Annotated in this window: 52 protein-coding genes (1 of these 52 running past the window's edge); 27 read left to right on the forward strand and 25 right to left on the reverse strand. The window is 59.9% G+C overall.

All coding sequences use genetic code 11. The features are described from left to right. Positions 1-64: 64 nt before the first annotated feature. Positions 65-1,264 (reverse strand): tyrosine--tRNA ligase, encoded by a 1,200-nt coding sequence (gene tyrS / locus ACLD1X_RS07070; protein WP_057396307.1) that lies wholly within the window; start codon positions 1,262-1,264, stop codon positions 65-67. Between the two features lie 211 nt (positions 1,265-1,475). On the opposite strand from tyrS, the gene ACLD1X_RS07075 reads away from it, so the two are divergent. Beyond that, positions 1,476-2,894 (forward strand): peptidoglycan DD-metalloendopeptidase family protein, encoded by a 1,419-nt coding sequence (locus tag ACLD1X_RS07075; RefSeq protein WP_429366713.1) that lies wholly within the window; start codon positions 1,476-1,478, stop codon positions 2,892-2,894. A 3-nt stretch (positions 2,895-2,897) separates the two neighbouring features. Then, complete coding sequence (locus ACLD1X_RS07080) at positions 2,898-3,989, forward strand: anhydro-N-acetylmuramic acid kinase (RefSeq protein ID WP_429366714.1); 1,092 nt, start codon at positions 2,898-2,900, stop codon at positions 3,987-3,989. Positions 3,990-4,057: 68 nt separating this feature from the next. On the opposite strand, the gene erpA is transcribed toward ACLD1X_RS07080, so the two are convergent. Together erpA and argC are read right to left on the reverse strand one after the other, a co-directional pair. Then, positions 4,058-4,408, reverse strand: coding sequence for an iron-sulfur cluster insertion protein ErpA (erpA, locus tag ACLD1X_RS07085; RefSeq protein WP_007906865.1), 351 nt, complete (start codon positions 4,406-4,408; stop codon positions 4,058-4,060). Positions 4,409-4,574: 166 nt separating this feature from the next. Next, positions 4,575-5,609 (reverse strand): N-acetyl-gamma-glutamyl-phosphate reductase, encoded by a 1,035-nt coding sequence (gene argC, locus ACLD1X_RS07090; RefSeq protein WP_413424213.1) that lies wholly within the window; start codon positions 5,607-5,609, stop codon positions 4,575-4,577. A 135-nt stretch (positions 5,610-5,744) separates the two neighbouring features. Here argC and hemJ point away from each other — a divergent pair, with 135 nt between their 5' ends. The 6 genes from hemJ (at position 5,745) to coq7 (ending at position 10,301) form a co-directional block, all read left to right on the forward strand. Continuing rightward, complete coding sequence (gene hemJ, locus ACLD1X_RS07095; RefSeq protein ID WP_429366715.1) at positions 5,745-6,176, forward strand: protoporphyrinogen oxidase HemJ; 432 nt, start codon at positions 5,745-5,747, stop codon at positions 6,174-6,176. A gap of 33 nt (positions 6,177-6,209) precedes the next feature. Continuing rightward, complete coding sequence (locus tag ACLD1X_RS07100; protein WP_429366716.1) at positions 6,210-7,178, forward strand: NAD(P)H-dependent flavin oxidoreductase; 969 nt, start codon at positions 6,210-6,212, stop codon at positions 7,176-7,178. Between the two features lie 92 nt (positions 7,179-7,270). Continuing rightward, complete coding sequence (locus tag ACLD1X_RS07105; RefSeq protein ID WP_429366717.1) at positions 7,271-8,236, forward strand: DUF805 domain-containing protein; 966 nt, start codon at positions 7,271-7,273, stop codon at positions 8,234-8,236. Positions 8,237-8,297: 61 nt separating this feature from the next. Next, entirely contained in the window at positions 8,298-9,086 is a 789-nt protein-coding gene (locus ACLD1X_RS07110) for an SDR family NAD(P)-dependent oxidoreductase (protein ID WP_429366718.1), read from the forward strand. Between the two features lie 80 nt (positions 9,087-9,166). Further along, a complete protein-coding gene (locus tag ACLD1X_RS07115; protein WP_007906873.1) occupies positions 9,167-9,505 on the forward strand; it encodes a histidine triad nucleotide-binding protein in 339 nt (112 codons plus the stop codon). Between the two features lie 148 nt (positions 9,506-9,653). Then, positions 9,654-10,301: a 2-polyprenyl-3-methyl-6-methoxy-1,4-benzoquinone monooxygenase gene (coq7, locus tag ACLD1X_RS07120; protein ID WP_008017439.1), complete on the forward strand. Its 648-nt coding sequence runs from the start codon at positions 9,654-9,656 to the stop codon at positions 10,299-10,301. Positions 10,302-10,478: 177 nt separating this feature from the next. On the opposite strand, the gene speD is transcribed toward coq7, so the two are convergent. Together speD and ACLD1X_RS07130 are read right to left on the reverse strand one after the other, a co-directional pair. Further along, positions 10,479-11,270: an adenosylmethionine decarboxylase gene (gene speD / locus ACLD1X_RS07125; protein ID WP_007986012.1), complete on the reverse strand. Its 792-nt coding sequence runs from the start codon at positions 11,268-11,270 to the stop codon at positions 10,479-10,481. Positions 11,271-11,509: 239 nt separating this feature from the next. Continuing rightward, complete coding sequence (locus tag ACLD1X_RS07130) at positions 11,510-11,932, reverse strand: OsmC family protein (protein ID WP_007994936.1); 423 nt, start codon at positions 11,930-11,932, stop codon at positions 11,510-11,512. A gap of 229 nt (positions 11,933-12,161) precedes the next feature. Between ACLD1X_RS07130 and crp the strand changes: the two genes are divergently transcribed. Next, on the forward strand, positions 12,162-12,806 hold the full coding sequence (gene crp / locus ACLD1X_RS07135; RefSeq protein ID WP_429366719.1) for a cAMP-activated global transcriptional regulator CRP: 645 nt from the start codon (positions 12,162-12,164) through the stop codon (positions 12,804-12,806). A 10-nt stretch (positions 12,807-12,816) separates the two neighbouring features. On the opposite strand, the gene ACLD1X_RS07140 is transcribed toward crp, so the two are convergent. The 4 genes from ACLD1X_RS07140 to ACLD1X_RS07155 all read right to left on the reverse strand — a co-directional run bounded on the left by ACLD1X_RS07140 (position 12,817) and on the right by ACLD1X_RS07155 (position 16,138). Next, positions 12,817-13,518, reverse strand: a complete 702-nt coding sequence (locus ACLD1X_RS07140; RefSeq protein WP_429366720.1) for a lipoate--protein ligase family protein — start codon at positions 13,516-13,518, stop codon at positions 12,817-12,819. A gap of 134 nt (positions 13,519-13,652) precedes the next feature. Then, a complete protein-coding gene (gene trpC / locus ACLD1X_RS07145; RefSeq protein WP_429366721.1) occupies positions 13,653-14,489 on the reverse strand; it encodes an indole-3-glycerol phosphate synthase TrpC in 837 nt (278 codons plus the stop codon). After that, positions 14,486-15,535, reverse strand: a complete 1,050-nt coding sequence (gene trpD, locus ACLD1X_RS07150) for an anthranilate phosphoribosyltransferase (RefSeq protein ID WP_429366722.1) — start codon at positions 15,533-15,535, stop codon at positions 14,486-14,488. The genes trpC and trpD overlap by 4 nt, the downstream gene beginning before the upstream one ends. A gap of 9 nt (positions 15,536-15,544) precedes the next feature. Further along, positions 15,545-16,138 carry an aminodeoxychorismate/anthranilate synthase component II gene (locus tag ACLD1X_RS07155; protein WP_007980194.1) on the reverse strand — a complete coding sequence of 198 codons (594 nt, stop codon included), beginning with the start codon at positions 16,136-16,138 and terminating at the stop codon, positions 15,545-15,547. 408 nt (positions 16,139-16,546) lie between these two features. On the opposite strand from ACLD1X_RS07155, the gene estP reads away from it, so the two are divergent. After that, positions 16,547-18,457 (forward strand): esterase EstP, encoded by a 1,911-nt coding sequence (gene estP / locus ACLD1X_RS07160; protein WP_429366723.1) that lies wholly within the window; start codon positions 16,547-16,549, stop codon positions 18,455-18,457. A gap of 163 nt (positions 18,458-18,620) precedes the next feature. On the opposite strand, the gene trpE is transcribed toward estP, so the two are convergent. The 10 genes from trpE to ACLD1X_RS07210 form a co-directional block, all read right to left on the reverse strand. Beyond that, a complete protein-coding gene (gene trpE, locus ACLD1X_RS07165) occupies positions 18,621-20,102 on the reverse strand; it encodes an anthranilate synthase component I (RefSeq protein WP_429366724.1) in 1,482 nt (493 codons plus the stop codon). 69 nt (positions 20,103-20,171) lie between these two features. Continuing rightward, on the reverse strand, positions 20,172-20,990 hold the full coding sequence (locus ACLD1X_RS07170) for a phosphoglycolate phosphatase (RefSeq protein WP_429366725.1): 819 nt from the start codon (positions 20,988-20,990) through the stop codon (positions 20,172-20,174). Next, entirely contained in the window at positions 20,987-21,661 is a 675-nt protein-coding gene (gene rpe, locus ACLD1X_RS07175) for a ribulose-phosphate 3-epimerase (protein ID WP_008061583.1), read from the reverse strand. The genes ACLD1X_RS07170 and rpe overlap by 4 nt, the downstream gene beginning before the upstream one ends. A gap of 115 nt (positions 21,662-21,776) precedes the next feature. Next, the gene (locus tag ACLD1X_RS07180) at positions 21,777-22,925 is read right to left on the reverse strand and encodes an iron-containing alcohol dehydrogenase (RefSeq protein WP_429366726.1); all 1,149 of its coding nucleotides are present in this window, start codon (positions 22,923-22,925) and stop codon (positions 21,777-21,779) included. 237 nt (positions 22,926-23,162) lie between these two features. Next, entirely contained in the window at positions 23,163-23,987 is an 825-nt protein-coding gene (locus ACLD1X_RS07185) for an ABC transporter permease (protein ID WP_429366727.1), read from the reverse strand. Positions 23,988-23,999: 12 nt separating this feature from the next. After that, complete coding sequence (locus ACLD1X_RS07190) at positions 24,000-25,247, reverse strand: ABC transporter permease (protein ID WP_429366728.1); 1,248 nt, start codon at positions 25,245-25,247, stop codon at positions 24,000-24,002. Between the two features lie 184 nt (positions 25,248-25,431). Continuing rightward, positions 25,432-26,475: an ABC transporter substrate-binding protein gene (locus ACLD1X_RS07195; RefSeq protein ID WP_429366729.1), complete on the reverse strand. Its 1,044-nt coding sequence runs from the start codon at positions 26,473-26,475 to the stop codon at positions 25,432-25,434. Between the two features lie 47 nt (positions 26,476-26,522). Beyond that, positions 26,523-27,647 carry an ABC transporter ATP-binding protein gene (locus ACLD1X_RS07200; protein ID WP_429366730.1) on the reverse strand — a complete coding sequence of 375 codons (1,125 nt, stop codon included), beginning with the start codon at positions 27,645-27,647 and terminating at the stop codon, positions 26,523-26,525. Positions 27,648-27,990: 343 nt separating this feature from the next. Beyond that, on the reverse strand, positions 27,991-28,620 hold the full coding sequence (locus ACLD1X_RS07205) for a response regulator (protein WP_429366731.1): 630 nt from the start codon (positions 28,618-28,620) through the stop codon (positions 27,991-27,993). Positions 28,621-28,731: 111 nt separating this feature from the next. Then, positions 28,732-31,128: a PAS domain-containing sensor histidine kinase gene (locus tag ACLD1X_RS07210; RefSeq protein WP_429366732.1), complete on the reverse strand. Its 2,397-nt coding sequence runs from the start codon at positions 31,126-31,128 to the stop codon at positions 28,732-28,734. 73 nt (positions 31,129-31,201) lie between these two features. Here ACLD1X_RS07210 and ACLD1X_RS07215 point away from each other — a divergent pair, with 73 nt between their 5' ends. Continuing rightward, positions 31,202-32,191, forward strand: coding sequence for an alpha/beta hydrolase family protein (locus ACLD1X_RS07215; RefSeq protein WP_429366733.1), 990 nt, complete (start codon positions 31,202-31,204; stop codon positions 32,189-32,191). Positions 32,192-32,315: 124 nt separating this feature from the next. On the opposite strand, the gene ACLD1X_RS07220 is transcribed toward ACLD1X_RS07215, so the two are convergent. Genes ACLD1X_RS07220 through ACLD1X_RS07230 form a run of 3 tightly spaced genes read right to left on the reverse strand, consistent with a single transcriptional unit; the run spans position 32,316 to position 34,772 of the window. Next, positions 32,316-33,083 (reverse strand): TerB family tellurite resistance protein, encoded by a 768-nt coding sequence (locus ACLD1X_RS07220; protein WP_429366734.1) that lies wholly within the window; start codon positions 33,081-33,083, stop codon positions 32,316-32,318. A gap of 1 nt (position 33,084) precedes the next feature. Continuing rightward, positions 33,085-33,756, reverse strand: a complete 672-nt coding sequence (gene murU, locus ACLD1X_RS07225; protein ID WP_429366735.1) for an N-acetylmuramate alpha-1-phosphate uridylyltransferase MurU — start codon at positions 33,754-33,756, stop codon at positions 33,085-33,087. Beyond that, positions 33,753-34,772: an aminoglycoside phosphotransferase family protein gene (locus ACLD1X_RS07230; RefSeq protein WP_429366736.1), complete on the reverse strand. Its 1,020-nt coding sequence runs from the start codon at positions 34,770-34,772 to the stop codon at positions 33,753-33,755. The genes murU and ACLD1X_RS07230 overlap by 4 nt, the downstream gene beginning before the upstream one ends. Before the next feature lie 130 nt (positions 34,773-34,902). Here ACLD1X_RS07230 and ACLD1X_RS07235 point away from each other — a divergent pair, with 130 nt between their 5' ends. The 11 genes from ACLD1X_RS07235 (at position 34,903) to ACLD1X_RS07285 (ending at position 49,104) form a co-directional block, all read left to right on the forward strand. Then, positions 34,903-37,716 carry an LPS-assembly protein LptD gene (locus ACLD1X_RS07235; protein WP_429366737.1) on the forward strand — a complete coding sequence of 938 codons (2,814 nt, stop codon included), beginning with the start codon at positions 34,903-34,905 and terminating at the stop codon, positions 37,714-37,716. Then, a complete protein-coding gene (gene surA, locus ACLD1X_RS07240) occupies positions 37,697-39,013 on the forward strand; it encodes a peptidylprolyl isomerase SurA (protein ID WP_429366738.1) in 1,317 nt (438 codons plus the stop codon). Before ACLD1X_RS07235 ends, surA begins: the two co-directional genes overlap by 20 nt. Continuing rightward, the gene (pdxA, locus tag ACLD1X_RS07245; protein WP_429366739.1) at positions 39,010-39,999 is read left to right on the forward strand and encodes a 4-hydroxythreonine-4-phosphate dehydrogenase PdxA; all 990 of its coding nucleotides are present in this window, start codon (positions 39,010-39,012) and stop codon (positions 39,997-39,999) included. Before surA ends, pdxA begins: the two co-directional genes overlap by 4 nt. Further along, a complete protein-coding gene (gene rsmA, locus ACLD1X_RS07250; RefSeq protein WP_429366740.1) occupies positions 39,996-40,814 on the forward strand; it encodes a 16S rRNA (adenine(1518)-N(6)/adenine(1519)-N(6))-dimethyltransferase RsmA in 819 nt (272 codons plus the stop codon). Before pdxA ends, rsmA begins: the two co-directional genes overlap by 4 nt. 115 nt (positions 40,815-40,929) lie before the next feature. Continuing rightward, complete coding sequence (gene apaG, locus ACLD1X_RS07255; RefSeq protein WP_322615073.1) at positions 40,930-41,310, forward strand: Co2+/Mg2+ efflux protein ApaG; 381 nt, start codon at positions 40,930-40,932, stop codon at positions 41,308-41,310. Beyond that, on the forward strand, positions 41,310-42,191 hold the full coding sequence (locus ACLD1X_RS07260) for a symmetrical bis(5'-nucleosyl)-tetraphosphatase (protein WP_429366741.1): 882 nt from the start codon (positions 41,310-41,312) through the stop codon (positions 42,189-42,191). Before apaG ends, ACLD1X_RS07260 begins: the two co-directional genes overlap by 1 nt. A 33-nt stretch (positions 42,192-42,224) precedes the next feature. Then, entirely contained in the window at positions 42,225-42,554 is a 330-nt protein-coding gene (gene glpE, locus ACLD1X_RS07265; RefSeq protein ID WP_104450002.1) for a thiosulfate sulfurtransferase GlpE, read from the forward strand. Positions 42,555-42,851: 297 nt separating this feature from the next. Next, on the forward strand, positions 42,852-44,774 hold the full coding sequence (locus ACLD1X_RS07270) for a PrkA family serine protein kinase (RefSeq protein ID WP_008051612.1): 1,923 nt from the start codon (positions 42,852-42,854) through the stop codon (positions 44,772-44,774). Positions 44,775-44,980: 206 nt separating this feature from the next. After that, positions 44,981-46,252 (forward strand): YeaH/YhbH family protein, encoded by a 1,272-nt coding sequence (locus ACLD1X_RS07275; RefSeq protein ID WP_008051610.1) that lies wholly within the window; start codon positions 44,981-44,983, stop codon positions 46,250-46,252. After that, entirely contained in the window at positions 46,249-47,811 is a 1,563-nt protein-coding gene (locus ACLD1X_RS07280; protein ID WP_429366742.1) for a SpoVR family protein, read from the forward strand. The genes ACLD1X_RS07275 and ACLD1X_RS07280 overlap by 4 nt, the downstream gene beginning before the upstream one ends. Positions 47,812-47,874: 63 nt before the next feature. Continuing rightward, entirely contained in the window at positions 47,875-49,104 is a 1,230-nt protein-coding gene (locus ACLD1X_RS07285) for a multifunctional CCA addition/repair protein (protein WP_429366743.1), read from the forward strand. An 82-nt stretch (positions 49,105-49,186) separates the two neighbouring features. On the opposite strand, the gene folK is transcribed toward ACLD1X_RS07285, so the two are convergent. Together folK and folB are read right to left on the reverse strand one after the other, a co-directional pair. After that, entirely contained in the window at positions 49,187-49,705 is a 519-nt protein-coding gene (gene folK, locus ACLD1X_RS07290; protein ID WP_429366744.1) for a 2-amino-4-hydroxy-6-hydroxymethyldihydropteridine diphosphokinase, read from the reverse strand. Beyond that, positions 49,696-50,052, reverse strand: a complete 357-nt coding sequence (gene folB / locus ACLD1X_RS07295) for a dihydroneopterin aldolase (RefSeq protein ID WP_429366745.1) — start codon at positions 50,050-50,052, stop codon at positions 49,696-49,698. The genes folK and folB overlap by 10 nt, the downstream gene beginning before the upstream one ends. A 74-nt stretch (positions 50,053-50,126) precedes the next feature. Between folB and plsY the strand changes: the two genes are divergently transcribed. Further along, complete coding sequence (gene plsY, locus ACLD1X_RS07300; protein WP_008051600.1) at positions 50,127-50,696, forward strand: glycerol-3-phosphate 1-O-acyltransferase PlsY; 570 nt, start codon at positions 50,127-50,129, stop codon at positions 50,694-50,696. Positions 50,697-50,716: 20 nt separating this feature from the next. On the opposite strand, the gene tsaD is transcribed toward plsY, so the two are convergent. Continuing rightward, the gene (gene tsaD / locus ACLD1X_RS07305) at positions 50,717-51,745 is read right to left on the reverse strand and encodes a tRNA (adenosine(37)-N6)-threonylcarbamoyltransferase complex transferase subunit TsaD (RefSeq protein WP_429366746.1); all 1,029 of its coding nucleotides are present in this window, start codon (positions 51,743-51,745) and stop codon (positions 50,717-50,719) included. Between the two features lie 199 nt (positions 51,746-51,944). On the opposite strand from tsaD, the gene rpsU reads away from it, so the two are divergent. The 4 genes from rpsU to ACLD1X_RS07325 form a co-directional block, all read left to right on the forward strand. Beyond that, positions 51,945-52,160 (forward strand): 30S ribosomal protein S21, encoded by a 216-nt coding sequence (gene rpsU / locus ACLD1X_RS07310; protein ID WP_002551877.1) that lies wholly within the window; start codon positions 51,945-51,947, stop codon positions 52,158-52,160. A 480-nt stretch (positions 52,161-52,640) separates the two neighbouring features. Next, on the forward strand, positions 52,641-54,608 hold the full coding sequence (gene dnaG / locus ACLD1X_RS07315; RefSeq protein ID WP_008017402.1) for a DNA primase: 1,968 nt from the start codon (positions 52,641-52,643) through the stop codon (positions 54,606-54,608). A gap of 67 nt (positions 54,609-54,675) precedes the next feature. Continuing rightward, complete coding sequence (gene rpoD, locus ACLD1X_RS07320) at positions 54,676-56,523, forward strand: RNA polymerase sigma factor RpoD (RefSeq protein ID WP_413424149.1); 1,848 nt, start codon at positions 54,676-54,678, stop codon at positions 56,521-56,523. Between the two features lie 122 nt (positions 56,524-56,645). After that, a protein-coding gene (locus ACLD1X_RS07325; RefSeq protein ID WP_429366747.1) for a bifunctional diguanylate cyclase/phosphodiesterase crosses the window boundary here: on the forward strand, positions 56,646-57,062 show its 5' portion. Its footprint extends 3,330 nt past the window's final position; only the first 417 of its 3,747 coding nucleotides appear in the window; the start codon lies at positions 56,646-56,648; the stop codon falls past the right edge of the window.

Below are 57,062 nucleotides of genomic sequence, written 5' to 3' on the forward strand. Positions count from 1 at the left end.
ACTGCGCCGGAAGTGGGGCGAATTATAGGCTTCTAAAATTCGCCGTCAACACCTTATTTCAACTTTATTCGGCCTTGAGCGTAATACGCGCAAATGCCTTCTTGCCGGCCTGGCAAACGTGCGTTGCACCCAACGCATATATAAAGGTGCGATCAACCACCTCACCATCTATACGCACACCACCCGAACCGAGAAGGTCGCGCGCCATCGCCGAGTTCTTCACCAGGCCAGCCTTGTTAAGGACAGCAGCGATCGGCATGTCTTCGGCAGCCGTCAACTCGATCTCCGGCAGATCATCCGGCAGCTCGCCTTCCTTCATACGGTTACCGGCTGCACGATGAGCATTGGCCGCAGCCTCCTCACCATGGAAGCGCGCAACGATCTCTTCGGCCAGCTTGATCTTGATATCGCGCGGATTGGCACCCGCCTCCACGTCAGCGCGGAACGCATTGATCTCATCCATGGAACGGAAGCTGAGCAATTCGAAGTAGCGCCACATCAGCACATCAGGAATCGAGACCAGCTTGCTGTACATCACGCCCGGCGCTTCCTGGATACCGACGTAGTTGCCCAGGGACTTGGACATCTTCTTCACGCCATCCAGACCCTCAAGCAGCGGCATGGTCAAAATGCACTGGGCCTCCTGACCATAACCACGCTGCAACTCACGCCCCATCAGCAAGTTGAATTTCTGATCGGTGCCGCCAAGCTCGACGTCTGCACGCAGCGCTACCGAGTCGTAACCCTGAACCAGCGGATAGAGGAACTCGTGAATGGCGATTGGCTGATTGGTCGTGTAGCGCTTGTCGAAGTCATCGCGCTCGAGCATGCGAGCCACGGTGTACTGCGAAGTCAGGCGAATGAAGTCGGCCGGCCCCATCTGATCCATCCAGGTGGAGTTGAACGCCACCTCGGTTTTTGCCGGATCCAGAATCTTGAACACCTGAGTCTTGTAGGTCTCGGCGTTCTCGAGAACCTGCTCGCGAGTGAGCGGCGGGCGCGTAGCACTCTTGCCGCTCGGATCACCGATCATCCCGGTGAAGTCACCAATCAGGAAGATCACCTGATGCCCCAGCTCCTGGAACTGGCGCAGCTTATTAATAAGCACGGTGTGACCCAAGTGCAGATCCGGAGCCGTTGGATCGAAGCCCGCCTTAATACGTAGCGGCTGGCCACGCTTGAGCTTTTCAATCAGCTCGGACTCGACCAACAGTTCTTCCGCACCACGTTTGATCAGCGCTAGCTGCTCTTCAACCGACTTCATAACAGACCCGCAAGGCTCAGATTCAAAGGGAACCAACCATACAAGATCGCGCGTCAAATACAAGGTTTGCCCGGCGCACGGACGCCAATCCACAGACAGGGTGCCTGCGGACTTGCTTCAGAGATGATTTGGTTATATTTTATACAGTTATTTCATCTTCATCATGTCATTCATCTTTTCCAATTCATCTTTTTCAAAGTCAAAACCACTTATGACCACCGAATCGTCTAAAGCGCCGCCGCTTTACCCGAAAACCCACTTGCTCGCCGCAAGTGGCATCGCCGCCCTTCTCAGCCTGGCGCTCCTGGTATTCCCTTCCAGCGATGTTGAAGCCAAAAAGACGACTCTGAGTCTTGAACTGGAAAGTCCTGCTGAACAACTGACACAAGATCAAGACGCTGCTGAAGCCGTTCAAGCCACAAATGAACCAGCAACATCTCCCTTCGCGCAGATCGACAACAGCGCCGAGGACACTCAGGAAACAGCTCTGGCCGAGCCGGCGCCGGTCGTCGAACAAAAGAAGCCGGCAAGCCACAGGGAAGTGATCGTGGCCAAGGGCGACACCCTCTCTACGCTGTTCGCGAAAGTCGGCCTTCCCACCACCTCGGTGCATGAAATACTGGCCAGCGACAAGCAGGCCAAGCAATTCAGCCAGCTCAAGCACGGGCAAAAACTCGAATTCGAACTGAGCCCGGACGGTCAGTTGAGCAACCTGCACAGCAAGCTCAACGACCTCGAAAGCATCAGCCTGACCAAGAACGACAAGGGCTACACGTTCAACCGCACTACCGCGAAACCGACCGTGCGCTCCGCTTACGTTCACGGTGTGATCAACAGTTCGCTGTCGCAGTCCGCGGCCCGTGCAGGCCTGTCCCACAGCCTGACCATGGACATGGCCAGCGTGTTTGGCTACGACGTGGACTTCGCCCAGGACATTCGCCAGGGCGACGAATTCGACGTGATCTACGAGCAAAAGGTGGTCAACGGCAAAGCCGTCGGCACCGGCCCGATCCTGTCGGCACGCTTCACCAACCGCGGCAAGACCTACACCGCCGTTCGCTACACCAACAAACAAGGCAACAGCAGCTACTACACCGCTGACGGCAACAGCATGCGCAAGGCGTTCATCCGTACACCGGTGGACTTTGCCCGCATCAGCTCGAAATTTTCCATGGGCCGCAAACACCCGATCCTGAACAAGATCCGCGCCCACAAAGGCGTCGACTACGCTGCGCCACGCGGCACGCCGATCAAGGCTGCCGGTGATGGCAAGGTGTTGCTGGCCGGGCGTCGTGGTGGCTACGGCAATACCGTGATCCTCCAGCACGGCAACACCTACACCACGCTCTACGGTCACATGCAAGGCTTCGCCAAAGGCGTGAAGACTGGCGGCACGGTGAAACAGGGCCAGGTGATCGGCTATATCGGCACTACCGGCCTCTCCACCGGGCCGCACCTGCATTACGAGTTCCAGGTCAATGGCGTGCACGTCGACCCGCTGGGCCAGAAACTGCCGATGGCCGATCCGATTGCCAAGGCCGAACGCGCACGCTTCCTCGCCCAAAGCCAGCCGCTGATGGCGCGCATGGAACAGGAAAAAGCCACTCTGCTGGCTTCGAGCAAGCGTTAAGTCATGGCGCTCTATATAGGTGTGATGTCCGGGACCAGCCTCGATGGCCTGGACATCGCGCTGATCGAGCAAGCCCCGGCGATCAGGCTGATTGCCTCCCACTACATCCCGATGCCCGATTCCCTGCGCGCCGAGCTGCTCGGTTTGTGCGCCAGTGGCCTGGACGAAATTGCCCGCTCCGCCATCGCCCAGCAGAACTGGGTGAAACTGGCAGCCCAAGGGATTCACACCCTTCTCGCTCAGCAGCAACTCAAGCCTGACGACATTCGGGCAATCGGTAGCCATGGCCAGACCATCCGCCATGAACCGGCTCGCGGTTTTACCGTGCAGATCGGCAACCCGGCCCTGCTGACGGAGCTGACCGGCATCACCGTGGTCAGTGACTTCCGCAGCCGCGACGTCGCCGCTGGCGGGCAAGGCGCACCGTTGGTTCCCGCCTTTCATGAAGCCCTGTTTGAAAAGCGGGCCGGCAACCGCGCGGTGCTGAACGTAGGTGGCTTCAGTAACCTCAGCCTGATCGAGCCCGGCAAGCCGGTTGCCGGTTTCGACTGCGGCCCGGGCAATGTGCTGCTGGACGCCTGGATTCATCAGCAACGCGGCGATCACTTTGACCGCGACGGCCAGTGGGCTGCCAGTGGCAACGTCCAGCCGGTGCTGTTGAATGCGCTGCTCAGCGATCCGTTCTTTGTCACCAAAGGCCCGAAGAGTACCGGCCGGGAAGTGTTCAACCTGCCATGGCTGACACGGCATCTGGCACAACTGCCAGCCTTCAGCGCCGAAGATGTTCAGGCGACGCTGCTTGAGCTGACCGCGCTGACCATCATCGAGTCACTGCAAAGCGCCCAGGCCGACACGCAGGAACTGCTGGTCTGCGGCGGCGGCGCCCACAACTCCGCGCTGATGAGCCGCCTGGCCAATTTGTTGCCAAACGCAAGCGTCAGCAGCACCGCCACCTACGGTGTAGACCCCGACTGGGTCGAAGCCATGGCCTTCGCCTGGCTGGCTCATTGCTGTCTCGAAGGCATCGCGGCCAACCGCCCGAGCGTTACCGGTGCCCGTGGCTTGCGCGTACTCGGCGCCATCTACCCCGCCTGAATCCTCCACACAGCAAAACGCCGCAAGACCCTGAGGCCATGCGGCGTTTTGTGAAACAGGTGCGCTGATCAGATCGAGAACGAAGAACCGCAGCCACAGGTGGTGGTCGCATTCGGGTTCTTGATGACGAAGCGCGAACCTTCCAGACCTTCCTGGTAGTCCACTTCGGCACCCGCCAGATACTGGAAGCTCATCGGATCGACCACCAGACTCACACCTTCGCGCTCGACGATGGTGTCGTCATCGGCCACTTCCTCATCGAAAGTGAAGCCGTACTGAAAACCTGAACAACCGCCGCCCGTAACGAATACGCGCAGCTTCAAGCGATCATTCCCCTCTTCATCGACCAGGCTCTTCACCTTGTGCGCGGCACCGTGGGTGAATTGCAAAGCCGTGGGGGTGAAGGATTCGACGCTCATGCTGACTATCTCCCGGCGTTACGCCGTCATATTGCGTGATGACGCGCATTATCCGCTTCTCCTAGAAAAGCGGTCAACTATTGTTATGGTATATCAACCAATCCAGTCGCCGGCCCGAAATGCAAAAAGGCCCGTCAAACGGGCCTTCAGCTTTACTCGATGAACCTTACGGCAGCATGCCGGCGTGAGACAGGCCCAGACGTTCATCAAGCCCGAACAGAATGTTCAGGTTCTGCACGGCCTGACCCGACGCCCCTTTGACCAGATTGTCGATCACCGACAGCACCACCACCAGGTCACCGTCCTGAGGGCGATGCACGGCAATACGGCAGACGTTGGCACCCCGTACGCTACGAGTCTCCGGATGACTGCCGGCAGGCATCACATCGACGAACGGTTCGTTGGCATAACGTTTTTCAAACAGCGCCTGCAGATCCACCGAACGATCGACAACGGTGGCATAGAGCGTCGAGTGGATGCCGCGAATCATCGGCGTCAGGTGCGGAACGAAGGTCAGGCCGACGTCCTTGCCGGCTGCACGACGCAGCCCCTGGCGAATTTCCGGCAGGTGACGGTGACCTTTGACGGCATAGGCTTTCATGCTTTCCGATGTCTCGGAGTACAGCGAGCCTACGGAAGCACCACGACCTGCACCGCTGACGCCGGATTTGCAGTCGGCAATCAGATGCGAAACGTCGGCCAGGCCGGCTTCGAGCAATGGCAGGAAACCCAGTTGCGTTGCAGTCGGGTAGCAGCCAGGCACGGCAATCAGGCGTGCCTTCCTGATTTGCTCGCGATTGACTTCCGGCAAGCCGTAAACCGCCTCGTCCAGCAACTCCGGGGCACCGTGAGGCTGACCGTACCACTTGGCCCATTCATCCGCGTCTTGCAGACGGAAGTCAGCCGACAGGTCGATGACCTTGGTCCCGGCCGCCAGCAGTTCGCCTGCCAATGCGTGGGCAACACCGTGCGGCGTGGCGAAGAACACCACATCGCAGGCACCCAGGGTCTTGATGTCCGGAACGCTGAACGCCAGGCCGTCGTAATGGCCTCGCAGGTTCGGGTACATGTCGGCTACGGCCAGGCCAGCCTCGGATCGGGAAGTGATGACAACCACTTCAGCTTGCGGATGTTGCGCCAACAGACGCAGCAGTTCGACACCGGTGTAACCCGTGCCGCCGACGATACCGACCTTGACCATAAACCTGCCCTCAACGAACCCACTGGAAAGCCGTCGATAATAGGGGCCGCGCGCCCCTGCGACAACCGTCAAGGTGACGTGCGGAGCCTCAAGCCTCTACTATTCCGGCTACCGTGAATCCTGGAATAACCAAAAATGCTCTATCTGTGGCTCAAAGCGCTTCACATCGTCAGCGTCGTTTGCTGGTTTGCCGGCCTGTTCTACCTGCCGCGCCTGTTCGTCTATCACGCGCAGAGCGAGGACGCCGTCAGCAAGGAACGCTTCAGCATCATGGAACGCAAGCTCTACCGGGGCATCATGGGACCGGCGATGATCGCCACGCTGATCTTTGGCGGCTGGCTGATCAGCCTCAACCCGAGTGCGTATTTCACTCAGGGTGGCTGGATGCACGCCAAGCTGACGCTGGTGGTGATCCTGATCGGCTACCACCACATGTGCGGGGCCCAGGTAAAACGTTTTGCCCGTGGCGAAAACACCCGCAGCCATGTCTTTTATCGCTGGTTCAATGAGGTTCCGGTTCTGATATTGCTGGCAATCGTAATTCTGGTCGTCGTTCGGCCGTTCTGAATCCAATAGGCACAACTCACCGGGGTACTTCCAATGTCGCTGCCCGCTCTGCTCGAACAACGTTTGCGTCTGCCCGTGGTGGCGGCGCCAATGTTCCTGATCTCCAATCCGCAATTGGTACTCGCCTGTTGTCGCCAGGGCGTGGTCGGCAGCTTCCCGGCGCTGAATCAGCGCGAGAGCAGCGGTTTCAAGGCCTGGCTGGAAGAAATCGAAGCAGGGCTTGCGACAATGGAAAACGCCGCGCCTTATGCCGTGAACCTGATCGTCCATAACAGCAATCCGCGCTTGCAGGCGGATCTGCAGATCTGCGTCGAACACAAAGTGCCGATCGTGATCACCAGCCTCGGCGCCGTGAAAGAACTGGTCGACACGGTCCATGGCTACGGCGGCCTGGTGTTCCATGATGTGACAACCCGTCGTCATGCCGAGAAAGCGGCCGAAGCAGGCGTGGATGGCTTGATCGCCGTGGCGGCCGGTGCCGGTGGGCACGCCGGGACCTGGAGCCCGTTCTCGCTGATTGCCGAAATCCGCCAGTTTTTCGACAAGACCCTGTTACTGGCCGGCTGCTTGAACCACGGCCACGAAATTCTCGCCGCTCAATTGCTCGGCGCCGATCTGGCCTACTTCGGTACGCGATTTATCGGCACCACCGAAAGTCACGCACCTGAAGCCTACAAAGAAATGCTGCTGACTTCCAAAGCGGCCGACATCATCCATACTCCAGCCGTGTCAGGTGTGCCTGCGAGCTTCATGCGCCAGAGCCTGGAGGCTGCCGGTTTCGACCTGGCCGCCTTGCAGGGCAAGGGCGAGATCAACTTCGGTTCCAAGCTCAAGCCCGTGAGCGATGAGGCCAAAGCCTGGAAAACCGTCTGGTCGGCAGGCCAGGGCGTGGGGGAAATCGAGGACTTGCCGAGCGTCGAGCAACTGATTGCCCGTCTCGACGCGGAGTACCGCCAGGCACTGGAGCATGCGGCCCAGCTGCCCAAACGCTGGCCGCGCTGACCGCAAAACTTGGCCAGCCCCACCCGGCTGGCCTTACACTCGCCCGGACACACCATTCTCTTTCAACCTCTCGCGACAAGGATGCTTCGAACATGGGCGAAAACCGTTTCAAGATCATCTTCGAGGGTGGCTTGCTGCCCGGTGTCGACATCACCACGGCAAAGCTCAACCTCGCCGAATTGTTCAAAAGCGATGTCGCGGCCATCGAGCGCCTGTTCAGCGGGCGCCCGGTAGCGCTCAAGCGCAACCTGTCGCAGGCCGATGCCCAGACCTATCTCAAGGCGCTGAGCAAAACCGGGATCGACGCCCGCATCGAAACCGACACACCGATCGAGCTGAACCTCGCCGACGTGCATGACCATGCTCCAGCCAGCAACCAGGCCGCCTTGGCAGAACCGCTGTCTCCCTACGCGCCGCCTCGCGCACCCGTCGGCGAAGCCGTGGCGGAATTCGCCACACTCAAGCCATTCAGTTTCGATGGCCGTATCGGCCGTTTGCGCTACCTCGCCTGGACGCTGGTGCTGACTCTTGTACTCCTGGCTGTTTGCGGGGTGTTTGCCTTGGTCGCGCTGGCCCTCATCGCCGCGGATTCGACCGCCGGCCTGATATTGGGCGGCTTGCTGGCGTTGATCCTGTTTGTCGGATTTGCCTTCGTCAGCATCCAGATCACCGTTCAGCGTTTACACGATGCCGGTTGGTCCGGCTGGCTGTGGCTGCTGAACCTGGTGCCCTTTGTTGGCAGCATCTTTCCCTTCGTGATCATGGTCGTCCCGGGTAACGAACTGGCCAACCGCTACGGTCCGCCTCCTCCGCCGAACAGCACCGCAGTCAAGGTATTGTCTTCGCTGTGGCTGGTCTTTATCGCGCTGATCCTGGTCGGCACCCTGGCCGGAGGTCTCACGGCGATACAGGATGAATACGAAAGCGCCGCGCAGAGCAGCTACGAAAGCAGCTCGGTCACCACCGACGAAATCGACGTCGAGGCCGAACCGGCGCCAAATTCCACCAACGATGCAGCCGAAGAGGCCCAGCCCCCTGTAGACTCTGCGAAAGAATGAACAGCGCTCCAGGCCCGTGACACCTGCGTCGCGGCGCGGAGCTGTTGCGATGGAGAACTGCATGACCCGTTACGCTCTGATCACTGGCGCCTCCAGCGGCATCGGCCTGGCAATGGCCGAAGCGCTGGCCCGGCGCGGCCGCAGCCTGATTCTGGTGGCCCGACAACGTGATCAGCTGGAAAGCATTGCGATTGAACTGACCCAGAGGTTCGGCGTGGAAGTGTTATTCCGCGCCTGCGACCTGGGCGAACCGTTGCGCCTGTCCGGATTCCTGCTGGAGCTGGAAGAAGGCGACCGGCAGATCGACCTGCTGGTCAACTGCGCCGGTATCGGTACATGCGGCCCGTTTCTGGCCCAGGACTGGATGACCGAGCAAGACCTGATCGAAGTGAACATCCTCGCCCTCACCCGCCTGTGTCATGCCATCGGCAACAGCATGGCCCTGCAAGGCGGCGGGCAGATTCTGAATGTGGCCTCGGTGGCGGCGTTTCAACCGGGACCGTGGATGAGCACCTATTACGCCAGCAAGGCCTATGTGCTGCACTTTTCCGAAGGATTGCGCGTCGAGCTGAAAAAGTGCGCGATCAAGGTTTCCGTGCTCTGCCCCGGACCGACCCGCACGGCGTTTTTCCGCACCGCGCAACTCAACAGCGACAAGCTGACCAACAGCAAGCTGTTGATGAGCCCCGAAGAGGTGGCGCTGTACACCGTGCGCGCGCTGGAAAAGAATCGAGCGATCATTATTCCGGGGCGGCGCAACCGCTGGTTTGCCTTCCTGCCAAGGCTCGGCTCACGCTGGCTGACCCGCACAATCGCCGGCATGATCAACAAGGCTTACTGCCCGCGCTGATCCGGCTCAAGGTAAAAAGCTGGGCGCTGGCATAAGCCGTGAGTACACTCAGCCCAGCCCAAACAACGGAGAAAACAGCTGTGGATACTCTGTTCACCAAGATCATCAACCGGGAAATCCCGGCAAAGATCATTTACGAGGATGACCAGGTACTGGCCTTCCACGACATCGCCCCACAGGCACCGGTGCATTTCCTGGTGGTCCCGAAGAAACCGGTGCGCACCCTTAACGACCTCACCGAGGACGACAAGGCGCTGGCCGGGCATATTCTGTTCACCGCCCAGCGTCTGGCCCTGGAGCTGGGCTGTGAAGAAGGCTTCCGGGTGGTCATGAACTGCAATGAATTGGGCGGGCAAACCGTCTACCACATTCATATGCACGTACTGGGTCAGCGCCAGATGCACTGGCCGCCGGGCTGATTGCGGTAATCCCTGTGGAGGCGGCGCACTGCCGCTTTCACAAAAAGCATCACAGCACTGTCACAGCCCCTGCATCACAATGACCCAGCGCAATCCTTCCCCGGCCGTTTGGGTTAAACTGGCCACCGAAATTCCCCCGGAGGTCAGCATGACTACCCAACGTCACTACTCGCCCATTGACCGCCTTCTGCTGCAAGCCGATGCCGCGATGCGCACCCTGCTGCCCTTCAGCGGCCAGCCGTACCGCCCATCGCCCGCCATCGTGCAGCCGGATGCAAAAATGAGCGACGAAGACACGCGCCACGTTGCCGGCCTGATGCGCATCAACCATACCGGCGAAGTCTGCGCCCAGGCGCTGTACCAAGGGCAGGCGCTGACCGCCAAACTGCCGCAAGTGCGTGCAGCCATGGAGCATGCCGCCGAAGAAGAAATCGATCACCTGGTCTGGTGCGAACAACGCATCCATCAACTGGGTAGCCACACCAGCATCCTCAATCCGCTGTTTTATGGCATGTCTTTCGGGATTGGCGCAGTGGCCGGCCTGATCAGCGACAAAGTCAGCCTGGGGTTCGTTGCGGCAACGGAAGACCAGGTGTGCAAACACCTGAACGAACACCTGGAACAATTGCCGGCCGAGGATGAAAAATCCCGGGCAATTCTTGAACAGATGCGTATCGATGAAGAGCAGCATGCCGAAAGTGCACTGGATGCTGGCGGGTTCCGCTTTCCGGCGCCGATAAAATTCGGGATGAGCCTGATGGCCAAGGTGATGACCAAGAGCACCTATCGAATCTGACTGCGTTTTTCTGTAGGAGCGAGCTTGCTCGCGAAGGACGTCAACGATTACGGGTGTATCTGAATAAACGTGTCGCTCTCAGGTCCATCGCGAGCAAGCTCGCCCCTACAAAGGTTTGTGACAGGCATGAAAAAGGCGACTGCCGTGAGGGAGTCGCCTTTTTTGTGGCCGAAAATCTTACGCCATATTGCGCGCGTAGAAGATTTCGAGCATTTCGTGCTTCACCCGCTCGGTCACCTGGGCGCGCTGCTCAGAGGACAGGTTGCTGGTGGCGTCGCCGAACAGGTAGTTATCCAGTTCGAAGTTCTTGAGCAGCATCTTGGTGTGGAACAGGTTTTCCTGGTACACGTTCACGTCGGTCATCTGGTACGCGTCGTAAGTGTCGTCGGAGAGGTAGTTCTGGATCGAATTGATCTCATGGTCGATGAAGTGCTTTTTGCCTTCAACGTCACGGGTGAAGCCGCGCACACGGTAGTCCACGGTCACGATGTCCGAATCGAACTGGTGAATCAGGAAGTTGAGCGCTTTAAGCGGTGAAATGACCCCGCAAGTCGACACGTCGATGTCCACACGGAAAGTTGCAATACCACTGACCGGATGGATTTCCGGGTAGGTGTGCACCGTGATGTGGCTCTTGTCGAGGTGGGCCAGAATGATTTCGGGCAGCGGGCCCGGGGATTCTTCGATCTGACTGTCGGTCGGGGTTACCGGCTCTTCGGAGATCAGGATCGTGACGCTGGCGCCCTGCGGCTCATAGTCCTGACTGGCAATGTTCAGGATGTTGGCACCAATGATATCGACAACTTCCGTGAGAATCTGCGTCAGGCGCTTCGCGTTGTACTCTTTATTGATGTACTCGACGTAAGCCTGCTGGTCTTGCGGGGTTTCCGCGTAGCAGATGTCATAGATGTTGAAGCTCAAGGTCTTTGTCAGGTTATTGAACCCGTGGAGCTTGAGTTTGCTTTTCACCGTTAAAAACTCTCTATGTGTTTGCGGCCAGGCCGCGTGATCAAGCATGCCCGTCAGATGCGAACAACGCAGCTGCGTAGGACGGTTAACACCTCTTCGCGATGGCGATTTTGGTTGTCTGTTCGGGTACGAGGCCTGTCGGCTGACGGGCCACTACCCTGAAAAAAGTGGCGCATTATGCAGACGTCAGCTTGTGTTCGCCAGAGTCTGCACTGCTTTTATGATAGTTGAATGTCGATTCAACCGAGCTCGATGATCTCGTAGTCGTGGGTGATTGCCACGCCTGCCGCGCCGAGCATGATCGAGGCCGAGCAATACTTCTCGGCAGACAATTCGATGGCGCGCTTGACCTGGGCTTCTTTCAGGCCGCGGCCCTTGACCACGAAGTGCATGTGGATCCTGGTGAACACCTTCGGATCTTCGGTCGCACGCTCGGCTTCAAGGAAGGCTTCACAGCTTTCGACCGCCTGGCGGGACTTCTTGAGGATGCTGACCACATCGAAATTGCTGCAACCGCCGACACCCAGCAGCAGCATCTCCATCGGCCGGACACCCAGATTTCGTCCGCCGGCATCGGGCGGACCGTCCATGACCACGACATGACCGCTACCGGATTCACCGAGGAACATGGCTTCGCCAGCCCATTGGATGCGTGCCTTCATCGCCAAGACTCCACTGTATAAAAAAGGGTCGCCAGCTTAGCACAGGCCCCGTGATTGACAGCGCCCGGCGTCCTGGGACATATCCCACCGGCGTGTAGGTAAATGCTCGAATATTCAATGAAGTGTCTGTTAAGCTGACGCCAATTCAATGGCGCATAGCCAGCTTAACTCCAGCGCTCGCTATTTATAAAAAGCCAAACACACCGTGCAGTTTTTTCGGGATACAACCATGGTTGCTATTGCCCCCACCCCCAAGATCAAGAACCTCGACAAGCTGTTGATGCATTGCCAGCGCCGCCGTTATCAGGCCAAGAGCAATATAATCTGTGCCGGCGACCGCTCGGAAACACTGTTCTTCATCCTCAAAGGCTCAGTCACCATCCTGATCGAGGATGACGACGGCCGGGAAATGATCATTTCCTACTTGAACGCCGGGGACTTTTTCGGCGAGTTGGGCCTGTTTGAACAAGCCGGACTGGAGCAGGAGCGCAGTGCCTGGGTGCGGGCCAAGGTCGAATGCGAAGTTGCGGAAATCAGCTACGCAAAATTCCGCGAGTTATCCCAGCAGGACCCGGACATTCTTTACGTCCTCAGCGGACAAATCGCACAGCGCCTGCGCAACACCACGCGCAAGGTCGGTGACCTGGCATTTTTTGACGTGACCGGCCGCGTTGCCCGCTGCCTGCTGGAACTGTGCAAACAGCCAGACGCCATGACTCACCCCGATGGCATGCAAATCAAGGTGACCCGTCAGGAAATCGGACGGATTGTCGGTTGTTCCCGGGAGATGGTCGGTCGCGTGCTCAAGGATCTGGAAGAACGCAACCTGGTGGACGTCAAAGGCAAGACCATGGTGGTCTTCGGTACGCGATAAGCTCGAAAACCTAGCCGCTGAACATCTGCGCCAGCATCAACCGGTAGAGTTCGTCGAGGCGCGCCAGCGCATGGGGCGCCTTGAACTTCTCATGCAGCGCAATGTGGCTTTCGGCGCGGACTCGTTGCTCCAGACCGCAGGCCTCGTTGAAACGATTGACCGCGGCGACCATCGACTCTCGTTCGTTATCCAGCAGCATCGCCCCATGCACCAGTCCCACCGGACGCTGACCGCCCTGACTCTGACGCCAGCGCTGGGCGGTGCCGACCATCTTGCGTCCATCGAGGTTGACGTTGAAGCGACCGTCACAGAAGGCGCCTTCGATTTCCCCCAGAGATGAAGTGCCACCCAACTCATCGAGCAACTGACAGATCGGATCGCACAAGCGCCGGTAACCGGTCTCGATACGGTTCAAATCCCCTTCGCTGCGCGGCGGCGCGTAAACCAGTGCGATGTTGATCGTTGAGTCCGATTGCGGCACCGGCTCGCCACCGGTTTCACGCAACAGCACCGGCCAACCTGCCGCCGCCGACACTTCGCACGCGGCATCGAAACCGGGCAAGCGATTCAAGCGGCGCGGCATGACCAGCGCCCGATCGCTGGGCTGCCAGAACAGCAGGCCGAACTCAGCGTCGCCAGCGCAGACCGAGGCCAGCAGATCCTGCTCGGCCTGCAGGCCGGCTTCGATGGTCAGGGAGACAGGTGAGGTCATAAGGTTTTCCGTAGGACTTGAAGTCTGTGGCGCATCTTATGCCGTCTTCGCGAGCAGGCTCGCTCCCACATTTGATCGCGACCCAATGTGGGAGCGAGCCTGCTCGCGAAGGGGTCGACTCGTTCTGCGAACAATCAGTCGAGGGTCGAACCGCTGACAGGCACACCGCGCTCAGGGAAGAACAGGCGCTGCAACTCGGTACCCGGGCTTTCGGCGCGCATGAAGGCTTCGCCCACCAGGAACGCATAGACGTCACTGATTTCCATCAGTTCGACATCGGCGCGGTTGAGGATGCCGCTTTCGGTAATGACCAGACGATCACGCGGAATACGCGGCAGCAGGTCGAGGGTGGTTTCCAGGCTGACGTCGAAGGTGTGCAGGTTACGGTTGTTGATCCCGACCAGCGGCGTATCGAGGGTTTTCAAGGCCCGCTCCAGCTCATCGCCATCGTGCACTTCAACCAGCACATCGAGCCCCACGCCTTTGGCCACCGAAGCCAGCTCGGCCATTTTCACGTCGTCCAGTGCGGAGACGATCAACAGCACGCAGTCGGCGCCCAACGCACGGGCTTCGACGATCTGGTACGGATCGATCATGAAGTCCTTGCGGATCACCGGCAGGTTGCACGCGGCACGAGCCTGTTGCAGGTACGCGTCGGCGCCCTGGAAATAATCGATGTCGGTCAGCACGGAAAGACAGGTCGCCCCGCCCTTCTCGTAACTCCTGGCAATGTCAGCAGGAACGAAGTTCTCGCGGATCACACCTTTGCTTGGCGAGGCTTTCTTGATTTCGGCAATGACTGCCGGCTGTTTCAACTTGGCCTGGGCCAGCAAGGCCTTGGCAAAACCACGGGGTGCATCGGCCGCCTTGGCCAGACTTTCCAGCTCGCTCAGGCTCACACGGGCGCTACGCTCGGCAACTTCCTGAACTTTGCGGGCCAGAATGTTTTCCAGAACCGTCGGTACACTCATCCCTCATTCTCCACTTTGAATACCGCGGTAAAGGCACCCAGCTCCTCGAGTTTTTCCCGAGCGAGGCCTGTGTGCAAAGCGTCGTGCGCAAGCTCCACGCCTTCTTTCAAGCTACTGGCCAAATCAGCGGCGTACAGCGCCGCACCGGCATTGAGCACAATCATTTCGGCGGCTTTCTGGCCGTTCTCGGTTTTGCGTTTGCCCAATGCATCGCGGATCAACGCCAGCGAAGCCTCCGGGCCATCGACCGACAGACCGTGCAGGCTCTGGCTCTTCATGCCCAGATCTTCCGGCTCGACCCAGTATTCGGTGATCTCGTTGTTTTTCAGTTCGGCAACAAAAGTCGGTGCGGCGAGACTGAACTCGTCCAGGCCATCTTTGGAATGCACTACCAGCACATGTTTGCTGCCCAGACGTTGCAACACTTCGGCCAATGGCCGGCACAGCGCCGGAGTGAACACGCCCACTACCTGATGTTTCACACCGGCCGGATTCGTAAGCGGGCCGAGCATGTTGAACAGCGTACGCAGGCCAAGATCGCGGCGCGGACCGGCGGCGTACTTCATGGCCTTGTGGTGGGTCTGGGCAAACATGAAACCGATGCCGACGTTGTCGATGCAGCGCGCCACTTGCACCGGGGTCAGGTTCAGATAGATACCGGCGGCTTCCAGCAGATCGGCACTGCCGCTCTTGCCCGATACCGCACGGTTGCCGTGCTTGGCCACGGTGCAACCGGCCGCCGCGACGACAAAGGAAGAAGCCGTGGACACGTTGAAGATGTTCGCACCGTCACCGCCGGTGCCGACCACATCGACCACACCGTCGAGGGTCTTGAGTTCGACCTTGTCCGCCAACTCGCGCATCACCGACACGGCGCCGACGATTTCGTCGATGCTTTCGCTCTTCATGCGCATGGCCATCATGAACGCGCCGATCTGCGCGTCGGAGCATTGCCCGGTCATGATTTCGCGCATGACATCGCGCATTTCATCGGTAGTGAGGTCGAGATGATCGACGATGCGGCTCAGGGCTGTCTTGATGTTCATGAAAAGTCCTTAGCGCGTGCCGCCGGTTTGTTTGAGGAAGTTGGCGAACAGTTCGTGGCCCTGCTCGGTGAGGATCGATTCCGGGTGAAACTGCACGCCCTCGATGTTCAGGGTCTTGTGACGCAGGCCCATGATCTCGTCGACCGAGCCGTCTTCGAGCTGGGTCCAGGCCGTCAGCTCCAGGCAATCGGGCAGGGTTTCGCGCTTGACGATCAATGAATGATAGCGGGTCACCGTCAGCGGACGATTCAGGCCTGCGAATACACCCTTGTCCTCGTGAAATACCGGGCTAGTCTTACCGTGCATCACTTGACGGGCGCGCACCACGTCACCGCCAAAGGCCTGGCCGATGGATTGGTGGCCAAGGCAGACGCCAAGAATCGGCAGTTTGCCGGCAAAGTGCTTGATCGCTTCAATCGAGATGCCGGCTTCGGTCGGGGTGCAAGGACCGGGGGACACAACGATACGCTCAGGATTGAGGGCTTCGATTTCAGCGATGGTCAGTTCATCGTTGCGCACGACTTTGACCTGGGAGCCGAGCTCGCCCAGGTACTGCACAACGTTGTAGGTAAAGGAGTCGTAGTTATCGATCATCAGCAACATGGCGTAAAGAACCTCTTGAATTCACTGACTTTAAAGATGGCCTTCGAATGATTGACCCGCAGAGCGCTGCACTTTGTCAGGTGCCGGAGTAGCGCCAGCAAAGCGGCATTTCAAACAGGTAAAGAAGGCAAAGCGGTACAGGTCCGGCCAGGCCGGCAAAAGAATTCAGGCGCGCCAACGCCAGCGGGCGTGTGCCTTGATGACTTGATCCAGGAGTTTACTGATGATCAACACGGGGAAGGTCTCGTTCGTACGTCCCGGCACAGTAACTTAGCTGGGCAAGGCGTGCAATATCGCCGGGGGTGCTGCCTGCGAAACTATTAAAGGCTTCGCGACAGATGGCAAAAGGCCGAAAGTTTTTGGTACTGTCGTTTCGTTCACTAAAACAATAAATAAACGGACTTGCTCATGATCAAACAGTCGTTGTTTGTACCGCTCGCTGGATGTTTGCTCGCGATGGCATGCGCCCAGGCGAACGCCGCACCCAATCCTTATACAAATTTCATAGTTTTCGGGGACAGCCTCAACGACGCCGGGACCTTTGCCGACACTGGCGGGCCTGCCGGGGCGACACAGCGCTTCACCAACCGCACGGGGCCGGTGTATCTGGATGGCAGCGGTGAAGTCCGCTCGCTCAACTCCACGCAGATACTGGGTGGGAAACTGGGGTTCTCGGCGGACCAGACCGCGTCCTCGTCTTCGGCGGTGCGCGCCAGCAACGGCCAGCCCGACGGTAACAACTGGGCCGTTGGCGGCTACCGTACGGATCAGATCCTGGATTCGATCACCAGCACTTCCGCCACCGGCGATCGCACCCGGGCCGGCTACCTGCCGTCGAACAACTTCCGCGCCGACCCGAATGCACTGTATTACCTGTCGGGTGGCGGCAACGACTTCCTCCAGGGGCGCGTCACCAGCCTGCCCCAGGCCGGCGCCGCAGCTGACAGACTGGCCGACAGCGTACAGGCGCTGCAATCGGCCGGTGCCAAATACGTCATGGTCTGGTTGCTGCCCGATATCGGCTTTACCCCGGCGTTCAACGGCTCGCCGCTGCAAGCGTTCACGTCCCAGCTCAGCACCCAGTTCAACACTGAACTGGTAAGCCGACTGCAAAACATCAATGCCTCAGTCATCCCGCTCAACATTCCGGTATTGCTCAAGGAAACGTTCGCCAACCCGGCACAGTTTGGCCTGGCCACCGACCAGAACCTCGTCGCCACTTGCTTCAGCGGCAGCGGTTGCACCGAGAATGCCCGGTACGGCATCAACAGCGCCACGCCGGACCCGACCAAGCTGATCTTCAACGACTCAGTGCATCCCACCGAAGCCGGGCAACGCCTGATTGCCGATTACGCGTATTCCTTGCTGGCAGCGCCGTGGGAGCTGACCTTGCTGCCGCAAATGGCCCAAGGCACCGTGCGCGCGCATCAGGATGAGTTGCGCAATCAGTGGCTGGCCGATTGGGAAAACTGGCAAGGCGTCGGCCAGTGGCGAGCCATTGTTGCCGGCGGCGGACAGCATCAGGACTTTGACGGCCAAGGCAGCGTGGCAAGCGCCGACGGCAACGGAGCCAACCTGAACATCGGTGGCAGCTACCGTCTCGACGATGCCTGGCGCATCGGTCTGGCGGCCGGTTTCTATAACCAGAAACTCGAAGCCGGCAGTAACGATTCCGATTACAAGCTCAACACTTACCTGGGCACCGTATTCGCCCAATACCAGCAAAACCGTGTGTGGGCCGACGCGGCGTTGACGGCCGGGCATCTGGATTACGACAGCCTCAAGCGTAAATTCCAGCTGGGCGTCAACGAACGCGGCGAAAAAGGCGATACCAGCGGCTACGTCGAAGCCTTCAGCGCTCGCCTGGGTTACGACATTGCGCAACAGGCCAGCAGCCCGTGGCACCTGTCGCCGTTTGTCAGCGCCGATTTCGCCAAGGTGCAAGTCGACGGTTACTCGGAAGACGGCAACGACTCCACGGCGCTGACCTTCGCCGATCAGGACAGTATTTCCCGCCGCCTCGGCGCTGGCCTGCAGGGCAAATACCAGTTCAGCCCGCAAACCCAGGTCTTCGGCGAAGTGGCCGTCGAGCGCGAGTACAACGATGACACCCAGAACGTGGGCATCAACCTCAACAGCCTGCCGAACAATCAGTTCACGCTGCAAGGCTACACCCCGCAAAGCCACCTGAGCCGCCTGAACCTGGGCGTGAGCCACAACCTCACCCGGGACCTGGCACTGCGCGCCAGTTATAACATTCGCAAGGACGACGACTTCACCCAACAAGGCATCAACGTAGGTGTTGCGCTGGACTTCTGATGTACAGGCAATAAAAAACGCGGCGCCCTTATCAGGCGCCGCGTTTTTTGTGTCCGCAAATCCCCTGTAGGAGCTAGCTTGCTAGCGAAGGTGTGTCAGTCGACACTGTGTTGCTGACACTCCCTCGCTAGCAAGCTAGCTCCTACAGCAGGTTTTGCGTGGATCAGGTATTCGGGGTCTGTTCGGCCAGGGCAACGGCACGGAACATCGCGCGGCGCTTGTTCAGGGTTTCTTCCCATTCCAGCGCCGGCACCGAGTCGGCGACGATGCCACCACCGGCCTGCACATGCAGTTCGCCGTTCTTGATCACCGCCGTGCGGATCGCAATGGCGGTGTCCATGTTGCCGTTCCAGGCGAAGTAACCCACCGCACCGCCGTAGACGCCACGCTTGACCGGCTCCAGCTCGTCGATGATTTCCATCGCGCGAATCTTCGGTGCGCCGGACAAGGTGCCCGCCGGCAGAATCGCTCGCAGCGCGTCCATTGCCGTCAGTCCGGCCTTGAGCTGCCCGGTGACGTTCGACACGATGTGCATCACGTTGGAGTAACGCTCGATCACCATTTTTTCGGTGAGCTTCACCGAACCGATTTCCGATACGCGACCGGTATCGTTGCGACCAAGGTCGATCAGCATCAGGTGCTCGGCGATTTCCTTGTCGTCCGACAGCAGGTCCTTTTCCAGCTCCAGGTCAGCTTCTTCGCTGGCCCCGCGCGGACGAGTACCGGCAATCGGGCGCACGGTGATCAGGTTGTCTTCGACCCGCACCAGCACTTCCGGCGAACTGCCGACGACGTGGAAGTCGCCGAAGTTGAAGAAGTACATGTAAGGCGTCGGGTTGAAACAACGCAGCGCGCGGTACAGATCGATGGGTGCAGCCTTGAAGTCGATCGACATGCGCTGGGACGGCACGACCTGCATGCAGTCACCGGCCAGGATGTATTCCTTGATGGTGTCGACGGCTCTTTCGTAATCGTCCTGGGTGAAGCTGGAGCGAAACACCGGGTCAGCCGCTTGCTGCTTGCTGAAGTCCAGGCCACGGCGCGGGGTGATCGGCTGGCGCAGTTTTTCCAGCAGCTCTTCCAGGCGGGCGCGACCTTGCTCGAAAGCATCTTCCTGAGCCGGGTCGGCCAGCACGATGGCGTGCATCTTGCCGGCGAGGTTGTCGAACACCACGACAGCGTCGGAGACCATCAGCAGAATGTCCGGCACGCCCAGCGGATCCGGGTTCGGGCACTTGCCCAGACGCTTTTCCACGTAACGCACGCAGTCATAACCGAAGTAACCCACCAGGCCGCCGTTGAAACGCGGCAGGCCGGCAATGGTCGGCACGTTGTAGCGCGCCTTGAAGGCTTCGACGAAGGCCAGCGGGTCTTCCACGTCATGGCTTTCGGTCTCGACACCATCGACGGTCACGCTGACGTGGTGGTCGTGAACCCGCAGCACGGTGCGGCACGGCAGGCCGATGATCGAGTAACGCCCCCACTTCTCGCCGCCCTGTACAGACTCGAGCAAGTAGGAATTGGGCTCATCGGCCAGTTTCAGGTAGATCGACAGCGGCGTGTCGAAGTCGGCCAGGGTTTCGCAGGCAAGCGGGATGCGGTTGTAGCCGGCAGCGGCCAAACGCAGGAATTCTTCGCGGATCATGAGGTGCCTCGTGGCTTGAGGATCGAACAGTCAGGTATGCAAACGCGCCGGAAACCGGCCAGGATCAAGTCAGGCGCGCCAACGCCAGCGGGCCAGGGCCTTGATGACTTTCATCCAGAGTTTGCGAGTGACCACCACGATGGCGTTTCCAGAAGGGGGTTTGACAGCGTCGGCCAACGTTATCTCAGCGGCCGGATCCAGGCAACCGGGAATTAGCTTGCGCAGATCGTCGATCACCAGCGCCGGCGCCTCTTCGGCAATCGGCCGGCCGTGGTTATAGCCGTAGCTCAGGGCCACACACTTGACCCCCGCCGCTTTCGCCGCCAGCACATCGCTGCGCGAATCGCCAACGAACAACGACTGCGAAGCTGGAATGTTGGCCATTTTCATCACGAAAAACAGCGCGGCCGGGTCGGGTTTCTTCTGTGGCAGGGTATCGCCACCGATGATCCAGCGGAAATAACGGCCGATCTTCATCTGATCCAGCAACGGCGCGACGAAACGCTCCGGCTTGTTGGTGATCAGCGCCATCTCGACACCCTGCTTTTGCAGCCATTTGAGGGTGTCGCGCACGCCGGGGTAAACCACGGTCAGCTCATGGCTCTCGCCATAAGCCTGCATGAAATACTCCAGCGCCCGTTCAGCCTCGGCGTTATCGACCGCAGAATGATCAATACCGCCAGCCAGCGCACGACGCACCAGCACCGGTGCGCCATTGCCGACCCATTCGCGCACCGCATCCAGACCGGCGGGCTGGCGGCCGAGCTTGAGCAGCATCTTGTCCACAGCCACTGCCAGGTCCGGGACCGAGTCGATCAATGTACCGTCCAGATCGAACATCACCAGCCGCGGCAGTTGCCCCGAAAACAGCTGCTCAAAGCCACTCATGGGCGAGCCAGCGCCAGTTCGGAACGCATCTTCTCGATGACTTCCTGATAGTTCGGCGCATTGAAGATGGCCGAGCCGGCGACGAAGGTGTCGGCACCAGCCGCAGCGATTTCGCGAATGTTGTTCACGTTCACGCCACCGTCGATTTCCAGGCGAATGTCACGGCCCGACGCATCGATCAGCGCCCGCGCCTCACGCAGTTTGTCGAGGGTGCCAGGGATGAACTTCTGCCCGCCAAAGCCCGGGTTGACGCTCATCAGCAGGATCATGTCGACCTTGTCCATCACGTACTTGAGCACGTCCAGCGGGGTCGCCGGGTTGAACACCAGGCCCGACTTGCAGCCGCCCTCGCGGATCAGTTGCAGGGAGCGGTCAACGTGCTGGGTGGCTTCCGGGTGGAAGGTAATGTAGGTCGCGCCGGCTTCGATGAAGTCGCCCACGATGCGGTCCACCGGGCTGACCATCAGGTGCGCGTCGATCGGCGCGGTCACGCCGTACTTGCGCAGTGCCGAGCAGACCATCGGGCCGATGGTCAGGTTCGGCACATAGTGGTTGTCCATGACATCGAAGTGCACGAAGTCGGCACCGGCGGCCAGGACATTGTCCACTTCCTCACCCAGGCGGGCGAAGTCGGCGGAGAGAATCGACGGAGCAATTACGAAGGGCTGCATGACGCACCTTTTCTGAGCAGAATCACGATGGCGCGCATTGTATACCTCATGCTTTGACGCGCGCACCGTGAGTGCGATGATTGGAACCTGCCATCATCCTTGAACGACAAAGGCTCTAGTACGCCGCGCGATAGATCTTTTCGATATCGACGGCACTCAACTTGCGCGGATTATTGCGCATCAGGCGCTCGATTCCCGCCGCTTCCACAGCCATGGACGGGATGGCGTCCTCGGGCACACCGAAACTGCGCAGGCCTTGGGGAATTTCCACGGCGGCACACAGTTCGGTCATGGCCTGCACGGCTTTGTCAGCCGCTTCATTGGCACTCAAATGCGCGGTCTTCACGCCCATGGCCTCGGCTATATCCTGCATGCGTTCGACGCACGCCATCTTGTTCCAGGTCATGACATGGGGCAGTAGCAGGGCATTACTGACACCATGGGCAATATTGAAACGACCGCCCAGCGGATACGCCAGCGCATGCACCGCGCCAACCCCGGCATTACCGAACGCCATGCCGGCCATCAGGCTGGCGGTGGCCATGTCCTCACGGGCCTGCAAGTTGGCAGGATTGGCATAGGCCTTGGGCAAAGCCCTGGCGATCAACTTGATCGCGCCAATAGCCAGCGCATCGGTAATAGGCGAGGCATTGACCGACAGATAGGACTCGATGGCATGCACCAGCGCATCGACGCCGCTGGCCGCCGTGACGCTGCGCGGACAGGTCAGGGTCATTTGCGGGCTGACCAGTGCGACGTCCGGCAGCAGGTAGTCACTGACAATGCCCTTCTTCAGTTGTGCCACCTTGTCGGAAAGGATGGCGACATTGGTCACCTCCGAGCCGGTGCCCGCCGTGGTCGGGATGGCGATCAGCGGCGGGCCTTTGCGCGGGACCTGATCGATACCGAACAGATCCTCCAGCGCGCCGTGGTAGCCGGCATAGGCCGCCACGCTCTTGGCGATGTCGATGGCGCTGCCGCCACCCAGGCCGATCAAGCCGTCATGCCCGCCCTCGCGATAAACCTGCATGCAGTCTTCGACGATGGCGATTTCCGGGTCCGGCAGTACCCGGTCGAAAATCTCGTAGCTGCGTTCGCCCAACTGCGCCAGTGCCAGTTCCACCGTGCCGGACTTGACCAGCGCGGCATCGGTGACGATCAGCGGGTTGTCGATGTCCAGGCGCGCCAGCTCGGCGGACAGTTGCTCGATGGCACCTGCACCAGTGATCAATTTGTGAGCGATTTTGAAAGAGGAAAGACTCATGTGCGCAGCCTCTTATAGGTAGGGGAGCTGGGCACAAGAGTAGCTGGGGATTGGGGTTTGTCTGCCATTCAGGTCGTGAATGACCAAGGTTTGCGGGAACACAAAAAAACACTGTAGAAGCGAGCTTGCTTGCGATGGTCGCCAACGATAACGCGGGCCTTCTGAATGCCCGCGTCGCTCTCAGGTTCATCGCGAGCAAGCTCGCTCCTACAGGTTACAGCCGATCGATGTGTGGCTTCAGACCTGCGCAGTACGCAGTTTCTCGCTACGCCCACGCAGCCATTCCAGGGTCAGCAGCAGGATCACCGAGAAGGCAATCAGCAGCGTCGCGGCGGCGGCGATGGTCGGGCTGAGGTTTTCGCGGATGCCGCTGAACATCTGCCGTGGCAGGGTCGCTTGCTCGGGACCTGCGAGGAACAACGTCACCACCACCTCATCGAACGAAGTCGCGAAGGCAAACAACGCCCCCGAGATCACACCCGGCGCGATCAGCGGCAAGGTCACCCGGCGGAACGTGGTCAGCGGTGAAGCGCCCAGGCTCGCAGCGGCCCGCACCAGGTTGTGGTTGAACCCCTGCAAGGTCGCCGACACCGTGATGATCACGAACGGCACGCCGAGCACGGCGTGCACCACGATCAGCGAGGTATAGCTGTTGCCGAATCCCAGTGGAGCGAAGGTCAGGTAACTGGCCACACCGATGATCACCACCGGCACCACCATCGGCGAAATCACCAGCGCCATCACCAGCGCCTTGCCCGGGAAGTCGCCCCGAGTCAGGCCGATCGCCGCCAGCGTGCCGAAGATCATCGCCAACACGGTCGCCGCCGGGGCCACGATCATGCTGTTCTTCAACGAACGCATCCATTCCGCCGAGGCGAAGAAATCCTGGTACCAGTGCAGCGAGAAGCCCTGCAGCGGATAAACCAGAAAACTCCCGGAATTGAACGACAGTGGAATGATCACCAGCACCGGCAGAATCAGGAACAACAGGATCAAGCCGCAGAGAATCCGCAAGCCGTAGAACCACGCCCGTTCGATGGGCGACATATAAGGACTCAACATTTCGTTCTCCCCTTAGCTCAGGCGCAGGCGACTGGCGCCTACCAGCCAGCTGTAAATCAGATAAAGCACCACGGTCGCCAGCAGCAGCAAACCACCGAGTGCGGTCGCCATGCCCCAGTTGATGCTGGTGTTGGTGTAGAAGGCGACGAAATAGCTGACCATCTGATCGTTCGGGCTGCCCAGCAATGCCGGGGTGATGTAGTAGCCGATGGCGAGGATGAACACCAACAGGCAACCGGCGCCGACACCGGCATAGGTCTGCGGGAAGTACACCCGCCAGAAACTGGCGAACGGATGGCAGCCGAGGGAAATCGCGGCACGCATGTAGGTTGGCGAGATGCCTTTCATCACGCTGTAGATCGGCAGGATCATGAACGGCAGCAGGATGTGCACCATGGAGATGTAGACACCGACACGGTTGAACACCAGCTCGATCGGCTTATCGATGATGCCCATCGCCATCAGGCCGCTGTTGATCAGGCCGCCCGATTGCAGCAACACGATCCACGCCGCGACCCGTACCAGGATCGAGGTCCAGAACGGCAACAGCACCAGAATCATCAGCAGGTTGCTCTGCCGCGACGGCAGGTTCGCCAACAGGTAGGCCAGGGGATACGCCAGCACCAGGCAGATCACCGTGATGATCAGGCCCATCCAGAAGGTGCGGGCGAAGATGTCGAGGTAGATCGCCTGATCCGGGGTGGCCGGGGCGATTTCGCCGAGGTCGTCGATGCGATGATCGACAGCGGCCAGCAGGTAATACGGGGTGATACTGCTGGTATTGCGGCGCACCGCTTGCCAGTAGGCCGGGTCGCCCCAACGCTCATCGAGGCCTTCCAGCGCTTCTTTATAGGAAGCCGGCTCAGTGGCGAGCGGCAAGGCGCGGGCGGTTTTGGTCAGCAGGCTGCGATAACCTGCCAGCTCCATGTTCAAGCGCTTGGACAGATCACCCAGGGTCTGATTCTTGCGAGCGTCGGCGAGGTCTTCGGCCGCCGCTTTGTAAACCGGTTCAGCGGGCAGGCCGCGGCCGTCCCAGCTGGCGATGGCCGTCACGGTGCGCGGCATGCCGCCGACCACTTCCGGGTTGCCAACGCTTTTGTAGAGCAGCGCCACGATCGGCACCAGAAACACCAGCAACAGAAACAGCACCAGCGGCGCAATCAACGCCTGGGCCTTCCAGCGGTTGACCCGCTCGGCGTGCTTGAGCCGCTGCTTCAAGGTGGGGTCAGTGCCCGCGTTCACGGGGATGGCGATAGCCATGGCGTACTCCGGAAATCTTTGATCATTGCAGAGGCGGGAAACCACCTCGATCGTTTAAAACACTCTGTTCAAATGTGGGAGCGGGCTTGCTCGCGAATACGAAGTGTCAGTCGACAACGATGTTGAATGTACTGACGTCTTCGCGAGCAAGCTCGCTCCTACAGCGTAAGCCCGCGGTGCGGTCTTACTTGGCAGCCCAGGCGTTGAAGCGCTGTTCCAGTTGCTCGCCGTTGTCAGCCCAGAAGCTGACGTCGATCTGCACCTGGTTGGCGATGTTTTCCGGGGTGGTCGGCATGTCTTTCAGGACATCCTTGGCCAGCAGCGGTACGGCTTGAGTGTTGGCCGGGCCGTAGGCGATGTTTTCCGAGTAGGTCTTCTGCTGCTGTGGCATCACCGAGTAGGCGATGAACTTCTTCGCAGCTTCGGCACGCGCCTTGTCCAGGCCTTTCGGGATGGCCCATGCGTCGAAGTCGTAGATGCCGCCGTTCCACACCACTTTCAGGTTGCTTTCTTTCTGCACGGCAGCGATCCGGCCGTTGTAGGCCGAGCTCATGACCACGTCACCGGAAGCGAGATATTGCGGCGGTTGTGCGCCGGCTTCCCACCACTGGATGTTCGGCTTGAGTTCATCGAGCTTCTTGAATGCGCGGTCCTGACCATCTTTGCCGGCCAGCACTTTGTAGACGTCTTTGGGCGCAACGCCGTCGGCCATCAGTGCGAATTCCAGAGTGTACTTGGCGCCTTTACGCAGGCCACGCTTGCCCGGGAACTGCTTGGTGTCCCAGAAGTCGGCCCAGCTGGTCGGTGCGGTTTTCAGCTTGTCGGCGTTGTAGGCCATTACGGTAGACCACACGAAGAAACCCACGCCGCAAGGCTGGATCGCGCCCTTGACGTAGTCTTCGCTCTTGCCGAACAGCTTCGGATCAAGCTGCTCGAACATGTCTTCGTCGCAACCACGGGACAGTTCCGGCGATTCAACCTCTACCAGATCCCAGGACACGCTCTTGGTGTCGACCATGGCCTTGACCTTGGCCATTTCGCCGTTGTACTCACCGGCCACGATCTTGCCGTTACCTGCCGCTTCCCACGGCGCGTAGAAGGCTTTGACCTGAGCCGCCTTGTTCGCCCCGCCAAAGGACACCACGGTCAGGTCCGGGCCAGCAGCCATTGCGCCTGCCGCCCCCATCATGCCCAGTGCCAGAGCGGTGAATTTCAGGGATCTCAACATTTATTGTTCTCTCCACGTGCGGGATTAGTGTTGGTATTACGGGGCGATCAGCTCGCCTCTAGAAGAGGGTCGAGCGCGCGAACGTGCTCGACCTGCCAGCCAAGCGGTACCACGTCGCCGACGGCGAGCGAGGGATCGAGCTCGGCAATCGGTTGCTTCACGAAGAAGTCGGTCTTGCCACAGACTTCCATGCGAACCCGGACGTGGTCGCCCAGATAGATGAATTCCTCGACTCGCCCGGAGAAGCGATTGACGCATTGGTCGCTGGAGCCATTGAGGCTCACGCGCTCCGGACGGATGGACAGGGTCACCGGCTCGCCGGTCTTGCCGACATTCACCGCCAGCGCTTCAACTTTTTCACCACGCCCCAGCTCGACGACGCAACGGTCGCCGGTCTGACTGTGCAGGCGACCATTGAGACGGTTGTTCTCGCCGATGAAGTTGGCGACGAAGGTGTTTTTCGGCTCTTCGTAGAGGGTACGCGGTGGCGCGATCTGCTGGATTTCGCCCTGATGGAACACCGCCACACGGTCGGACATGGTCAGGGCTTCGCCCTGGTCGTGGGTCACGTAGACCACGGTTACGCCCAGGCGCTGGTGCAGGTGCTTGATCTCCATCTGCATGTGTTCACGCAGTTGCTTGTCGAGTGCGCCGAGCGGTTCGTCCATCAGCACCAGTTGCGGCTCGAACACCAAAGCGCGAGCCAGTGCCACACGCTGTTGCTGACCGCCGGAAAGCTGCGCCGGGTAACGCTGGGCGAAGGTATCGAGCTGGACCATGCTCAGCACGCGCTTGACCCGGGCACTGACGTCGCTCTTGTTCATGCCGCGTACGGTCAGCGGGAACGCCAGGTTCTCGGCCACCGTCATGTGCGGGAACAACGCATAGTTCTGGAACACCATGCCGATGTCGCGCTTGTGCGGCGGCACGTTGTTGATGGCGCGCCCGGCCAACAGGATTTCGCCCGCGGTCGGCGTTTCGAAACCGGCGAGCATCATCAGGCTGGTGGTCTTGCCAGAGCCTGACGGCCCGAGCAAGGTGAGGAATTCGCCTTTGCGAATGTCCAGGTTGAGGTCCTTGACGATCAGGTTCTCGCCGTCGTAGCTCTTCTGCACTCCACGAAAGCTGACCAGAACATCGTTGGCCCCTGCGCTTGAATCGACCTGGCTCATACCCACACCTTTGTTATTGATGACTGCTGTGGGATTAAGCCTAGTGGACGCTGGGGACCACGCAAATCGGGGCGCAAGAGAGATTCGCCTCAGCCGGATGGAAGGCTTGGGGTAGGGATTGCCCTACAAGGATGGCGCGTTTTGGCAAGTGCAGTGGCGAGCGGCCAGCTACAAGCCACAAGCAAGGGCAAAAGCGGATTCGCAGGATGTCGTAAATGGATATGTCACCACAGAACCTGTGGGAGCGGGCTTGCTCGCGAAAGCGGTGTATCAGACCCTGATATGTCGACTGACATACTGCTTTCGCGAGCAAGCCCGCTCCCACACTGGATTTTGGTGTCGTCTAGAGCAGTTTGTGCTCCATCGCGTACTTCACCAGCTCCGCCAACGAGGTGATGTTGAGCTTCTGCATCAGCCGCGCCTTGTGAGTGCTGATGGTCTTGCTGCTCAGCGCCAGTTGCTGGGCAATGTCATTGACGTTGGCGCCCTGGGCCAGGCGTTCGAACACGGAAAACTCACGCTCGGAGAGCAACGAATGCAATGGACGCGAGTCGGTCAGGCCAACCTCGAAGACCATGCGATCAGCCAGTTCCGGGTCGATGTAACGCCCGCCTGACGCCACTTTGCGAATGGCCGTCAGCAACAGTGCCGGATCACTGTCCTTGGTTGCATAACCGGCGGCCCCGACCTTCAGCGCCCGGGCGGCCATCTGCGCTTCGTCGTGCATCGACAGCACCAGGATCGCCGGTGGATTGTTCAGGGCGCGAATCCGCGGAATGGCTTCCAGGCCATTGACGCCCGGCATGGAGATGTCCAGCAACACCACTTCGCAGGGCACATGACGCAAGGCCTCGAGCAACTGCTCGCCATTGCTCGCCTCCCCCACCACCAGCAAGTCCTTGGCCAGGCCAATCAGCTGCTTGATGCCTTCACGGACGATGGTGTGGTCTTCGGCTACCAGTACACGGATCACGTTTTTCTCCAGATTCAAGATCTATCGCGAGCAGGGGGTCTATGAACGACCCAAAGCCAATGTGGGAGCGAGCCTGCTCGCGATGGCGTCAGGGCACACAATAGATAAACATCAGGCTGCATCCAGCGGAACACGCACACTCAGGGTCGTGCCTTCACCCGGCTCACTCTCAAGGGATAACTCACCACCCATGATCAATACCCGCTCACGCATTCCGACAATCCCAAAGGACGTTGGCCTGCCAGGCGCAGCGACAAATCCTACGCCATCATCGCTGACCGTCAGGCACAACTCGTCGCCTTCCAGCGCCAGCGTCAGTTCAACAGTATGCGCCTGGGCATGGCGCATGACATTGGTCAGCGCTTCCTGGAGGATCCGGAACAGGCCGATGGCCTTGGCGTCACTGAGCACCGGCAGATTATCCGGCACCTGCACCAGGCACGGAATCTGCGTACGCGCCTCAAATCGGCGGGCCTGCCATTCGATGGCCGAGGCAATGCCGGCATCGAGAATCGGCGGGCGCAATGCGGTTGCCACGTCGCGAACCAACTGGAAGAGTTGAGCGATCAGGCGCTTCATGCTGCCCAGGCGCTCGTTAAGGCCCGGATCAAGCTGCGCGTAAGCCAGTTCGCACATGGAAGTCTCCAGCTTGAGCACCGTCAGCATCTGGCCCAGTTCATCGTGAACTTCCCGGGCGATGCGCGCTTTTTCTTCTTCGCGCACGCTTTCCAGGTGCGCGGACAACTCGCGCAATTGTTCCCGGGAGCTGGCCAGTTCGAGTTCGATGCGCTTGCTCTCGCTGATGTCCCAGACAATCCCGTCCCAGACATAGGCGCCGTCTTCCAGCTGACGCGTGATGGCCTTGATTTCCGCCCAGCGTTGCTCGCCCTGACGGGTGAGGATCCGTCCTTGCCACGACCAGTCGCTGTCGGTATCCAGCGCATGATCCTGGGTCTGGTGATAGCTCGCCTTGTCATCCGGATGCACCAGGCTGCGCAGGCCTTTATCGCGATGTGCCAGCGTGGCCGGCGAGTAACCCACCAGGCTTTCGCTGCCTTCGCTGATGTAGGCAAAGTCGATCTGACCGGTCACCGGCGCCCGCTCCAGCCGGAAAACCAGGCCCGGAACGTTCGCAGCAATGCCTTGCAACCGCGCCTCGCTTTCCTGCAAGGCGGCCAGGGCCCGGCGCCGCTCGGTGACGTCATTGAGGTAAACCACCAGGTATTCGCCCTCGCGAAAACGCAGAAAACTCAACGAGACATCCGTCGGCAGAATGCTGCCATCGGCGCGCACGCAATTGGTTTCGAAGCTTTGCGGGCCCTCTTCACTGGCCCGGGCGCGTTTCCACAGATTGAGCCAGCGGTCCATGTGCAGGCCCGGTTCGAAGTCGATCAAGGGCCGATCGATGATCCCGCCGGGTGGATAGCCGAGCATGTTTTCCGCCGCGCGGTTGGCGTAGCGCACGTGGCTGTCCCAGTTGACCCAGAGGATGCCGACGGTGCTTTGATCGATGGAAAACTGGGTGAGCCGCAACGCCTCTTCGCTGGCGGCACGCAAGGCAATGTCTTCCTGCGCGGCCAGCAGGCGGTGCTCCAGATTGTGCTGCTGGCGACGCTGCCACAACACGATAGTCATGCAACTCAACGCCAGCACGACCATTAACAGGCAGAGGTTTTGCCAGAAACCCGGGGACTCGGTGAGCCGCGGATACTTGGGTTGCAGCCACTGATTGTGCAGTTGTTCCAGATCCTTGGCCGGGATCGCCCGTAACGCACTTTCGACGATGCCCGCCAATTCCGGCTCGTCGCGACGCGTGGCCACCCGCAGCAGCTGCGGCAGGCCGACATCCCCGACCACCACCAACCCGGAGAACTCAGGCTCGACGGACAAGCGCCCCAATTGCGCCTCATCGACCACCGCATAAGCCGCCTGCTGCCCCGTCAGCAACTGCAATGCCTGGCGCTCCATCGGGACGCCTTGCAGGTTCAGGTGCGGATAGTTGCCGTGCAGGTAATCGGCGATGGCGCTGGGCATGCGCACAGCGACGCGGGTCTGGCTGTCGAGTTTTTCCAGCTCGACAGTACCGGCGCTTTTCTGGTCGCTGACCACCAGTTGCGGTACCCGCATGTAGGGGTCGGAAAATTGCCAGAGGCGCAATCCGCCAGGGGTTTGGGTCAGCCCCGGGGCGATGTCGATTTCGCCCTCGCGGGCTGCGGCTTCCAATTGTTCAAGGTCGGGAAAGTTGCGCCAGCTCAGTTCGACATCGAGGGTCTTGGCCACCCACTTCATCAAGTCGACATTCACCCCGGACAGGCGCTGCAAGCGGCGATCGTATTGCGCATAGGGCGCCTGCAACACCAGGCCGACCCGCAACTCGCTCTGCTGCGCCAGCCAGTGCTGTTGTTTCGGGGTCAACTGGGCGACATGCGCCGCTGGCACGGCCGCCGCCCACCCCATCAAGGGAAACCACAAACAGCCGATAACCCACAGGCAGCGAAAACGCATCATCGAACTCTCACACACTGACAAATACTGACCAACCCATTAGGCTGCCGGAATCACTTCTGGCCTGGAATATCCAATGCCCCCTGTCTACCGCCTGGCACTGCCAGCATTGTGCCTGTCGCTGATCCTGCCTTGCGCTTTTTCCGTCGAGGCGGCCGACCCGGCACCTGCTGCTGCAGAAAAAACCGCCGAAGAAAAACCGCTCGAACGTCAGCCGCTGCCTGAGCGTAGTCAGGAAGAAGCGACTGCACTTGAGCGAAAGATTCCAGCTCAGGAACAGCAACAACTGCAAGCGGGCACCGACACGTTTCTGGCCTTGTGGAAGCCGGCCAATACCGCCGAGCCCAAAGGCGCGGTGATTATCATCCCGGGCGCCGGCGAAACCGTTGACTGGCCGCAAGCGGTCGGTCCTTTGCGGCGCAAATTGCCGGACGCCCAATGGAGCAGCCTGAGTATCACCTTGCCGGACCTGCAAAGCGATGCCGTTGCGCCACGAATCGTGGAAGCAGCGCCTGCCCCCAAGGCTCCCGAAACCGCCGGTAAAGACTCGACCACCGCAGCCCCCATCGAACAGGCGGCCGGTGGCGAGGCCGATGTGGCCGACAAGGCCATCGCCGAAACCACTGAAGAACAATCCAGGGCAGATGCCGAGCGCATCTTTGCCCGGATCGATGCCGCACTCGCCTTCGCCGAACAGCAAAGTTCCCGCAGCATCGTGGTGTTGGGGCACGGCACCGGCGCTTACTGGGCCGCGCGCTACCTGAGCGAGAAGCAACCGTCGCAAGTCGAAAAACTGGTGATGGTTGCCGCGCGGACACCGGTGACAGCGAAGCCCGAGCTGGCGGAGCTGACCCCGACCCTGAAACTGCCGACCGCCGATATTTACTACAAAGACAAAGCGCCGGACCGCGACGCTGCGCTGGAACGGTTACAGGGCAGCAAGCGCTTGAAGTCATCGGCATTCAGCCAGGTCGCGCTCAAGGCATTGCCCGACAACAAGGCTGAGCAGGAGCAACTGTTCCGCCGGGTGCGGGGCTGGTTGAATCCGCAGCCTGCGACAGACTGACAGACCGCGTCGCCCTCTTCGCGAGCAGGCTCGCTCCCACATCAGATCTCCAGCGCTGGAAGATCCCATGTGGGAGCGAGCCTGCTCGCGAAGGGGACATCACAGACAACACAAATCCTTGCTGCTAGCGAAAATCGCGCCGCTCCCGAATCAGCGTATAGGCGTTATGCAGTTCACGCGTTCGCTCGGTGGCCTCGCGAACTTGCGCAGGCGTCGCGCCACTGCCGGCAATCTTGTCCGGGTGATGGCGACTGAGCAGGCGCCGGTAGGCACGCTTGATCTGTGCCGGTTCAGTGGTGGCCGACACCCCCAAAAGCCTTAACGCGTCCTGATAATTTGGTTTGTTGTTGGCCAATGGCCGCTTCTGCGGCTCGTAGTCGTGAGCCAGCGCCTGCACCTGATGCGGCGTCCAGCCCAACCACTTGCCCCATTGGCCGATCAATTCACGCTCACTGCGGCCGGCACGACCATCGGCCCACACCATTCGCCAACAGGCGCGCAACACACCTTCCGCCGCATGGGGCTGGGCACTCAGGCGACGCAGATAACCGCGTAGCCGGTCGCGGCCCGACTTGCCGCGATTGAACGCGGCAATCGCACGGCGCCGGGCCGGCTCGGACATGTCCAGCGCGCGCATTTCCGCTCGGGCCTGCTCGATGTGCCCGGCCATCACCTGGCCGTCGCACTTGGCCAGGCGCCCCAACAGCACAAACAGCAATTCGTCGTTTCGCAGCACCGGGCGACCACCCAGTTTTTCCCGCAAGTGCCCCCAACTCTGCAAGTGCAAACGCCGGTCAAGCGCCTGCCCCAACAATGCGCCAAGCATGGCCCCCGGAATGCTGGCTATGGCAAAACCCGCTCCGGCTCCAATCAGAGTCCCTGGCCACAGCATGTCAGCGGTTCGCTTCTATCAATGATTCAACTTCGGCCAGTCGCTCGTGAGTGCCGACGTCGACCCAGTGCCCTTTCAACTGTTCGCCAGTCACTTGACCGTCAGCCATGGCCTTGCGCAGCAGCGGTGCGAGCTTGAAGGCCCCCGCGGTGCAACCGTCGAACAGCTGCGGATGCAACACGGCGATGCCGCTGTAGGTCAGGGTAGCGGCCTCCGGCTGACCATCGCGCACCAGGGTTTCGACCAGGCAGAAGTCGCCAGCCGGGTGATGGGGCGGGTTGCTGGCCAGCACCAGGTGCGCCAGGCCGTTGATGGGCTGGTGCAGCACGCTGAAGTCGTAATCGGTCCAGATGTCACCGTTGACCACGACAAACGCTTCATCCCCCAACAACGGCAGCGCGCGGAAAATCCCGCCGCCGGTCTCCAGGGGCTCACCTTCCGCCGAGTACCGGATGCTCACGCCATAGCGCGATCCATCGCCCAGATAGTCTTCGATCTGCTGACCGAGCCAGGCGTGATTGATCACGATATCGGTGAACCCGGCGGCGGCCAGCGCACGCAGGTGATACTCGATCAGCGGCACCCCGCCGGCACGAACCAGCGGCTTGGGCGTGGTCAGGGTCAGCGGGCGCATGCGCTCGCCTTTGCCCGCGGCCAGAATCATTGCCTTCATGCTGTCACTCCGGCACGCAGACTCGCCAGCAGCACATCCAGCTCGGCCAGTTCAGGGCGGCGAGCGATCACGGCCTCTATATAGGCAAAGAAACGCGGCACATCGCCCAGATAACGCGGTTTACCGTCGCGATGACAGATGCGCGCAAAAATGCCGATGACTTTCAGGTGACGTTGCACGCCCATCAAGTCGCTGGCACGCAGGAAGTCCTCGAACTCGGGCTGAACCGGAATACCGAGTGCACCCGCCTGCTGCCAGTAGCTTTCGAGCCAGCCATGCACTCGCTCCTGAGGCCAGCTGAGGAAGGCGTCCTTGAACAGGCAGGTCACGTCGTAGGTCACCGGGCCATACACCGCATCCTGGAAGTCCAGCACACCGGGATTGGGCTCGCTGAGCATCAGGTTGCGCGGCATGTAGTCGCGATGCACCAGGACTTTGGGTTGTGCCAGGGCGCTGTCGATCAACAGTTCGCTGACTTGCTGCCAGAGTACTTGCTGGGCCGCATCGAACTCGATGCCCAATTCGCGCTTCACGTACCACTCGGGGAACAGTTCCAGCTCACGACGCAGCAATGCGACGTCATAACTCGGCAGCGGCGCAATCATCGGCAACTGCTGGAAAGCCAGCAGAGCCTGCAGGGCATCCTCGAACAAATCGTCGGCGTTTTCGCTGTCGATGACGTCCAGATAGGTCTTGTTGCCCAGGTCATTGAGCAAAAGAAAACCGCGTTCGAGGTCTTCGGCATAAATTTTCGGCACATTTATTCCGGATTTCGCCAGCAAAAAGGCGATATCCACGAAAGGTTTGCAGTTTTCCTGGGGGGGCGGCGCGTCCATGACGATGAAACTTTTACCACCGCCTTCCCAACGGAAATACCGCCGGAAACTCGCGTCGCTACTGGCCGCAGTCAACGTGGCCGGGGGGACGGAGCCCCAATTCTGCTCGGCAAAAAGGGTCGTCAATTGCTCATCGAGCCAAACTTTCAGGTGTTGCAAGCGTACATCTTGATCAGGCATTGCAAGGGTCTCCGACGGCGCTAGCCGTCAAGCGGGTCATGCTTTATTATCCAGCATCTTTTTCAGACCATCGAGAGGCGTGCGGCCCACACCGCGGGCAGATGGCACGCAGGAAGCCCGGACTAATAAGATGGCATTGAAATCCCCCGCGTTTCGTAAAAAATTTCCGTTGTTGGTAACCGGCAGTTTGCTGGCGCTGCAACCTCTTGCCACTTCCTACGTGGTCGCCGCGGAACAGTTTGACTGCTCAGTCTCTGCTTCGGGTTCCTGGGACTGTGCGCCAAAGACGCCGGCGGCGGCATTGCCACCGCGTCCCGTCCATGAGGGCAGCGCAGTTTCCGCTACCGGTGAAGCACCGGCCGAGAGCGGTTCCAGCGAAGACACCGGCGCCAAGCCGGTGCTGGTCACCGAATCCAAAGGCCGTGGCCTGAAGTCGCGTAGCGCAGACTACAGCCACCTCGACTGGGTTCCCCGCGAGCAACTCACCGCCGCACAATTGGCCGAAACCGGTCCTTATTGCTCTGGTTCCTATATCGAACCGATTCGTCCTGGCATGAATGACAAGACGAATAAAAGTGACGCGCCTACCTTTATCGGCGCAAAAGCCTCCCGCTATAAGCAGGATGAGCAGATTGCGACCCTGGCCGGCGACGTTGTCATGCGCCAGGGCAGCATGCAGGTCGAAGCCGACGAAGCCAACCTGTACCAGGCCGAGAGCCGTGGCGACCTGAATGGCAACGTGCGCATCCGCGACAACGGCGCCCTGATCGTCGGCGACCACGCCGACGTGCAGCTCGACACCGGTGAGGCCAAGGTCGACAACGCCGAATACGTGATGCACAAATCGCGCATCCGCGGTAATGCGCTGTACGCCAAGCGTGCCGAGAACGCGATCATCCGCCTCAAGGATGGTACGTACACCACGTGCGAACCGAACAGCAACGCCTGGCAGCTCAAGGGCAACAACATCACCTTGAACCCGGCCACCGGTTTCGGTACGGCGACCAACGTGACGCTGCGGGTCAGGGACATTCCGGTCCTGTACACGCCGTACATCTATTTCCCGATCGACGACCGTCGCCAGTCCGGCTTCCTGCCGCCGAGCATCGGCACCGGCAGCGATACCGGCTTCATGCTGGTCACCCCGTACTACTTCAACCTGGCACCGAACTACGATGCCACGTTGTACCCGCGCTACATGGAAAAGCACGGCTTGTTGATGGAAGGCGAATTCCGCTACCTGACCAAGTCCAGCGAAGGCCAGTTCGGTGCCGCGTACCTCAACGACGAAAGCGACGAACGCGACAAGCAGTCCGACGCCGAAAAAACCCGCTACATGTACAACTGGCAGCACAAGGGTGGCCTCGACTCACGTGTACTCACGCAAGTCGACTACACCAAGATCAGCGATCCGTATTACTTCCAGGATCTGCAGACCGACCAGATCGGCGTGAAAAGCAACGACTTCGTGAACCAGCAAGGCTCCGTCACCTATCGTGGCGACAGTTACAACGCACGTATCAACGCCCAGGCCTTCCAGCTGGCGACCGTCTCGAACATCACGCCGTACGATCGCCTGCCGCAGCTCACCCTTGATGGCGTGCTGCCGTACCATCCGGAAGGCTTGAATTTCACGTACAGCACAGAGCTCGTTCGATTTGACCGGGACCTGAAAAACGGAACGTACTTTGACGAGGACGGCGTTGGCAGTCCCCGCCTTGATAACAACGTTCAAGGTCTGGCACGCGCCACGGGTGACCGCCTGAACCTTGCGCCGGCCATGAGCCTGCCAATGAGCACGTCGTACGGTTTCCTGACACCAACGCTCAAGTACCAGTACACCCAGTACCAACTGGATCTGGATAGCACCGGCAAAAATCAGATCGTGGCTCAGAATAATGCCGCAGCGGCAACCGGGACTGAGAATCTCAACGGTCAATTTGACAGCAACCAGAACCGCGGCGTACCGATCGCCAGCATCGACAGCGGCCTGTACTTCGATCGCAATACCCAGTATTTCGGCAAGAACTACCGCCAGACCCTCGAACCGCGCCTGTTCTACCTGTACGTGCCTGAAGTCGACCAGGAAGATATCCCGGTATTCGACACCAGCGAATACACCTTCAACTATGCGTCGCTGTTCCGTGACAACCGTTTCTCCGGCTCCGACCGTGTCGGCGACGAGAACAAACTGTCGCTGGGCGTGACCAGCCGCTGGATCGAAGACAACGGTTTCGAGCGTCAACGCATCAGTGTCGGCCAGGCCTTGTACTTCAAGGACCGCGAAGTTCAGTTGCCAGGCATCGATCCGAAAACCCGCCAGGATACGCAGGCCAACGTTTCGCCTTACGCCCTGGAATACGAATACCGCTGGAACCGCGATTGGCGCACCACGGCCGACTACAACTGGGACCCGGACAGCCGCAGCCCACGCTCGGGCAGCGCGATGTTCCACTACCAGCCTGAAGACAACCCGAACAAGGTCATCAACGCCGGTTATCGCTATCGTAATGACCAGGTCCGTTACGACCAGAACACCGGTCAATGGACCGTGGGCGGCGGAAACCTGGGTGTTGAAGGCCAGCCTGGCTTCGTGAAGGACTACTACAAGATCGAACAGCACGACTTCTCGGTGATCTGGCCGATCGTGCCGCAATGGAGCGCCATCAGCCGCTGGCAGTATGACTACAACCGCGACCGCACCCTTGAAGCCTTCGGTGGCTTCGAGTACGACAGTTGCTGCTGGAAACTGCGCCTGATCAACCGTTACTGGGTCAACTATGACGAGTTCAGTCAAGACGTTGCGCAGAACGAAAAAGGCGACCATGGCGTCTTCCTCCAAATTGTTCTGAAGGGACTCGGCGGCCTCACCGGCTCCAAAGCAGAGAGTTTCCTCGACAAAGGCATTCAAGGTTACCGTGAACGTGAAGACCAAGCTTTCTGATTGTCTGCGCCCGCTGATGCTGGGCGCGCTGTTCCTGAGTACGGCGGCCAGTGCCGCCGTGCAGTCCATCGATAAAGTGGTGGCCATCGTCGACAACGACGTGGTCATGCAGAGCCAACTGGACCAACGCGTTCATGAAGTTCAGCAAACCATTGCCAAGCGTGGTTCTGCCGTGCCGCCAGCCAGCGTGCTGGAGCAGCAGGTACTTGAGCGCCTGATCGTCGAAAACCTGCAATTGCAGATCGGCGATCGCTCCGGCATCCGCATTACCGACGAAGAGTTGAACCAGGCGGTCGGCACCATTGCCCAGCGCAACAACATGTCGGTCGAGCAGTTCCGCGCCGCCCTGACTCGCGACGGCCTGTCTTATGACGACGCACGCGAGCAGATTCGCCGCGAAATGGTCATCAGCCGTGTACGCCAGCGCCGGGTTGCCGAGCGCATTCAGGTCTCCGAGCAGGAAGTGAAGAACTTCCTGGCCTCCGACCTGGGCAAAATGCAGCTGTCCGAAGAGTTCCACTTGGCCAACATCCTGATTCCTACGCCGGAAAGCGCCAACTCCGACGCGATTCAGAACGCAGCCAAACAGGCCGATGCGATCTACCAGCAGCTCAAGCAAGGCGCTGACTTCGGTCAGTTGGCAATCGCCAAGTCCGCCAGCGAAACCGCTCTGGAAGGTGGTGACATGGGCTGGCGTAAAGCCGCTCAATTGCCGCCACCGTTCGATCGCCTGCTGAGCACCCTGCCGGTGGGTGACGTCACCCAGCCAATGCGCACGCCGGGCGGCTTCATCATCCTGAAGATTCTCGGCAAGCGTGGCGGCGAAACCCAGATGCGCGATGAAGTGCATGTGCGTCACATCCTGGTCAAGCCAAGTCCGGTCCGCGACGAAGCCAAGACCAAGGAGCTGGCCCAGTCGCTGTATAGCCGCATTGAAGCCGGCGAAGACTTCGCTGAACTGGCGAAGAAGTATTCGGAAGACCCGGGTTCCGCCCTCAACGGCGGCGACCTGAACTGGATCGACCCGAACGCGCTGGTGCCCGAGTTCCGCGCAGTGATGGCCAAGACCCCGCAAGGTCAACTGTCCAGGCCGTTCCAGACTCAATACGGCTGGCACGTCCTGGAAGTTCTTGGTCGTCGCGCCACCGACAGCACCTCACAGGCTCGCGAGCAGCAAGCAATGACCGTACTGCGTAACCGCAAATACGACGAAGAGCTGCAAACCTGGCTGCGTCAGATCCGTGACGAAGCGTACGTGGAAATCAAACTCCCTGGCGCCGACCAGGCAGCGCAGTGAAACCGCAACGTTTCGCGCTGACACCCGGCGAACCAGCCGGCATAGGTCCCGACCTGTGCCTGCTGCTCGCCTCGCAAGCCCAGCCCCACCCCCTGATTGCCATTACCAGCCGCGACCTGCTCATTGAGCGGGCCGCGCAACTGGGCGTGGCCGTCAACCTGTTGCCGGTCACACCGGACAACTGGCCCGATGCTCCTGCGCCAGCCAACAGCCTGTATGTCTGGGATACACCGCTCAATGCCAAGGTCGTCGCCGGGCAACTGGACAAGGCCAATGCTGCCTTCGTTCTGGAAACCCTGACCCGGGCAGGCCAAGGCTGCCTGAACGGGGATTTTGCCGGCATGATCACCGCGCCGGTGCACAAAGGCGTGATCAACGAATCCGGTATCGCCTTTTCCGGGCATACGGAATTCCTTGCCGACCTGACCCACACCGCGCAAGTGGTGATGATGCTGGCCACACGCGGCTTGCGCGTAGCCCTGGTGACCACTCACCTGCCCCTTCGCGAGATTGCCGATGCAATCACGCCAGAGCGTCTGGAGCGCGTCACGCGTATCCTGCACGCCGACCTGCAAAACAAGTTCGGCATCGCCCGGCCACGCATCCTGGTCTGTGGGCTCAACCCCCACGCCGGCGAAGGCGGACACCTGGGCCATGAAGAAATCGATATCATCGAACCCACATTAGAGCGCTTGCGCGGCGAGGGCATGGACCTTCGAGGTCCCCTGCCCGCCGACACTCTGTTTACCCCCAAATATCTGGAGCACTGCGATGCAGTGCTGGCGATGTACCACGACCAGGGCCTGCCGGTGCTGAAATACAAAGGCTTCGGCGCGGCAGTCAACGTGACCCTCGGCTTGCCGATCATCCGCACTTCGGTCGACCACGGCACTGCCCTGGACCTGGCCGGCAGCGGCAAGATCGACACCGGCAGCCTGCAAGTCGCCCTGGAAACCGCCTACCAGATGGCCGAGACCCGTTTATGACCGAGCAATACCAACACAAGGCGCGCAAGCGTTTTGGCCAGAACTTCCTGCACGATGCCGGCGTTATCGACCGCATCCTGCGTTCCATTCATGCCAAGGCAGAAGACCGCCTGCTGGAAATCGGCCCGGGCCAGGGTGCACTGACCCAAGGCCTGCTCAGCAGCGGCGCGCAGCTCGACGTGGTGGAACTGGACAAGGACCTGATCCCGATCCTCAACCAGCAGTTTGCCGGCAAGAGCAACTTCAACCTGCATCAGGGCGACGCACTGAAGTTCGACTTCAACAGCCTGAATGCCGCGCCAGGCAGCCTGCGAGTGGTCGGCAACCTGCCGTACAACATCTCCACGCCGCTGATTTTTCACCTCCTGCACAACTCGCACCTGATCCGCGACATGCATTTCATGCTGCAAAAGGAAGTGGTCGAGCGCCTGGCTGCGGGCCCGGGTGGTGGTGACTGGGGCCGCCTGTCGATCATGGTTCAGTACCACTGCCGGGTCGAGCACCTGTTCAACGTCGGCCCGGGCGCGTTCAACCCGCCGCCGAAAGTCGACTCGGCCATCGTGCGCCTGGTGCCCCACGCGGTACTGCCGCACCCGGCCAAGGATCACCGCCTGCTGGAGCGCGTCGTGCGCGAAGCGTTCAACCAGCGCCGCAAAACCCTGCGCAACACCCTCAAGCTGCTGCTGAGCAATGCCGAAATCGAAGCCGCCGGCGTCGATGGCAGCCTGCGTCCCGAGCAACTCGACCTGGCCGCCTTCGTGCGCCTGGCCGACAAGCTCAGCGAGCAGGCAGCACAACAGCCCGCCGCCGACTGACAGGCGAAGAGCGCTATCGGGTAGGACGCCACTCTGGTCTACTACCCGATACTTGGCCTAGACTGAACTCCATCAGCTACGCCCCGCGTCCCGCTTCGTTTTTAAGGCCCCTTGCATGTCCGATCCTCGTTATCAGGTCGACGTCAGCGTCGTCACCCGCTATCTGGCAGAACAATCGCAACCCGAGCACGACCGCTTTGCCTTCGCCTACACCATCACCGTGCAAAACAATGGCCTGATACCGGCCAAACTGCTTTCACGGCACTGGGTCATCACCGACGGTGACGGGCATGTCGAAGAAGTGCGCGGCGCAGGCGTGGTAGGCCAGCAACCGCTGATCGACCCCGGCAAGAGCCACACCTACAGCAGCGGCACGGTCATGACCACCAAGGTCGGCACCATGCAAGGCACCTATCAGATGCTTTCCGACGACGGCAAACATTTCGATGCCATCATCGCGCCCTTCCGCCTGGCGGTGCCCGGAGCCCTGCACTGATGGCAACGTACGCGGTCGGTGACCTGCAAGGCTGCCTTGAGGCCCTGCAATGCCTGCTCAAACAAGTGGCGTTCGATCCGCAACAGGACCGCCTGTGGCTGGTGGGCGACCTGGTCAACCGCGGCCCGCAGTCTCTGGAAACCCTGCGTTTCCTCTATAGCATCCGCGAATCGCTGGTGTGCGTGCTCGGCAACCACGACCTGCACCTGCTGGCGGCCGGACGCAACATCGAACGCCTGAAGAAGGCCGATACCCTGCGCGAGATCATCGAAGCGCCGGATAGCGCCGAGCTGCTTGAATGGCTGCGCCAGCAAAAGCTCATGCATTACGACGAACAACGCAACGTTGCACTGGTCCATGCCGGCATTCCCCCCCAGTGGTCGCTGCGCAAGGCCTTGAAGTGCGCCGCCGAAGTCGAGACCGCCCTGCGCGACGACAACCTGTTGCCGCCCTACCTCGATGGCATGTACGGCAACGATCCGGCGAAATGGGACAACGACCTCAAAGGCGTCACGCGCCTGCGGGTAATCACCAACTACTTCACCCGCATGCGTTTTTGCACCGCCGAAGGCAAACTCGACCTCAAGAGCAAGGAAGGCCTCGGTACTGCACCACCTGGCTACAAGCCCTGGTTCCAGCACAAGGAACGCAAGACCAGGGATGTGAAAATCCTCTTCGGTCACTGGGCCGCACTGGAAGGCAAGTGCGACGAGCCGGGTATCTCGGCCCTCGACACCGGTTGCGTCTGGGGCGGCGCCCTGACCCTGATGAACGTCGACAGCCTTGAGCGTCTGTCCTGCAAATGCGACGAACACGGCCATGCCGTGCCGCCAGTCGCCTTATCCATTCCCCAATCATCGCCAGCCAGCGCCCCGCGCTAGACTGCCCATTCTGCCGAGCCACAGGAGCCCGCCATGAGCGAATTCAAACGTATCCCCCCGGAACAGGCCCAGGCCCTGCGCGAACAAGGCGCAGTGGTGGTCGACGTCCGCGACCCGGCCACTTTTGCCGCCCTGCACATCGCAGGCTCGAAGCATCTGGACAATCATTCCCTGCACGCTTTCATCCAGGGTGCCGACCTCGATGCACCGACCGTGGTGGTCTGCTACCACGGCAATTCCAGCCAGGGCGCGGCCGCCTACCTGATCAGCCAGGGCTTCTCCGACGTCTACAGCATGGATGGCGGATTCGAGTTGTGGCGCACGACCTACCCTGCGGAAACCGCGCAAGGCACCGCCGAATAATTTTTTTGTAACCTTGCAGGCCCCGGCTCCCGCGGGCTGGCGCGGTGGCAGACGAACGGTCTGCCACAACAAATTACGTATCTCGCCTTTACCTCCCGAATTCCCAACTATCCTTAAGCCCAGGCCATCCAAAACAGGGGAGAGCCGGTACACCGGCGCACGGGTCATCGGGAGTAGCTTTCGGAGTCGTCAGCTCCGGGAGAGTTCTGGGGGGTAAACAGCAATCGCCTGTTCGGTTGCTGCCAGCATCGACTGAGTGATCCGGCGTCGGCTCCACGTATCGAGCGAGGTGACGTCATGAGTATCTTTAGCCACTTCCAACAACGCTTCGAGTCCACACGCCAGGAAGAACTCTCTCTGCAAGAGTATCTTGAGCTGTGCAAAAAAGACCGCAGCGCCTACGTTTCCGCTGCCGAGCGTCTGCTGCTGGCCATCGGTGAACCGGAACTGCTCGACACCTCGACCAACTCGAGACTGTCGCGCATCTTCTCCAACAAGGTGATCCGCCGCTATCCGGCCTTTGAAGACTTCCACGGGATGGAAGAATGCATCGACCAGATCGTGTCGTATTTCCGCCATGCCGCTCAGGGCCTGGAAGAGAAGAAGCAGATCCTCTACCTGCTCGGCCCAGTCGGTGGCGGTAAATCGTCCCTGGCCGAAAAGCTCAAGCAACTGATGGAAAAAGTGCCCTTCTATGCGATCAAGGGCTCGCCGGTTTTCGAGTCGCCCCTGGGTCTGTTCAACTCCACTGAAGATGGAGCGATCCTCGAGGAAGACTTTGGCATTCCACGGCGCTACCTCAACACCATCATGTCGCCGTGGGCAACCAAGCGCCTGGCCGAGTTCGGCGGTGACATCAGTCAGTTCCGCGTGGTGAAACTCTACCCGTCGATCCTCAACCAGATCGCCGTGGCCAAGACCGAACCAGGTGACGAAAACAACCAGGACATCTCGGCGCTGGTGGGCAAGGTCGATATCCGCAAACTGGAGGAATTCCCGCAAAACGACGCCGACGCCTACAGCTATTCGGGCGCACTGTGCCGGTCCAACCAGGGCCTGATGGAATTCGTCGAAATGTTCAAGGCGCCGATCAAGGTGCTGCACCCACTGCTGACCGCTACTCAGGAAGGCAACTACAACAGTACCGAAGGTCTGGGGGCGATTCCGTTTACCGGGATCCTGCTGGCCCACTCCAACGAATCGGAATGGCATACCTTCCGTAACAACAAGAACAACGAAGCTTTCATCGACCGGATCTACATCGTCAAAGTGCCGTACTGCCTGCGGGTCAGCGACGAAGTGAAGATCTATGACAAGCTCTTGTTCAACAGCTCGCTGGCCAAGGCCCATTGCGCGCCCGACACCCTGAAGATGCTGGCCCAGTTCACCGTGCTCTCGCGCCTCAAGGAGCCGGAAAACTCCAATATCTACTCGAAGATGCGCGTGTACGACGGCGAGAACCTCAAGGATACCGATCCGAAAGCCAAGTCGATCCAGGAATACCGCGACAATGCCGGTGTCGACGAAGGCATGAACGGTCTATCGACCCGGTTCGCCTTCAAGATCCTGTCGAAGGTGTTCAACTTCGATCCACACGAAATCGCCGCCAACCCGGTACATCTGCTCTACGTACTGGAACAACAGATCGAACAGGAACAGTTCCAGGCGGAAACCCGCGAACGCTACCTGCGCTTCCTCAAGGAGTACCTGGCGCCGCGCTATATCGAATTCATCGGCAAGGAGATCCAGACCGCCTATCTCGAGTCCTACAGCGAGTACGGCCAGAACATCTTCGATCGTTATGTGCTGTACGCCGACTTCTGGATCCAGGACCAGGAATACCGCGATCCGGAAACCGGCGAGATCCTCAACCGCGTAGCCTTGAACGAAGAACTGGAGAAAATCGAAAAACCGGCCGGCATCAGCAATCCGAAGGATTTCCGTAACGAAATCGTCAACTTCGTCCTGCGTGCCCGGGCCAACAACAATGGCAAGAACCCGACCTGGCTCAGCTACGAAAAACTGCGCGTGGTCATCGAGAAAAAAATGTTCTCCAACACCGAGGACCTGCTCCCGGTCATCAGCTTCAACGCCAAGGCCAGCAAGGAGGATCAGCAAAAACACAACGACTTCGTCACAAGGATGGTCGAGCGGGGCTACACCGACAAACAGGTACGACTGCTGTCCGAGTGGTACTTGCGGGTCAGAAAATCACAATAACCCGCTGCCGGTCAGACCGGTTGTCGTCAGCCAGAGACCTGTGTGCGCTTTTTCTGATACACAGGCCTCTGGAAGGTGTTCGAAAGTCGGTAGCGAGTTCAGGCAGCATCCAAGGCGCTTGGGGGAGCGTTCAATTTTCCCTCGGCTTCTCGGTTCGATGCTGTATCACCGCTCGCCCCTTTCAGGACAGCTTCTAAGGAGCAGTCATGAGCTATGTGATCGACCGACGTCTCAATGGCAAGAACAAGAGCACGGTAAACCGCCAGCGGTTTCTGCGGCGCTACCGTGATCACATCAAAAAGGCTGTCGAAGAGGCGGTCAGCCGGCGCTCCATTACCGACATGGAACACGGCGAACAAATCAGCATTCCCGGCCGCGACATTGACGAACCGGTGCTTCACCACGGTCGCGGTGGCAAGCAGACGGTCGTGCACCCGGGCAACAAGGAGTTCACCAGCGGCGAACATATCGCCCGCCCACCGGGAGGCGGCGGTGGTCGGGGCCCTGGCAAGGCCGGCAACTCCGGTGAAGGGATGGACGAATTCGTCTTCCAGATCACCCAGGAAGAGTTCCTCGAGTTCATGTTCGAGGATCTCGAACTGCCAAACCTGGTCAAGCGCAACCTGACCGGCACCGATACCTTCAAGACCGTACGTGCCGGGATCAGCAACGAGGGCAACCCGTCGCGGATCAACATCATTCGCACCTTGCGTTCAGCCCACGCCCGGCGAATCGCCCTGTCCGGCAGCAGCCGGGCAAAACTGCGCGAAGCCAAGGAAGAACTTCTGCGACTCAAGCAGGAAGAACCAGACAACTTCGGCGATATTCAGGAAATAGAAGCCGAAATCGAAAAACTCAGCGCGCGCATTCACCGCGTGCCGTTTCTCGACACCTTCGACCTCAAGTACAACCTGCTCATCAAGCAACCGAACCCCAGCTCCAAGGCTGTGATGTTCTGCCTGATGGACGTGTCCGGCTCGATGACCCAGGCGACCAAGGACATCGCCAAGCGCTTTTTTATCCTGCTGTACCTGTTCCTCAAGCGTAACTACGAAAAAATCGATGTGGTGTTTATCCGCCATCACACCAGCGCCCGTGAAGTGGACGAAGAGGAGTTTTTCTACTCCCGGGAAACCGGCGGCACCATTGTCTCCAGCGCCTTGAAACTGATGCAGGAGATCATGGCCGAGCGTTATCCGAGCAACGAGTGGAACATCTACGCCGCCCAGGCCTCCGACGGCGACAACTGGAACGACGACTCTCCAATCTGCCGCGACATCCTGATCAACCAGATCATGCCATTCGTGCAGTACTACACTTACGTTGAGATCACCCCTCGCGAACACCAGGCCCTGTGGTTCGAATACGAGCGCATAGCCGAAGCCTTTTCCGACACGTTTGCCCAGCAGCAACTGGTCTCGGCCGGTGATATCTATCCGGTCTTCCGTGAACTCTTCCAGCGCAGGTTAGTGACATGACCGCCAAAGAGCAGAAGCGCCAACCCATTTCCACCGGCTCCGAATGGACGTTCGAGCTGATCCAGGCGTATGACCGAGAAATCAGTCGTATTGCGGCCGGCTACGCCCTCGATACATACCCTAACCAGATCGAAGTGATCACTGCCGAACAGATGATGGACGCCTACGCCTCCGTCGGTATGCCACTGGGTTATCACCATTGGTCCTATGGCAAACATTTCCTAAGCACAGAAAAATCCTACACCCGCGGCCAGATGGGCCTGGCCTACGAGATCGTGATCAACTCCGACCCGTGCATCGCCTACCTGATGGAAGAAAACACCATTTGCATGCAGGCGCTGGTGGTGGCCCACGCCTGCTACGGGCACAACAGCTTTTTCAAAGGCAACTACCTGTTCCGCACCTGGACCGACGCCAGCTCGATCATCGATTACCTGGTGTTTGCCAAGCAGTACATCATGCAATGCGAGGAGCGCCACGGTATCGACGCGGTCGAGGACTTGCTCGACTCCTGCCATGCGCTGATGAACTATGGTGTCGACCGCTACAAACGCCCCTATCCGATCTCCGCGGAAGAAGAGCGCCGCCGGCAAAAGGACCGGGAGGAGCATTTGCAGAAACAGATCAACGATCTGTGGCGAACCATTCCCAAGGGTGCGGACAAGTTCAGCGACAAGGACAACGCGCGCTTCCCTGCCGAACCTCAGGAAAACATCCTGTACTTCATCGAGAAACATGCGCCACTACTGGAACCATGGCAGCGGGAAATCGTGCGTATCGTGCGCAAGATCGCCCAGTATTTTTATCCACAGCGTCAAACCCAGGTGATGAACGAGGGCTGGGCCACATTCTGGCACTACACCCTGATGAACGACCTGTACGACGAAGGCCTGGTCACCGACGGCTTCATGATGGAGTTCCTGACGTCCCACACCAGCGTGGTGTTCCAGCCGGGCTTCGATAGCCCCTACTACAGCGGTATCAATCCGTACGCCCTGGGTTTTGCCATGTACCGCGACATCCGTCGCATGTGCGAACACCCGACAGAAGAAGATCGCCGCTGGTTCCCGGACATTGCCGGCACCGACTGGTTGGCGGCCATCAAGTTCGCCATGAGCAGCTTCAAGGATGAGAGCTTCATCCTGCAGTACCTGTCACCCAAGGTGATCCGCGACCTGAAGCTGTTCAGCATTCTCGATGACGACCAGAAGGACGACCTGCTGGTGCCCGCCATTCACGACGAAGGCGGCTACCGCATCATCCGTGAAACCCTGGCGGCGCAGTACAACCTGGGCAATCGCGAACCCAACGTGCAGATCTACAGCATCGACCGGCGTGGTGACCGCTCCCTGACCCTGCGCCACCAGCAACACGACCGCAAACCGCTGGGAGAGTCCACCGAGGAAGTGCTCAAGCATCTGCACCGCCTGTGGGGCTTCGACATTCACCTGGAGACCCTGCAAGGAGACCAGGTGATGAAAACCCATCACGTTCCGCCCAGAAGCGAGCACAGCGAAGGCGATTACGGCCGCCTGGACCTGGCTGTCATTCATCTTTGATACGGTTTCGGCCTCCGAAAGCCCGACGCAACGGTTATCCTGTCGAGCTAACGGAGGTTTTTTATGCGGATCTATAAAGTCGGCGGCGCGGTACGCGATCGCTTGCTGGGCAAACCGGTCACCGACATCGACTGGGTCGTGGTCGGCGCCACTACCGAAGAAATGCTCGCCAAGGGTTTCCGCCCGGTAGGTGCGGATTTCCCGGTGTTTCTTCATCCCAAAAGCGGCGAGGAATACGCCCTCGCCCGCACCGAGCGCAAAAGCGGACGCGGCTACGGCGGATTCACTTTTCACGCCAGCCCTGAAGTCACCCTCGAAGAAGACCTGATCCGTCGCGACCTGACCATTAACGCCATGGCCGAAGACGATCAGCAGAACCTGACCGACCCGTACCACGGCCAGCGCGATCTCGAAGCGCGCCTGCTGCGCCATGTTTCCCCGGCATTTGCCGAAGATCCGCTCCGGGTCTTGCGTGTTGCCCGCTTTGCGGCGCGTTATGCGGCGCTGGGCTTTACAGTCGCCCCGGAAACCCTGGAACTGATGCGCCAACTCAGCGCGTCAGGCGAGCTTGAGGCGCTGACCCCGGAGCGCAGCTGGAAGGAAATTTCCCGCGCCCTGATGGAAGATCAGCCACAGGTGTTTATTGAGGTTTTGCGCGCATGCGACGCCCTCAAGGTGCTGATGCCAGAGGTCGACGCGCTGTTTGGCGTACCGCAACCACCCGCCCACCACCCGGAAATCGATACAGGCGTACATACCCTGAGCGTTCTGCAGCAAGCCGCCATGCACAAGCAATCACTGACCGTGCGCTGGGCCTGCCTGCTGCACGACCTGGGCAAGGGCCTGACGCCGGAGGAAGAATGGCCGCAACACATCGCCCACGAGTTCAAGGGGCTGAAGCTGATCAAGGCGGTCAATGAACGCTTCAAGGCGCCCAGAGACTGCCAGGAACTGGCACTGCTGGTGGGGGAGTATCACACCCACGGGCATCGCGCCCTTGAGCTGAAGCCTTCGACATTGCTGGAATTGCTGCAAAGCTTCGACGTTTACCGCCGGCCACAGCGGTTCGAGGAGTTCATCGCAGCATGCGAGATGGATGCGCGTGGGCGCAAAGGGCTGGAAGAAAGAAGTTATCCACAGGCGGATTATTTGCGCGGCGCGGCGACCGCTGCTCGCAGCGTGGCAGTTCAGCCGTTGCTGGAGAAAGGCTTCAAGGGGCCGGAGCTGGGAGAGGCGATCAAGCGCGAGCGGCTAAAAGCGCTGAAGGCCTACAAGGAAGCGGCGTCAGCTTGAAAGAATCGTGAGCAGGTTCGCTCCCACAAGTGTTGCGCTGAACCCTGTGAGAGCGAGCCTGCTCGCGAAGACGCCAGTCAGGTCACAACAAATTCGGGGGTGTCAGTTGCTCACCGCGCCATTCGAAAGCCACTGGCGCCAGCACCTGATCGATCTGCGATTCTGCCCACAACGTGGCGAAACTCTTTCCTGCGCCCGGGTGCACACGATCCGGCGCCATCAACGACAATGGCCACAGAACAAAAGCATTTTTCAGAATTTCTGCCCGCGGCAACATCAAGCCATCGAAGTTGCCTACCAGATCACCGAACAACAACACGTCGATATCCAGTGGCAAACCTCGGCGATCCGGGGCATATCGGCCATTATCGGCCTCGATGAACTTCAACCGGCGATCCAGTTCCATGAGCGGCAGATCGGTATATGCCGACACCACGAAATTGAAGAACGGCCCGCTCTTGATACCCACCGGCTGGCTTTCGAACACCGCCGAACAGCGGATATCGACAAGGAACGCCGCCAATGCATCGAGTCCCGCCCGCAAATGGGTTTCACGCTCGATATTGCTACCGAGCCCGAGGTATACCTGAGTCAGCGACATCCGCGCTCGATCTCCACGCCCACACCGCCGGTGGCAGCCGGGATGGCGCCGGGCTTGGTCAGCTTCAAGCGCATCCAGGTGATCTTGAATTCGCTCATCAACACTTCAACAAGCCGCTCGGCAAAGGTCTCGACCAGCTGGAATTGCGCTTGCTCGGCAAATGCCTGGATGCGCGAGGAAACACTGGCATAGTCGAGCGCCAGGGTCAGGTCATCTCCGGCCGCGGCCGGGCGATTATCCCAGGCGAAGCTCAGATCAAGACGCAAGCACTGACGGATGCCTCGCTCCCAGTCGTAGGCACCAATTACCGTGTCGACTTCCAGGCCCTTGATAAACACTCTGTCCAAGCACTTCTCTCCGCTACACGACAAGGGCGCAATGCGCCGTTAGAATCAGGGCTTCCTCGCCCGGAATAGTTAGCATGTTTTGGTTATTGGCGATCCTCGCCTACCTGCTCGGCTCTCTGTCCTTCGCCATTTTGCTCAGCCGCCTGACCGGTAACCCCGATCCGCGAATGAGTGGCTCGGGCAATGCCGGCGCCACCAACATGTTGCGCCTGGCCGGCAAGAAACTCGCCATCCTGACCCTGCTCGGCGACCTTTGCAAAGGCCTGCTGCCAGTACTGATTGCGCGTCTTGCGGGCCTTTCGCAGCAGGAACAGGCCTGGATCGGCGTCTATGCCGTCATCGGCCACCTGTTTCCGCTGTACTTCCGCTTTCGCGGCGGCAAAGGTGTCGCCACCGCTGCCGGCATGCTGCTGGGACTGTACCCGCCCGCAGCCCTCCTGGCGGTCTGCGCCTGGCTCTTGACGTTCTACCTGACCCGCACCAGCTCCCTGGCCGCCCTGATCGCCACGCCGCTGACCCTGCCGTTGCTGGCCTGGCAGGAACCGGCCGCCCTGCTGCCCATGAGCGCGCTCACCGGACTGATCGTCTGGCGTCATCGCGGCAATCTACGCGACCTGTTTGCCGGGCGCGAACGGCATTTCTAGTTGCCGGGCATGAGCGCCGCTCATCCCAACGCCGACAGTTGCTCCATCGGCCAACGTGCCTGCACGCTGATCGCCAGGCTTTCCTGCTGACCGGCCTGCAAGCGCTGGCAGCCGGCAAAGGCGATCATTGCGCCGTTGTCGGTGCAGAACTGCGGGCGGGCATAGAACACATCGCCCTTCATATCGCCGAGCATTTTCTCCAGAGAAGTGCGCAACGCCTTGTTGGCACTGACGCCCCCTGCAATCACCAGGCGCTTCATGCCGGCGGCCTTAAGGGCGCGCTTGCACTTGATGGTCAAAGTCTCCACCACGGCCTGCTGGAACGCCAGCGCGATGTCGCAACGGGCTTGCTCGCCGTCGTCCCCGGCGCTGACGCACTGCTGCCAGGTGTTCAACGCAAAGGTTTTCAGGCCACTGAAGCTGAAATCCAGACCCGGGCGGTCGCACATCGGACGCGGGAAGACGAAACGCCCTGCAACGCCCTGCTCCGCAAGGCGAGCGATCTCCGGTCCGCCCGGATAATTGAGGCCCATCATCTTGGCCGTCTTGTCGAAGGCTTCGCCGGCAGCGTCGTCCAGGGTCTCGCCCAGGAGCGTGTACTGACCGATTCCGTCGACCTGAACCAGTTGCGTATGGCCACCCGACACCAACAAAGCGACGAACGGGAATTCCGGCGGTTGCGGCTCCAGCATCGGTGCCAGCAAGTGGCCTTCCATGTGATGCACGCCGAGGGCCGGAATACCCCAGGCAAAGGCCAGCGCCTGGGCACAGGAAGCCCCTACCAGCAACGCGCCCACCAGGCCAGGACCCGCCGTGTAGGCGATCGCATCGATCTCCGTCGGCACGCAGTCGGCCTCGGCCAACACCTGACGGATCAAGGGCAGCATGCGTTTGACGTGATCGCGCGAAGCCAGCTCCGGCACTACGCCGCCATAGGCGCGGTGCAGATCGATCTGACTGAACAACGCATCGGCCAGCAGGCCGCGTTCACTGTCATATAATGCGACACCAGTTTCGTCGCAGGAGGTTTCTAATCCCAGTACTAGCATGGGTTTGCGCCTTGTTTAGGCTGAATTCGAAGGCGCGCATAATAGTCGTCGCGTGATGCCCCGACCAGCGGTTTTCGATCAGAGGCTTTGCATTCCGAGCGTTGAGGGGTTAACATCCGCAACCCTTAAAAACCGACGTCTTCAAGTGCTCTTTTGCCGCGAGGATGTTGACCCCGGTAATGAATGAAGGTAGCTCTGGATGCCAGCCGTCAAAGTAAAAGAGAACGAACCCTTCGACGTAGCTCTGCGTCGTTTCAAGCGCTCCTGCGAAAAAGCCGGTGTACTGGCTGAAGTTCGTAGCCGCGAATTTTACGAGAAGCCAACTTCTGAGCGTAAGCGCAAAGCAGCAGCCGCTGTTAAGCGTCACGCCAAGAAAGTTCAGCGCGAACAGCGCCGCGCCGTTCGTCTGTACTAATACACAGACGATCGTAGCAAGCTTCTGCCAAGCCCGGCCCTCAGCCGGGCTTATGGCATTTGCGTAAAACGCTTGATGCTTCACTGTCAAAGCCGCAGACGCGACCGAGACAAACCTGCTTCACCGCGTCAGACCTGGCTCTTTTGCCAGCGGTGCACGTCTTTTCTGACGAGCCTTTCAAGGCTACTGACGAGCACACCCACTGATTCCTCTCACGACGATCAGCCCAAGGCACCTGCTTGCGTGCCAGATGATGAGCTATCCGAGGCCTGTGATTGGCCGCAGCGGATTCAGCGCAACACATTCAAACAGTCGAATACTGATTGGCATTAACGTCAGTGGATTTTCGGCAGATACACTTCCCGACAGCGATTACGCAGACGACACTGGTCGAGCCGCACACTTTGCGCGCCTCAAACAATGACCGCGTTCGATCGCCGCACGCTTCGGACTCCTTTCAGCGCAGATGACGAGAACGCCATGGCCGGGCTAATTCCCCAGAGCTTCATTGACGACCTTCTGAACCGCACCGACATCGTCGATGTGGTCAGCTCGCGCCTGCAACTGAAAAAAGCCGGCAAGAATCACACCGCCTGCTGCCCGTTCCACAAGGAAAAGACTCCGTCGTTCAGCGTCAGCCCCGACAAGCAGTTCTATTACTGCTTCGGCTGCGGCGCTGGCGGCAACGCCCTCGGCTTCATCATGGACCACGACAACCTGGATTTCGTCCAGGCCGTCGAAGAACTGGCCAAAGCCGCCGGCATGGAAATCCCCCGCGAAGAAAGCGGCCGGCCGCACAAACCGCGACAGCCGACCGATTCGCCGCTGTATCCGCTACTCAGCGCCGCTGCCGACTTTTATCGCCAGGCCCTGAAAAGCCATCCATCGCGCAAGGCCGCCGTGGATTACCTGAAAGGTCGCGGGCTGACCGGCGAAATCGCCCGGGACTTCGGCCTCGGCTTTGCCCCGCCTGGCTGGGATAACCTGTTCAAGCACTTGAGCAGCGATACCCTGCAACAAAAAGCCATGATCGATGCCGGCCTGCTGATCGAAAACGCCGAAAGCGGCAAACGCTACGACCGCTTCCGCGACCGCGTCATGTTCCCGATCCGCGACAGTCGCGGGCGCGTCATCGCCTTTGGCGGCCGGGTATTGGGCGACGACAAGCCGAAGTACCTGAACTCCCCGGAAACCCCGGTCTTCCATAAAGGCCAGGAACTCTACGGCCTGTACGAAGCGCGCAAGACCAACCGCAACCTCGACGAAATCATCGTCGTCGAGGGCTACATGGACGTCATTGCCCTGGCCCAGCAAGGCCTGCGCAATGCCGTCGCGACCCTGGGCACCGCCACCAGCGAGGAACACCTCAAGCGGCTGTTTCGCGTCGTGCCCAGCGTATTGTTCTGCTTCGACGGCGACCAGGCCGGTCGCAATGCCGCATGGCGGGCACTGGAGGCGACACTTTCGAGCTTGCAGGACGGTCGTCGTGCACGCTTTCTGTTCCTGCCCGAGGGCGAAGACCCGGATACCCTGGTCCGCTCCGAAGGCACCGACGCCTTTCGCGCACGCATCAACCAGCACGCGCAGCCGCTGGCCGATTACTTCTTCCAGCAACTGACAGAAGAAGCCGACCCGCGCTCGCTTGAGGGCAAGGCCCACATGGCCACCCTCGCCGCGCCGCTGATCGACAAGGTCCCGGGCGCCAACCTGCGCACCTTGATGCGTCAGCGCCTGAGCGAAATCACCGGCCTGAGCGGCGAAGCGGTGAGCCAACTGGCACAAAGCGCTCCGCAAGAAGCACCGCCGGCCTACGACCCGGGCATCGATTACGACGCAATGCCCGATTACAGCGACTATCATCAGCCGCAGGCACAGGAAATGTATGTGCCGCAGCAGGAATGGACGCCTAAGAAGCCCGGTGCAGGAGGCAAGAAATGGGACAAGAAACCGTGGGACAAGAATGGCAAACGGGGCGGTGATCGTGATCAGCCCCGCGCGCCACGGGTGCCCGCCGCCGTAGAACCGCCAACCCTCGCCGCCTTGCGCACGTTGCTGCATCACCCGCAACTGGCGGAAAAAGTCGAGGATGCCGGGCACTTCGCCGCCGAGGACCACACCAACACGCAATTGCTGGTGGCGCTACTCGAAGCCGTGCAGAAGAATCCCAAGCTAAACTCAATTCAGCTGATTGCGCGCTGGCACGGCACAGAACAAGGCCGCTTGCTCAAAGCCCTGGCGGAAAAGGAGTGGCTGATTGATGGAGACAACCTTGAACAACAGTTTTTCGACACCATTACTAGCTTGTCAGCCCGCCAACGCGAGCGAAATCTGGAACAACTTCTTCGAAAAGCACGTCAAAGTGAATTGACCAGCGAAGAGAAAAACCAACTGCGCGACCTCTTGAGTCGCAATGTTTCCGCATCAAACCCGACCTCAACTGGCGCGTGAGGTCATAGCTCAGGTATAATCCTCGGCTTGTTTTTTGCCCGCCAAGACCTTCAGTGGATAGGGTGTTATGTCCGGAAAAGCGCAACAGCAGTCTCGTATCAAAGAGTTGATCACACTTGGTCGTGAGCAGGGCTACCTGACTTACGCGGAGGTCAACGACCACCTGCCGGAGGATATTTCAGATCCGGAACAGGTGGAAGACATCATCCGCATGATCAATGACATGGGGATCAACGTATTCGAGGTTGCGCCAGATAAGGATTCCCTTATGCTGGCCGACGCCGATACCGACGAAGCCGCAGCCGAAGAGGCCGCTGCAGCGTTGGCTGCGGTCGAGACCGACATTGGTCGCACTACTGACCCGGTGCGCATGTACATGCGCGAAATGGGTACGGTGGAGCTCCTCACGCGTGAAGGCGAAATTGAAATCGCCAAGCGTATTGAAGAGGGCATCCGTGAAGTGATGAGCGCTATCGCGCACTTCCCTGGCACGGTTGATCATATTCTCTCCGAGTACACCCGCGTCACCACCGAAGGTGGTCGCCTGTCCGACGTCCTGAGCGGTTATATCGACCCGGACGACGGCATTGCGCCGCCTGCGGCAGAAGTGCCGCCGCCGATTGACGCGAAAGCCGTCAAGGCGGATGACGATTCCGACGACGAAGACGGTGAAGCCTCGGATGACGAGGAAGAAGCCGAAAGCGGTCCGGATCCGATCATCGCCGCCCAGCGTTTTGGCGCCGTGGCCGATCAGATGGAAATCACCCGCAAGGCGCTGAAAAAGCACGGTCGTCACAACAAGGCAGCGATTGCCGAGTTGCTGGCCCTGGCCGACCTGTTCATGCCGATCAAACTGGTGCCGAAGCAATTCGAAGCCCTGGTCGAGCGTGTTCGCAGCGCCCTGGATCGCCTGCGTCAGCAAGAGCGCGCAATCATGCAGCTCTGCGTTCGTGATGCGCGCATGCCGCGTGCAGACTTCCTGCGCCAGTTCCCGGGCAACGAAGTCGACGAAAGCTGGAGCGATGCCCTGGCCAAAGGCAAAGGCAAATACGCTGAAGCCATTGGCCGCCTGCAGCCGGACATCATCCGTTGCCAACAGAAGCTGACCGCGCTGGAAACCGAAACCGGTTTGACCATCGCCGAAATCAAGGACATCAACCGTCGCATGTCGATCGGTGAGGCCAAGGCCCGCCGCGCGAAGAAAGAGATGGTTGAAGCCAACTTGCGTCTGGTGATCTCGATCGCCAAGAAGTACACCAACCGTGGCCTGCAATTCCTCGATCTGATCCAGGAAGGCAACATTGGCTTGATGAAAGCGGTAGACAAGTTCGAATACCGTCGCGGCTACAAATTCTCGACTTATGCCACCTGGTGGATCCGTCAGGCGATCACTCGCTCGATCGCCGACCAGGCCCGCACCATCCGTATTCCGGTGCACATGATCGAGACGATCAACAAGCTCAACCGCATTTCCCGCCAGATGTTGCAGGAAATGGGTCGCGAACCAACCCCGGAAGAGCTGGGCGAACGCATGGAAATGCCTGAGGACAAGATCCGCAAGGTATTGAAGATCGCAAAAGAGCCGATCTCCATGGAAACCCCGATCGGTGATGACGAAGACTCCCATCTGGGTGACTTCATCGAAGACTCGACCATGCAGTCGCCAATCGATGTTGCAACCGTTGAGAGCCTCAAGGAAGCGACTCGCGAAGTGCTGTCCGGCCTCACTGCCCGTGAAGCCAAGGTACTGCGCATGCGTTTCGGTATCGACATGAATACCGACCACACCCTCGAAGAGGTTGGCAAGCAGTTCGACGTGACCCGTGAGCGGATCCGTCAGATTGAAGCCAAGGCGCTGCGCAAGCTGCGCCACCCGACGAGAAGCGAGCATCTGCGCTCCTTCCTCGACGAGTGATCACACAACCCCCGGCCCAGGCCGGGGGTTTTGTTTTGTGCAGATTAAATCCCCCCGCTTCTCCCCTTGCGCCCTGTAGCCCGTCTACACTCGAAGCATTCCCAGAGCCTAACGAGACCGTTATGCCCAGACTGCCGACCGTGCTTTTTTTGCTGTCGCTAATGACCTGGACCGCAACGGCTGGCGCGCTGACTCTTACTGACGATGAACGTAGCTGGCTGGCGGCTCACCCGGACTTGCGCCTGGGTGTCGATGCGTCGTGGCCACCCTTCGAGTTCCGCGACGATGAGGGCCGCTACCAGGGCCTTGCCGCGGATTACATCGAGGTCGTCCGCAAAAGGCTGGCAACCCGACTCACGCCCATCGAGCCGGTGAGCTGGACCGTCGTCCTGGAACAAGCCAAAAAGGGCAAGCTGGACCTGCTGCCCGGCATCATGTCGACCCCGGAACGCCAGAAATACCTGTCGTTCACCCGCCCCTATCTGGATTTTCCGATTGTCATCCTGGCCCATGTCGGGGGGCCCCAGCCACACAACCTG

The organism is Pseudomonas sp. 18173 (assembly GCF_050432945.1).
Taxonomy (GTDB): domain Bacteria; phylum Pseudomonadota; class Gammaproteobacteria; order Pseudomonadales; family Pseudomonadaceae; genus Aquipseudomonas.

What these genes read in the sequence shown, in the direction of transcription:
- ACLD1X_RS07200 (WP_429366730.1), bottom strand. Translation starts at nt 27,647, where the DNA reads ATGAGCCAGGTCGATTCAAGCGCAGGGGCCAACGATGTTCTGGTCAGC.
- ACLD1X_RS07215 (WP_429366733.1), top strand. Translation starts at nt 31,202, where the DNA reads ATGCCCCCTGTCTACCGCCTGGCACTGCCAGCATTGTGCCTGTCGCTG.
- ACLD1X_RS07180 (WP_429366726.1), bottom strand. Translation starts at nt 22,925, where the DNA reads ATGAGTCTTTCCTCTTTCAAAATCGCTCACAAATTGATCACTGGTGCA.
- glpE (WP_104450002.1), top strand. Translation starts at nt 42,225, where the DNA reads ATGAGCGAATTCAAACGTATCCCCCCGGAACAGGCCCAGGCCCTGCGC.
- plsY (WP_008051600.1), top strand. Translation starts at nt 50,127, where the DNA reads ATGTTTTGGTTATTGGCGATCCTCGCCTACCTGCTCGGCTCTCTGTCC.
- argC (WP_413424213.1), bottom strand. Translation starts at nt 5,609, where the DNA reads ATGGTCAAGGTCGGTATCGTCGGCGGCACGGGTTACACCGGTGTCGAA.
- coq7 (WP_008017439.1), top strand. Translation starts at nt 9,654, where the DNA reads ATGACTACCCAACGTCACTACTCGCCCATTGACCGCCTTCTGCTGCAA.
- ACLD1X_RS07185 (WP_429366727.1), bottom strand. Translation starts at nt 23,987, where the DNA reads ATGTTGAGTCCTTATATGTCGCCCATCGAACGGGCGTGGTTCTACGGC.
- trpC (WP_429366721.1), bottom strand. Translation starts at nt 14,489, where the DNA reads ATGAGTGTACCGACGGTTCTGGAAAACATTCTGGCCCGCAAAGTTCAG.
- ACLD1X_RS07105 (WP_429366717.1), top strand. Translation starts at nt 7,271, where the DNA reads ATGGGCGAAAACCGTTTCAAGATCATCTTCGAGGGTGGCTTGCTGCCC.
- ACLD1X_RS07220 (WP_429366734.1), bottom strand. Translation starts at nt 33,083, where the DNA reads ATGCTGTGGCCAGGGACTCTGATTGGAGCCGGAGCGGGTTTTGCCATA.
- dnaG (WP_008017402.1), top strand. Translation starts at nt 52,641, where the DNA reads ATGGCCGGGCTAATTCCCCAGAGCTTCATTGACGACCTTCTGAACCGC.
- ACLD1X_RS07260 (WP_429366741.1), top strand. Translation starts at nt 41,310, where the DNA reads ATGGCAACGTACGCGGTCGGTGACCTGCAAGGCTGCCTTGAGGCCCTG.
- ACLD1X_RS07075 (WP_429366713.1), top strand. Translation starts at nt 1,476, where the DNA reads ATGACCACCGAATCGTCTAAAGCGCCGCCGCTTTACCCGAAAACCCAC.
- tsaD (WP_429366746.1), bottom strand. Translation starts at nt 51,745, where the DNA reads ATGCTAGTACTGGGATTAGAAACCTCCTGCGACGAAACTGGTGTCGCA.
- ACLD1X_RS07130 (WP_007994936.1), bottom strand. Translation starts at nt 11,932, where the DNA reads ATGAAGGCACGCATCCAATGGGCTGGCGAAGCCATGTTCCTCGGTGAA.
- ACLD1X_RS07100 (WP_429366716.1), top strand. Translation starts at nt 6,210, where the DNA reads ATGTCGCTGCCCGCTCTGCTCGAACAACGTTTGCGTCTGCCCGTGGTG.
- estP (WP_429366723.1), top strand. Translation starts at nt 16,547, where the DNA reads ATGATCAAACAGTCGTTGTTTGTACCGCTCGCTGGATGTTTGCTCGCG.
- hemJ (WP_429366715.1), top strand. Translation starts at nt 5,745, where the DNA reads ATGCTCTATCTGTGGCTCAAAGCGCTTCACATCGTCAGCGTCGTTTGC.
- trpE (WP_429366724.1), bottom strand. Translation starts at nt 20,102, where the DNA reads ATGATCCGCGAAGAATTCCTGCGTTTGGCCGCTGCCGGCTACAACCGC.
- ACLD1X_RS07170 (WP_429366725.1), bottom strand. Translation starts at nt 20,990, where the DNA reads ATGAGTGGCTTTGAGCAGCTGTTTTCGGGGCAACTGCCGCGGCTGGTG.
- tyrS (WP_057396307.1), bottom strand. Translation starts at nt 1,264, where the DNA reads ATGAAGTCGGTTGAAGAGCAGCTAGCGCTGATCAAACGTGGTGCGGAA.
- rpe (WP_008061583.1), bottom strand. Translation starts at nt 21,661, where the DNA reads ATGCAGCCCTTCGTAATTGCTCCGTCGATTCTCTCCGCCGACTTCGCC.
- ACLD1X_RS07280 (WP_429366742.1), top strand. Translation starts at nt 46,249, where the DNA reads ATGACCGCCAAAGAGCAGAAGCGCCAACCCATTTCCACCGGCTCCGAA.
- ACLD1X_RS07190 (WP_429366728.1), bottom strand. Translation starts at nt 25,247, where the DNA reads ATGGCTATCGCCATCCCCGTGAACGCGGGCACTGACCCCACCTTGAAG.
- apaG (WP_322615073.1), top strand. Translation starts at nt 40,930, where the DNA reads ATGTCCGATCCTCGTTATCAGGTCGACGTCAGCGTCGTCACCCGCTAT.
- erpA (WP_007906865.1), bottom strand. Translation starts at nt 4,408, where the DNA reads ATGAGCGTCGAATCCTTCACCCCCACGGCTTTGCAATTCACCCACGGT.
- rpoD (WP_413424149.1), top strand. Translation starts at nt 54,676, where the DNA reads ATGTCCGGAAAAGCGCAACAGCAGTCTCGTATCAAAGAGTTGATCACA.
- ACLD1X_RS07210 (WP_429366732.1), bottom strand. Translation starts at nt 31,128, where the DNA reads ATGATGCGTTTTCGCTGCCTGTGGGTTATCGGCTGTTTGTGGTTTCCC.
- folK (WP_429366744.1), bottom strand. Translation starts at nt 49,705, where the DNA reads ATGTCGCTGACTCAGGTATACCTCGGGCTCGGTAGCAATATCGAGCGT.
- crp (WP_429366719.1), top strand. Translation starts at nt 12,162, where the DNA reads ATGGTTGCTATTGCCCCCACCCCCAAGATCAAGAACCTCGACAAGCTG.
- ACLD1X_RS07230 (WP_429366736.1), bottom strand. Translation starts at nt 34,772, where the DNA reads ATGCCTGATCAAGATGTACGCTTGCAACACCTGAAAGTTTGGCTCGAT.
- ACLD1X_RS07275 (WP_008051610.1), top strand. Translation starts at nt 44,981, where the DNA reads ATGAGCTATGTGATCGACCGACGTCTCAATGGCAAGAACAAGAGCACG.
- ACLD1X_RS07270 (WP_008051612.1), top strand. Translation starts at nt 42,852, where the DNA reads ATGAGTATCTTTAGCCACTTCCAACAACGCTTCGAGTCCACACGCCAG.
- trpD (WP_429366722.1), bottom strand. Translation starts at nt 15,535, where the DNA reads ATGAACATCAAGACAGCCCTGAGCCGCATCGTCGATCATCTCGACCTC.
- ACLD1X_RS07235 (WP_429366737.1), top strand. Translation starts at nt 34,903, where the DNA reads ATGGCATTGAAATCCCCCGCGTTTCGTAAAAAATTTCCGTTGTTGGTA.
- ACLD1X_RS07195 (WP_429366729.1), bottom strand. Translation starts at nt 26,475, where the DNA reads ATGTTGAGATCCCTGAAATTCACCGCTCTGGCACTGGGCATGATGGGG.
- rpsU (WP_002551877.1), top strand. Translation starts at nt 51,945, where the DNA reads ATGCCAGCCGTCAAAGTAAAAGAGAACGAACCCTTCGACGTAGCTCTG.
- rsmA (WP_429366740.1), top strand. Translation starts at nt 39,996, where the DNA reads ATGACCGAGCAATACCAACACAAGGCGCGCAAGCGTTTTGGCCAGAAC.
- ACLD1X_RS07110 (WP_429366718.1), top strand. Translation starts at nt 8,298, where the DNA reads ATGACCCGTTACGCTCTGATCACTGGCGCCTCCAGCGGCATCGGCCTG.
- ACLD1X_RS07155 (WP_007980194.1), bottom strand. Translation starts at nt 16,138, where the DNA reads ATGTTGCTGATGATCGATAACTACGACTCCTTTACCTACAACGTTGTG.
- murU (WP_429366735.1), bottom strand. Translation starts at nt 33,756, where the DNA reads ATGAAGGCAATGATTCTGGCCGCGGGCAAAGGCGAGCGCATGCGCCCG.
- ACLD1X_RS07140 (WP_429366720.1), bottom strand. Translation starts at nt 13,518, where the DNA reads ATGACCTCACCTGTCTCCCTGACCATCGAAGCCGGCCTGCAGGCCGAG.
- ACLD1X_RS07080 (WP_429366714.1), top strand. Translation starts at nt 2,898, where the DNA reads ATGGCGCTCTATATAGGTGTGATGTCCGGGACCAGCCTCGATGGCCTG.
- ACLD1X_RS07285 (WP_429366743.1), top strand. Translation starts at nt 47,875, where the DNA reads ATGCGGATCTATAAAGTCGGCGGCGCGGTACGCGATCGCTTGCTGGGC.